This is a genomic window from Antarctobacter jejuensis (genome assembly GCF_052266595.1).
Lineage (GTDB): Bacteria > Pseudomonadota > Alphaproteobacteria > Rhodobacterales > Rhodobacteraceae > Antarctobacter > Antarctobacter jejuensis.
Genome location: NZ_JBQQXJ010000007.1, coordinates 1 through 54,070, shown reverse-complemented (window position 1 = coordinate 54,070; position 54,070 = coordinate 1). Strand labels below are relative to the sequence as shown.

The following is a 54,070-nucleotide window of genomic DNA, read 5'->3' as shown; positions in this document are numbered from 1 at the left end:
CGATGCGCTGGCGTTTCTTGGCGGCCAGCGTCTGCGCGACCGATACGGATTCCACGAAACCGATGATCGAGATCAGCAGCGCCGAAAGGAACAACTGGCTCCACAAATCAGGCGAAAAGGAGGGCCCGGTGAGCGGGGGCAGGCCGGTCGGTACCTCGCCCACGATCTTGACGCCCGCGTTGTTCAATCCAAAGGCCCACGTGACCAGCGTGGTCGCGGCGACAGCGGCGACCGGCCCGGCCTTGGCAAGGATATCGGCAAGGCGCGGCGGCAGACCGGCCTGCAACAGCCGCGGTTTCAGCCCCTTGCGGACCCAGAACAGGAAGGCGGTGGCGCTGACGCCGATGATCAGCGTGACGATGCTGGTCGACGGCAGGTGCGACAGCAAGGAGCCGACCACCTGCACGAGGGTGTGACCGTGCGCGTCAATTCCGAAGATATGCTTGAGCTGCGAGGCCGCGATCAGAACGCCCGACGCTGTGATGAAGCCCGCGATCACCGGGTGCGACAGGAAATTGGCAATAAAGCCAAGCCGCAGCACCCCCAGAACGGTCAGCATCACGCCCGAGATGAAGGCCAATGTCCCGGCGGCCAGTGCGATCTGAGCCGGGTCCGTCAGCCCAAGGTTGCCGATAGCCGCAGCGGTCATCAAAGAGACGACAGCCACCGGCCCAACGGCCAGCGCGCGGCTGGTGCCGAAGATCGCATAGGCGACCAGCGGCAGGATCGAGGCGTATAGCCCCATTTCGGCAGGCAGGCCGGCCAGCAGCGCATAAGCCAGCGACTGCGGGATCAGCATGATCGTCACGATCACGGCAGCGACAAGGTCGGATGTGGCGGTATCCCGGTCATAGGTCCGCGCCCACGTGAGGATCGGCAGGTATTGCGTGACAGACGAGGGGAGTTTCATGGGATGTCCTGAACTCTGGGCGGTGAAATTGATCCACCGGATTCGCATGATTTGCCCCTATATATTCAAATAAAAGAATTTGAAAAGGGGTGGAACGACGCGGGACCGGGTAGAAATGACCAAAACGCCCGGGGCCATGTGGCCCCGGGGCGCTCCTGCAGGGGTTATCCCGCAGAAACCGACTCTGGCTTGGCCATCCATTCCTTACCACGCAACATGGCTTTCCAATAGACCGGCGGCAGGATCTGCTCTTTCAGCAGCCAAGCCGCGCGCGTCGGCTTTGTCCCGTCCAGCAGCCATTTGGGGAACGAGGGCAGCAGCGCGCCGCCATAGCCGAACTCGGCCAGCACGATCTTTCCCTTCTCGACCGTCAACGGGCAGGAGCCATAGCCGTTGTAAACCGCCTTAGGCGACAACCCGCGTGTATCGGCGACCACGTTTTCGGCCACCACCGGCGCTTGCATCCGGGCGGCCGCGGAGGTTTTGGCGTTCGGCGCGTTCATGACGTCGCCCAGCGACCAGATGTTGTCATAGGTCTTGTGCCGCAGCGTGGCCTGATCGACGTCCACCCAACCGGCGGCATCGGCCAGCGGCGACACGCGGATGAAGTCCGGGGCAACTTGCGGCGGGCAGACATGCATCATGTCGAAGTCGACGGTCACCTCGGTCGGGTCGGTATCGGGCTTGGCCACCTTGAAGGTCGCCCTTTTCGCCGGGCCGTCTACGGCAATCAGGTTGTGGAAGAAGTTCAGCTGCGCGTCGTATTTCTTGACGTAGTCCATCAGAGCGGGGACGTAATCCTTGACCCCGAACAGCACGCCGCCCGCGTTCATGAACTGGATGTCGATGTTGCGCAGGGTGCCGTTGCGAAACCAATGGTCGCCGGACAGATACATGGCCTTTTGCGGGGCACCCGCGCATTTGATCGGCATTGGCGGCTGGGTAAAGATGGCGCGCCCTTCTTTCAGGCCCTGCACCAACTGCCAGGTATAGGGAGCAAGATCATAGAGGTAGTTAGAGGTCACGCCGTTCTTGCCCAGCGTATCCACCAATCCGTCAACGCTGTGCCAGTCCAGCTTCAACCCCGGGCAGACGATCAGCCGGTCATATTTTACCACGCGACAGCCATCGAGGATGACGGCGTTGTTCTGCGGTTCAAATGCGGCAACGGCAGATTTGATCCAGTGGACGCCTTGTGGAATCAGGCTGGCCATGGTGCGCGCGGTGGTCTGCGCCTCAAAAATCCCGCCGCCAACCATCGTCCAGCCGGGCTGGTAGTAGTGCACATCTGCTGGGTCGAGGATGGCAATGTTCAGAGAAGCCTTGCGGGCCTTGAGGCTGGAGGCAACGGCGATCCCTGCCGCGCCGCCGCCGACGATGACCACATCGAATTTGGCGTCGCCCTCATCCGTCGGGGTTTTGCCGCCGTTCACGATGCGGCGCACCACACCTGCCATGTCATAGCCCGCCTGTTTCGTCGCAGCGAGGATCGTTGCCGGGGGCAGGGCGCTGGCCTGGCTGAGTGACCAGAGCGTGGCGGACCGGGTGCCCGTGCGGCAGTAGGCAAAGACCGGGCCGGGAAGTTCGCGCAGAAGTGCACCAAAGGCGGCGGCGTCTTCGTCGGTAACCTTGCCGCCGACGATGGGCAGATAGCGCACCTGCAGGCCCTTGTCGGCAGCTGCGGCGGCGATTTCATCAAAGGTCGGCTGGTCGGCGCCTTCACCATCGGGGCGGTTGCAGACGATGGCGCGATAGCCCGCATCGGCGATCTCTTGCAGGTGGTCTGCGTTGATCTGCGGCGAAACGGTGATGTCTTCGGTGATCTTGCGGAATTCCATGACGCGTTCCTCCGGCGATGGACTCGGGTGTGCGCCTGTATACATTCGCATGTCAGAATGCGTCATGAGCCAGAGGGTCGCAGGTTTCAAAACGGCTTCGGCTAAAGAAATGTGACGAAATAGTAAACATTTTCGAGAGATTTCGGTCAAACCGAGGCCTGCTGCGGGCCATTTCGGTAAGATCGCCCGTTTCCGTCCTGCTAGCCTTCGTACAGCTATAACGCGAAACAGGGACAAGGATAACAAGAATGACAGACAAGTTTGTCGTCGGATACGACGGCAGCGAAGCGGCGCAACGCGCGTTGGACTTCGCCGTAGAGCGGGCGCAAGCTCAGGGCGCGACGATCGTGATCGCCCATGTGTTGGAATGGTCGCCCTATTCCTTTCTCACCCCGACCGAGATCGAAGAACGCCATCAGCGCCGCAAGGAAGAGATGGAAAGGGCCGAGAAGATCATTCTGGAGCCGGTCAGAGCCAAACTGTCAGCGGCGGGCGTTCCCGTCGAGACATTGGTTCGCTACGGCCATATCGCCGACACCCTTTGCAGCATCGCCGAGAAACAGGGTGCGGCGCAGTTGTTCGTCGGTCGGGATGGCCATTCCGGGCTGAGCAGCCGTGTCTTCGGCTCTGTCGCCGGATCACTGGTTCAGGCCTCGCCGGTGCCCTGCACCATCGTCCCGTAAACGCGCCTTCGAAAACAGGACAAATACCATGAAAAATCCATTTCAACGCGCGGCGATTGCCGTTGCGGGCTTACTGCTATCTGCTGCCGCGGCCAGCGCGCAGGAACAATCGATCGATCAGGCCGTCAACGATGCCTTTGCCGGGGCAACAGGCTGGTTCGTGGCCTTTATCTTTAGCCCCTTTCCCGGCACGTCCTTCCCGTGGATCGTGGCGTGGCTGGTGGTCGCGGCGACCGTTTTCACGCTCTATTTCGGCTTTATCCAGTTCCGTGCCTTTCCGCATTCCATCGCGCTGGTGAGGGGCGATTATTCGGATCCCGATGACGCCGGTGAGGTCAGCCACTTTCAGGCCCTCGCAACGGCGCTGTCTGGCACCGTGGGTCTGGGCAATATCGCGGGCGTCGCGGTGGCCGTGGGCATCGGCGGACCGGGGGCGACCTTCTGGATGATCCTCGCCGGTCTGATGGGCATGGCGTCAAAGTTCACCGAATGTACGCTGGGCGTGAAATACCGCAATGAATTCCCGGACGGCCATGTCTCGGGCGGCCCGATGTATTACCTGACCAAGGGCTTTGCCGAGCGCGGTCTGCCTGGGGGCAAGATCCTTGCGGTTCTGTTCTCCATCTTCTGTATCCTCGGGGCCTTTGGCGGCGGCAACATGTTCCAGGCCAATCAGGCGCATCAGGCAATCACCGGTGTCGTGGGGGACTACCCCGGCTTCCTGACCGGGCTGGTCTTTGCGGCCATCGTCTTTGTGGTGATCATCGGCGGTCTGAAATCCATCGCCTCGGTGACGGAAAAGGTCGTCCCGTTCATGGCGGTGATCTATGTCGGTACCGCGCTGATCATCCTGTTCATGAACGCCAACATGATCGGCTGGGCCTTTGGCCAGATCTTCGAAGGCGCCTTTACCGGGCTGGGCGTGGCCGGCGGCATGGTCGGTGCGCTGATCCAGGGCTTCAAGCGGGCAGCGTTCTCGAACGAAGCAGGCGTCGGCTCGGCGGCCATTGCGCACTCTGCCGTGCGTACCAAGGAACCGATCACCGAAGGATTCGTCTCCCTGCTGGAGCCGTTCATCGATACGGTCGTGATCTGCACCATGACAGCGCTGGTGATCATCATCACCCAGCAACTGGTCATCGACGAGGCAACGGGCAACTATCTGCTGAACGAGGCGGGGACGTCGATCCAGACCGTTGGCGATACCTCTGGCGTGGGCCTGACGGCGGCGGCTTTTGGCAGCGCGTTCAGCTGGTTCCCGACGATCCTTGCGTTTGCCGTGATCCTGTTCGCCTTCTCGACCATGATCAGCTGGTCCTACTACGGGCTGAAGGCATGGACCTACCTGTTCGGCGAAGGAAAAACCAAGGAGATCACGTTCAAGGTGATTTTCTGCGTCTTCGTGGTGATCGGGGCCTCGGCCAACCTTGGCCCGGTGATCGACTTCTCCGACGCGGCGATCTTTGCCATGGCGGTGGTCAACGTCTTTGGCCTGTATTTCCTGATGCCGATCGTGCGTCGGGAGATGAACAGCTATCTGGAACGGCTGAAGACCGGCGAGATCAAAAAGTTCACGCACTGACAAAAGCCGTATCTGTAGAAGCGAGGGGGCTGCCATTGGCGGCCCCTTTTCCGTTGGGCCGAAGATGCTTGCCATTTTGGTTCGAGTCTTGCTAGCCTTTGTTCAGGCGGCGCCTTCATTGATGCAGGGCGTGGTTGCGGCGGCTGGTGTCGCAACAGTTCAGGCAGAAATTGTCCGGGCAAGCCATGGAAATGCGGGGCGGTGGAAAGAGTTTAACTCGACCATTCTCCTGCGCGGGCATTTGCCTCCTATCCGGGGCCAGAATTCGTCTGGTGCGCATCCGTTTGGATTGAAACCCAAAGCGCGGATGCGAATGGATGAAGAACAAGATCAAGAAACTTCGAAGACAGAAATGGGCAGCCCAAAAAGGACGCTGCTACTATTGTGGCCAACCCATGTGGGAGGACTGCGCCGACAGGTTTCGGCGAAAACATGGCGTGTCCCACCGATTTGCACGGCTTTTTCAAAGCACGGCAGAGCATCTAACCGCGCGATCGGCAGGCGGGGCCGATACTGCGGGAAACATCGTTGCGGCCTGCTTGTATTGCAATCAGACCCGTCATGCCGCCAAACGACCACTTGATCCGGAAAACTACAGAAAACGGGTGATGTCTCGGCTGGAACGCGGTGCTTGGACACGTCTGAACGCGGAGTCAGAGAACGGCGCGGGACGGTAGAGAGCAATCGAAGCCAAAGGATTGGCGCACGGGTGTGTTAACCTGTGAGCGTTGATTTTCTCAGGAGTGGCGTCATGCGGTTTTCTTTGGTTTGCCTTGCCATATTGACAGGAGTACGTGCCGTACTTGCCGAGCCTGCGCCGCTGTCGAACCCCGGAGAAGTTTCCGTGCCGTTGCGCGGCGCGGATCAATCCGCGCTGCGCGGGTTCGCGCATGACCGGATCACGCATATTACCTTTCATCATGAGGGGTTTGCCGGGGCGGATGCGGATCTGTTCCGCCGGGCAAGCGCGGCGCGGGATCGACAAACCATTGGCGAGCGGGTGCGCAACATCCACGCCTATCATGCGGGGCAGGCGGGTCTGGGGATGTTTGCCTACCACTACGCAGTGGACAAGGTGGGCAACATCGCCAAGGGGCGGCCCGTGCGGTTGAAACCCGGCACGCGGTCCACGGAATATGGCCCCGGGGCGCTGGCGGATTTCGCCGGGCACTTCGCGGTGGTGGCGTTGGGCGACTTCAACCACGAAAGCCTGACCCCCGCCGGACGTCTGGCCTATGTCCGTGTCATGTCAGAGGCGCAGCGCGCCTACCGGGTGCCCACGGCGCAGATCCAGCCGCACAAACACCATGCGTCGACCTCTTGTCCGGGCGAGACAATCCTAGCGGAGGCCGCGGCCCTGCAGCGTCAGGTGCTTGTCTACAGCCTGCAGGCAGAACTGGTCGCGCGGGGCTGTCTGACGGACAGGCCGGACGGCGTCTGGGGCTCCAGATCGAAACGCGCCCTGTCGCGATTGCGGCAAGAGGCAGGGGCCGTGACGGCGCGCGATCCTTCGGATGCGGCGCTGTTTCAGATGCTGGATGCGCCCGGCGCCCGTTGCCGCTAGCGTTCGGCACCCGGGCGATCAAACGAAAAACGCCGCCCCAAAAGGGACGGCGTAAATCGATCTGCGATGGCGTGGGATCAGAAACCCAGGCCTTCGTATTTCTTCTTGAACTTCGACACGCGGCCACCCTGGTCGAGGATGCGGCCCGAGCCGCCGGTCCATGCCGGGTGCACGGTCGGGTCGATGTCGAGCACGAGCGTATCGCCTTCCTTGCCCCATGTGGTGCGGGTCTGGAATTCGGTCCCGTCGGTCATCTTGACGTTCACGACGTGGTATTCGGGGTGCAGGTTCTTTTTCATCTCTGGACTCCTTACGCCTTGGCGCCAGCGCTCTTGGACTTGAGCGGCTTGTAGGTGGTGTCCTCGGCGATACGCGCGGACTTACCGCGGCGCGAGCGGAGGTAATACATCTTGGCGCGGCGGACGCGGCCACGGCGGACAACTTCGATCGACTCGATGTTGGTCGAGAACAGCGGGAACACACGCTCCACGCCTTCGCCGAAGGAAATCTTGCGAACGGTGAACGAACCCGCGATGCCCTTGCCGTTTTTGCGGCTGATGCAGACGCCTTCGTAGTTCTGCACACGGGTGCGCGTGCCTTCGGTCACCTTGTAGCCAACGCGAACGGTGTCGCCGGGCTTGAAATCGGGAATGGTCTTCCCGAGCGAGGCAATTTGTTCTGCCTCGAGCTGTGCGATCAGATCCATCTGACCTTACTCCTATGTTCGTCGCGGTTTGCCCGCGGAGATGTCTGGCAAGCCATTGTTTCCCGTCGGGAAAATAGCAGGCCAGCTGTTGTTTGTTCGGCTGATCGCCCGCGCTCGGGCTCACAACGTCAACCGGCACCGAGTCGCCCCGGCACCGGAAGATGCGCGTGTATAGAAAGGGCCGCCCTGCAAATCAAGGAGAATGCAGGGCGATTGGCCGGGTTTCGCCGTGTGGATCGGCCCCTAACGGGTCGAACATTGTGCCAGCGTCACGCCGTTCAGTGTCTGGGCATTCAGGTTGGCGGTCAAAACCATGATGACATGCGGATTGCCCTGTGCGTAACCCAGTTGCTCGACACAGTCTCCAACGCCGTTGTCGGCCTCGATCGAAAAGGTGGTCTGTGCCCCGTTCTCGGCCAACAGCTTGATTTTCAGTTGCTCGGGGTCTTCGTCGAAATCCGGGACGACGTGATTGAAAGACTGGATCTCCGTCCCGACAAAGCGCCATTCCTGCGTATTTTCCCAAGCCACGACGGGTGAAGCTGTCAGCGCTATGAGGGTGAAAGATCTGATTAGGGTCATGGGCGCTCCGATGCGGGGGTGGGCAGAGCGTTACATGCGTCGGGGCACCTGTAAACCGTCCTTAGAGAGACAGTTTGAAGCCGATGTGACTGCCGGTGAAGCCCAGGCTTTCATAGAACCGGTGCGCGTCAGGACGGGCGCTGTCAGTGGTCAGTTGGACAAGAGTGCAGCCGCGCCCGCGCGCGGTTTCGATGGCCCATTCGAACATCTGTCGACCCAATCCCGTGCCACGTTCGGCCCGCGCGATGCGGACGGATTCGATCTGTGCCCGCCATGCGCCGAGACGGGACAGCCCGGGGATGAAGCTCAGCTGCAGGCAGCCGACGGTCTTTTCGCCGCGTGTTGCCACAGCCAGAAACTGGTTCGGATCGGCTGCGATAGCGTCAAATGCGTTCACATAAGCGGCGTTCAGTGGCTGCGAAGCATCCTCGCGGGTCGCGCCAAGCGGGTCATCGGCTAAAAGGGCGACGATGGCGGCCAAATCCTCGGCTGTCGCCTTACGGACTGCGATCCCGCTCATGTCTCTTTCGCTTGGTGAGCGGCCCACAGGTCCGGTCGGCGTTCCCGCGTCAGCTTTTCGGACTGTTCCCGGCGCCAATCCGCAACGGCACCGTGATTGCCGGACAGCAAGACATCGGGGATCGGGCGGCCCTGCCATTCTGCGGGCCGCGTGTATTGTGGATGCTCCAACAGGCCGTCGGAAAAGCTTTCTTCCTCGGTCGAGGCGGCGTTGCCGAGCACGCCCGGCAACAGGCGCACCGTGGTGTCCAGCATCACCTGCGCCGCCAGTTCGCCGCCGGTCAGGACGTAATCACCGATGGAGACTTCGGCGATCTGGAAATGGTCGATCACACGCTGGTCCAACCCTTCGAAGCGCCCACAGATCATGGTAACACCGGGGCGCGTGGCCAAGTCCCGCGCCATGCCCTGTGTAAAGGGCCGTCCACGTGGCGAGAGGTAGATCAGCGGCGCGCCGGCGTGCTGGTTGGCGCGTGCGGTTTCGATGGCCGCGCCCATCACGTCGGGCCGCAGCACCATGCCCGCGCCGCCCCCTGCGGGCGTGTCGTCGACGTTGCGATGTTTGCCCTCGCCAAAGGCGCGCAGCGGTACGGTGTTCAACTGCCACAGACCGTCCTTCAGCGCCTTGCCGGTCAGCGACAGGCCAAGGATGCCGGGAAAGGCCTCCGGGAACAGCGTGATGACCTGCGCGCGCCATGCGCGGGCCAGTTCCGGCTCCGGCTCCATGAGGTCGCGTGGTTTCAGGGTCGGGCGGATGGTCTTGCGCCCGTGCGAACGGGTGGGGGGCGTATTTTCTGACATGTGCGGTCCTGCTTTGCGGGGCCCTGTTAACGCGGTGCGGGGGCGCGGGGCAAGCGGGCGCGGATCAGAGATAGTCTGCGCGGTGCGGCGGTTCGGTCAGGCGACCCGTGGCCAGATCCCAGCCGCGGCGCGGGCGCGGGTCGCGGCCCTCCAGCGTTTCGAGCGCACTTTGCGGATCGGGCCAGCGCGGCTCATTGGTCAGTGCGGCCAGCGCGTCCAGTTCCGTGGCCAGCCTGCTGGCGGTTTCGGGCATGGGTTTGAACGCGATCTCCGACATCGTGTAATAGGCGGCGTTGCTGCGCGAAATCAGGTGTTTGACCCTCTGCAGAAACGCGTTGTCACCGTCCAGTGCGGCAGCCACAAGTTGCGCGTTCTCTGGCAGACGAGAGAAGTAGGCCGCAACGGTGGCGCGGTCGCAGTTCGGACGCGACACGCACCAAAGCGCGGCCTCCCGCTGAACAGGATCGGCGGGATCATGTTCCAGAACGATCCGGTGCCACAGATCGGTGTCCGGCACGCCAAGGCTTTGCAGAGCGTCCCCCAGATCCCGGGGGGCTGTCGCTGTGGCCTGCAAACGGATCGTCGCCCGAAAGGCCGCAAGGGCGCGTTCGTAGCGCGCACGGTCGGCTGCGATCCGGTCGATTTCCTCCCGAAGGCCCTGCACAAGATCCGGCCGCTGAAACTGCTGCACCAGCCTGCTTGCCTCATCGGGGTCGGCGTTCAGCAAACGCTCCAACTGGGATAGTGCCATGGTCAGGTCGTCGGGCAGTTCGCTCAGGTCGGATACCTTCCAGCCGGTCAGCATGCGGGACAGGATGCGCGCAATGGCCGTGGCGCGGGTGGGTGGCGCCTCTGGCTCGGCGCGGCCTTCGACCGCCGCCGAAAGCGCGTCGGCCAGGGCCATGCGCTGATCGTCCGGGGCGGGCAGTTCCTTGCGGGCCCTGGTCAGGCCGGAGCGGCGCAACAAGGCCGGGCCGATCCGCCGCGCCGATGACCGCTTGCCGCGCAGCGAGACCAGTGCAGCGTAGCCGCTGCCAGTTGCGCTGAGGGCGATGCCCACGGGAACGCCGATCACACTGATCGGCATCATCACAAGGATCAGGGCCGGGCCAATGGCCACCCATGTCAGCAGTATGCGGTACATGATCGCGTCCACGATGCCACCTCTCGGTTTCAAATCGAATGCGGCTAAAATTGGACGAAAATTGCGGCTTGAGCGTGGCGGAGGCGCCCGAATTACTGCGCTTTTGTTTCGGGTTTCGAGATAGAGCCGGGTGAAGAGGCCGCTTGTTTTCAGTTGCGCGCAGGTCCGCCGCCCTGTGGTCACACCCGTGCTGCGGAAAGGCCAATAGAAAGGCTCGAACGAGTCACGGTCATTGGTTGCGCAAAAATCGCGACATGCAATTTTTGCGTGTATTCACTGAGGGGGTGTCCACCTTGGGGCGGTGCTATTGGTGGCGCGTGCCCTTGTCGCTCAGTCGAACAGTCCTTCGGGCGGATCAGCGACGATGCGGCGGGCTTTCAGGTCGACGGTCGGCACTGCGGCCAGAGTAAAGGGCAGCAGAACCGTGCGCGACAGGCCCGGAACCCGCAGTTCCAGCAAATCCGACGCGCCGTGATTGTGCACCGCATGTACCGTACCCAAGGCCGCGCCTCCGGTGTCGAAAACATCCAGCCCGATCAGGTCGGTGTGGTAATATTCATCGTCTGGCAGGCTTGGCAGGCGATCGCGGGGGGCAAACAGTCGTGTCCCCTTTAGCGCATCCGCCTCTTCCTTGGTCGCGACACCGGTCAGATGAGCGGCAAAGCCGTTCTTGATTTCACGGGTGATCTCAACTTCGAAGGCGCGCGCACCGTCCTCGGTGCGGAGCGGGCCGTACTCCTCGATCGCCAGCGGATCCGAGGTAAAGCTCTTCAGCCGGACCTCTCCTTGTACCCCGAAGGCCCCCGCAATGGCGCCGACGCAAATCTGGTCATCCATATCGCTCTCCCTCATGGTTCGGCGCAAAAGCCAACGCGCATCCACTGGCCGCCGGACGTCTCGCACTGGTCTTTCTGGTTGCCACGTTCAAAGAAGATGCCCGCGACAAAGGCGATGAGCAACAGCACACAAAGACGGACAAGGCGGAACATGGCGGCGGGTCTGGCACGACAAGCGGCAGAGCGCCAGCCCCCTTTCACGGTGAACGCGTTGCGTCACCATCTGCATGGCGGGCTACGGCCATCGATTGAGCATCGGCGGTTCGGTTGCCCTGCCGCTAGGTGGATTCTCCTCCGCGGACATGAAAAAGCCCCGGACGCGCAAGGCGTGCCGGGGCAATTCCCGCATACAGCGGTCGGGACGGGGTGATACCGCCGTCCCGGTCGCGATGCGCTTATTCCGCGTCTGCGGGCGCTTCGGCGGCTTCTGCTGCCTTGGCGGCTTTTTCTTCGGCGCGTTCCTGGGCTTTCTTGCCCGGGGCACCTTTCTTGGGGTTGTTTCGCTCTTTCTTCTCGATCACGCCAGCCGCTTCGAGGAAGCGCGACACGCGGTCGGTGACCTGTGCGCCCTGGCCGATCCAATACTGGATGCGCTCGACATCCATCTTGACGCGCTCTTCGCTGTCCTTGGGCAGGAGCGGGTTGTAGGTGCCGACCTTCTCGATGAAGCGGCCATCACGCGGCATGCGCGAGTCTGCAACGACGATACGGTAGAAGGGGCGCTTTTTGGAACCGCCACGGGCGAGGCGAACTTTGACTGCCATTTGTTTTCTCCTTTGATCGAATGGCTTGACTGACAGGTTTGTCCGTCAGGATTGGTGTTGTTTGTGGTGTTGGATGACTTCCTGAATCACGAAGTTCAGGAATTTCGTGGCGAATTCCGGGTCGAGGTCTGCCTGGAGTGCCAGATCCTGGAGCCGCGCGATCTGTTTTTCCTCGCGCGCGGGGTCGGATGGGGGAAGGTCGTGCTGCGCCTTGAGGACGCCCACGGCCTGTGTGTGTTTGAACCGCTCGGCCAGCGTAAAGACAAGGATCGCGTCCAGACGGTCGATCGACGAGCGATGTTCTTTCAGCAATTCGGCGGCGCGGGTTACGGCGTCAGTCAATGGCCCAGCCTTTCGGTTTGAAGAGGGGATCCTGGTAGTGTGCGATTTCCATATCGATGCCGTGGCCGCGCTGTCCCTGCAATTGCGCCAGCGTCGGGTGGCGGTAGACCGCGTCAGAGCCGTCGATCGAAGGCGCTTCAGGGTCCTTGGTGCAGCCCAGACGCTCGGCCAGCCGGATGCTGTCGAGGTTCTTGGGGTCGATATAGCTGACGGCCGTTTCCCAGCCGAGGTCGCGGTAGGCATAGCGGCGCACCCGGTCCGTCGCTTCTAGCGCATAGCCGCGGCCGCCCTTGTCCGGCCAGATGATCCACGCTATCTCACGCTCCGGCCATTTTGCCGGAAACCAGCCGCCCGCCATGCCGACGGTTTCACCGGTCTCGCGCAGGTGCACCATCCACATGCCAAAGCCACGGATTTCCCAGTGGCCGATCTCGGCAGCGTAAAGCATCCATGTCTCATAGGCATTCAACGGCCCGCCCATGAAACGCGAACGATATGAGGCAAAGGTCGCCTTGAAATCGGGGTAGTCCTTGGGGTCCGGCCCCCGCAGGATCAGACGTTTGGTTTCAAGAACTGGGATGTCGCGATGGCCCATCAGGCGACCTCTTTCCTGTGGCGAAAGACAAGGGTTTCGTCAGGCAGCAGCGCCTCTGCCGCTGTATCGCGCTGCGCGCCCGCCCCTGTCATCAGCGCGATGCAGCGGGTGTTTTCGGGCGCCACGTAAGACACGAGGCTGTCGAGACCGAAGTTTTCGAACGCATAGTCGCGCGCGGCGGTCAGGGCTTCCGCGGCGATGCCTGCACCTTCGGCCTCTTCGGTCAGGAAGAGGCCCAGTTCCGGCTCCGGGTCGTCGTATTCAAAGCCGACAAACGCAAAGCCCGCGGTCGGTTGCGTGGACGCGTCTATGGTCCACAGCCCAAAGCCGTGCAGAAGCCAGCAGGCGCAATAGTTGGTGAAGTCGCGCCAGGCTTCGGCCCGTGTGAACGGGCCGCCCATGTGCACGGCGCGGTCAGAACACAGGATCTTGGCATAGGCGTCGAAATCGTAAATGCGCGGGCCCCTCAGTTGCAGGCGGCGCGTGTCGATCACCGGCAAACGCCCGCCAAGACGCGCGGCGGAGCGCGCGGCGGGGCCGGGTCGATGCTGTTCACAGGGCGCGATCAAGGGTTCGGCCCTCCGGTGTGGCGCCAAACCTGCGCCGAGTGACCCAAAAGCAATGTGTCCCGTTCGTAGTCGGCGCCCAGACGTTCCGCCACGCGGCGCGAGGCAGTGTTTTCAGGATGGACGTAAGACACCAGGGGCCCAAGTCCGAGCGTTTCACCCGCCCAGTCCCGAGCCGCCGCCGCTGCCTCGGTGGCGTAGCCCCGACCTTCGAACCCGTCAAAGAGGTGCCAGCCCAGTTCGGGTTCTTCCCACATGATATGGTCGATCACGCCCACGCGGCCGATGGGCGTGCCGTCTTTCAGGACAGTGAACAGACCATAGCCCCGCAGCGCCCAATGTCCGGCCACGCCCAGGAAACTACGCCAAATGTCCATTTCGTCGCTTTTCTGACCGCCCGTGAACCGTGCGCGCGGCGAACGTGCATAGGCATTCACCGGCGCAAAATCGTTGAGGATTGGCGTGCGCAGGGTCAGGCGGGCCGTGCTGATCGAGATCTCGGGCGTCATTTCAACACAAGCTCCGGACCGGGGTGCCGCCACAGTTCGTCTTCGCCCATGTTCTCGTTGAAGTAGGTGCGCTCATACGTTGCGCCCATCCGGGAGGCGAGCGCGGCAGAGCGCGTGTTGCCTGGAACGATGTTCGAAGTCAGCGTGGTAAAACCCAGATCCTCGTAGGCCCAGCGGCGCGCGCGCTCCGCTGCCTCGCGGGCGATGCCCTTGCCCTCATAACCATCGAAGACAACCCAGCCCAGTTCGGGTTCCGGCCAGTTTTCCGGGAACCAGATGCCGCTGATTCCGACGGGCTCTGCGGTTTCTTTCATCTCGATGGTGAAATAGCCAAAGCCGTGCCAGTGCCAGTGGCCGACATTCAAGGTGAACCAGCGCCATGCATCGCCGCGCAGCGGAATATGGCCAAAGCCGTCCGCGCGTACCGGATCCCGCAAAAAGGCAATTACCGCGTCGGCATCGCGCTTTTCCGGTCCGCGCAGGATCAGGCGGTCTGTTTCCAGACGGGGGGCACTGGTGAGGCTCATGCGTAGGCCTCCGGGGTGCCATCTGCGTCCGGTGAATGGCGATATACAAGGGTGTCTTCAGCGGTTTCGCCCTCTGGCAGGGGCGCGTCCGGGTCATGGACAGCGCCAAGACGTTCCGCCAGCGCGATAGACCGGGTATTGTCGGGCGCAATGTAGCTGACCAGTGTCGTCCAGCCCTGCGCCCAGGCCCAGGCCAAGACTGCGATTGAGGCCTCTTGGGCGTAGCCCTTGCCCTCACCGGCTTCCAACAGGGTCCAGCCGATTTCACGTTCGGGGAAATGCGGCGGGCGCATCAGGCCGACCTGGCCGACAAAACGTCCGTCGCGGGTTTCGATGCCCCAGGCGCCGTGCCCCATCAGGTCCCACATCGCCACTTCGGAGGCCAGCCAGCGCCAAGCCTGCACACGGGGCACCGGGCCGCCCATGAAACGCGCACGGTCGGTCCCGAACAGATCACAAAGCTGTTCGAGATCACCCATCGTGTGGGCGCGCAGCGTCAGGCGCGGGGTATGCAGCGTGGGGGCGGGCACGGTTTACTTCTTTTTGCCCAGTCCAGAGAGCCCGGGGGGCAGGGCCGCACCGCCAAGACCCGGCAGGCCGCCCTTGGCGCCCATCTGCTTGGCCGCGGCTTCTAGTGCCTTGGGGTCCATGCCCTGCGCCATTTCTGGCGGCAGGCCGCCCTTGCCGCCGAACATGCCGCGCATGGCTTGTTTCAGCATGCCGCCTTTGCCCATCTTGCCCATCTTTTTCATCATGTCGGACATCTGGCGCTGCATCTTGAGCAGCTTGTTGAGGTCGGCGACCTCCATGCCTGAACCGGCGGCGATGCGCTTCTTGCGGCTGGCCTGAAGGATCTGCGGGTTGGCGCGCTCCTTCTTGGTCATCGAGTTGATGAGCGCGATCTGCTGGCGCAGCATCTTGTCGTCGATGCCCGCGCCGTCCATCTGCTTGGCCATTTTGCCCATGCCGGGCATCATGGACATCATGCCCTCCATGCCGCCCATCTTGATCATCTGTTCGAGCTGCATCTTCAGGTCGTTCATGTTGAACTGACCCTTCTGAAAGCGCTTCATCATGCGCTCGGCCTGTTCGGCCTCCAGCGTCTGCTGCGCCTTTTCGACGAGGGCAACGATGTCGCCCATACCAAGGATGCGGCCCGCGACGCGGTCCGGCTCAAACGTCTCCAGCGCGTCCATCTTTTCGCCAAGACCGACGAACTTGATCGGCTTGCCGGTGACGGCGCGCATCGACAGGGCGGCACCGCCGCGCCCGTCGCCATCCATCCGTGTCAGGACAACGCCGGTGATCCCGATGCGGTTGTCGAAATTCTCTGCCGTGTGCACGGCGTCCTGACCGGTCAGGCCGTCGACCACCAGAATGGTTTCGCGCGGGTTGGCGACGTCGCGCACCGCCTCGACCTGGGCCATCAGCTCTTCGTCGATCGACAGACGCCCGGCGGTGTCCAGCATGTAGACGTCATAGCCACCCAGACCCGCCTGCGTCTTGGCGCGTTTGGCGATGGCGACCGGGTCCTCACCCTTGACGATGGGCAGGGTATCGACGCCGATCTGCTGGCCGAGGATCTGCAACTGTTCCATCGCGGCCGGGCGGTTGACGTCCAGCGAGGCCATCAGGACCTTCTTGCCGTCCCGCTCTTTCAGGCGCTTGGCAAGCTTGGCGGTGGTGGTGGTCTTGCCGCCGCCCTGCAGGCCGACCATCAGGATCGGCGCGGGCGGGTTGTCGATCTTCAGCTTGCCGGGTTCACCCTCGCCCGACAGAACCGAGATCAACTCGTCATGGACGATCTTGACGACCTGCTGGCCGGGGGTGACGGATTTCGTGACTGCGGCGCCGGTGGCCTTTTTCTCGACCGCCTTGATAAAGTTGCGCGCCACGGGCAGCGAAACGTCGGCCTCCAGCAGGGCAACACGCACTTCGCGCAGGGCGGTGCGGACGTCATCCTCGGACAGGGCGCCCTGCTTGGTCAGCCGGTCGAAAACGCCGCCAAGGCGCTCGGAGAGATTTTCGAACATGGGGCGCTTGGCCTCCTCTTCTCGTCTTCCTTTGGTCTTCCCCCAAGGTAAGGGGGCGCGACCGGCATCACAATCGTGGCGGGCAATGAATGCCCGAAAGGCCAATGCGTGAAAGCCCCCGTGGGCGCAACGCGCTGACGGAGGGCGATCCCGGGCATAGCCCAAGGGACCGGAAGACAAAGAGGCTTCCGGAGGTTCGGGACCGATTAGGCGATGCGGGCCCCTGAGTCAAGGCAGACAGCGGGTTGGGCCGCGACCGCGCGGCAGGCGTCAGAGAGACGCGTTGCACAATCACCCGTTCCTGTGTCAGTGAGCGCGGGCTCTCCCATATCAAGTGTCCGGTTCGCCATGCCTGCCAGCTATCAAATTCTCCCACATCTCAATATTGTGCTTGTCCTGTTTCGGGGTGATGTCACCGTGGATCAGAACATCGAGACGCTCTTGCGCTATCGTTCGGACCCGCTGTTCGACGGCGGGCAGCATATCCTGCTGGACGTGATGGATTGTACCTTCCCCGAAAACTTCTTTGCGGAGACGGCGCGGCTTGCCCATCGGCTGACCGCCTATCACGAGGCCCGTGACCCGCGTGCGCGGACCTCTATCTTTGCCCCGGGCAAGGTAAACTTTGGCATCTGCAAGCTGTACCGTGACGCGGTGCGGGCGCGGATGCCCTATCCCCTCGATGTGTTCCGCGACCCGGAATCGGCTTTGGTCTATGCGGAACTGGATCCTCGGGATCCCGAAGTTCGCACCCTGCTGGGCGGAATCGGGGCCGGGCTCGCGTCAAGCTGACGTCTCACTCAGGTCTCTTCGACACCGAGCCAGCGATTGATTGCCCGCGCCATGCGGCCCTTTGGCCATCCGCCGGAACTGTATCCGCCGGTCAGCGAATAGGTGCCGGCGTGCTCTCCTGCGGGGACATTCAGAACAAGCTGGTAAAGGCGTTTGCCGGATCTGCGCGTCTTCAACACGCTGGCGTGTGAAATCGCGTTTAAAGGCAGATCAACGCGGCGCTGACCCAGTACGCTGGAAAAGGTGATGCGGGCGCTGTTGTCGGACCGGTCGAGCCGAATACGGGTGCAGCGGGACAGCAGCCAGATGGCAAGCCCAGACATGCCGATTCCGATTGCGACAAAGATACCGCCCTGTGCTTCGCCCTCTGCCAGTGCGGCCACGCCAAGGGCCGAAAAGACCAGCCCGAGGACAAGAAGGATGATCCCTGCAAGTCGAGAGCGGATGCTGGCCTCAAAGACCGAGTCCGTATTTTCGATGACGGCCATGTCCCGACGCTAGGGGCGCGGCGTATTACAGTCAATTTCCGGGACCGCACAGTGCGGCCCCGGACGATAGGCAGATCAGGCCGCCAGCTTTTCAAGGTCGTCCTTGGCGCGCTCCTGCGACGCCTCGGCATCCACCATCAGGCGGTCAGACCGCACCATCTGCACATCGGTGATGCCGACAAAGCCCATGACATGGCGCAGCCACGGGGTGGCAAAGTCGATCGGGCCGTCCACCTCTGTGCCACCCGACGCGATGGTAAAGATCACGCGCTTGCCGTCCAACAGGCCAACCGGACCGGTCTCGGTGTATTTGAAGGTGATCCCGGCGCGGGCAATCATGTCCACCCAGGCCTTCAGGCTGGAGGGCACGCCGAAGTTGTAAATCGGCAGGGCGATGACGATGGTATCGGCCGACTGCACCTCTTCGATCAGCGCATCAGACAGTGCCAACTTGGCGCGCTGCGCCGGAGTGCGGTCTTCTGCCGGGGTCATGTTGGCGGCGAGCCACGCGCCGTCGATTTGCGGCACGGTGTCGACCAGATCGCGAGAGATCAGCTTGGCCGGTTTCAGGCGCGAGATCACCTCATCTGCCAGTTGGCGGCTGACGGATCCTTCGGTGCGGGCGGATGCGTCGATGCGCAGAACGGTGTTGGTCATGGTCGGGGTCCTTTGGGAGGGTAGGTTATTCATGACAGAGATTTGGTTATTGCGTTTCCGAACGCAATTGCGCAAAAATCACAGCAACTGTTACTCAGCGCACATATTCGGAGTCTTGTATGGACAACTGGGATGAGATCCGGACCGCCTATCAGGTGGCCCGGCTTGGCACGGTCAGCGGCGCGGCAGAGGTTCTGGGCGTGCACCATGCCACCGTGATCCGGCATATCGATGCGTTGGAAGGCCGGATGGGCGTCAAGCTGTTCCAGCGCCACGCGCGCGGCTACACCGCGACGGAGGCCGGTCAGGACCTGATGCGCGTGGCGCAGACCACCGATGACCAGCTCCAGCAGTTGGAAGGCCGGATCAAGGGGCGTGGCAACGATGTGGCGGGGGACCTGATGGTGACATCGCTGGTGTCTTTCGCGCCGCTGATGGTGCCCGCGCTCAAGAGCTTTCGCGAGAAATACCCGGAGGTGATTGTGCGGTTCCTGACCGATGACCGGGTCTTTCGGCTGGAATACGGTGAGGCCCATGTGGCGCTGCGCGCGGGGGCATCCCCGCAAGAGCCGGACAACGTGGTGCAGCCGTTCAACCGGCAGGACATCGCCATGTATGCGCATCGGGATTATGTGGCCGCGATGGGCATGCCAGAGGATGAGGAGGCGCTGAAATCCCATCACTTCGTCGCCCATGACGATCCGGACAGCCGCGCCCCGTTCCAGCGTTGGTTGAAAGCCAATGTCCCCTTCGAACAAGTGGTATTCCGCAGTACCGATGCGCGGGTGATCCAGGCGGCGATTGTCGAAGGCGCGGGGATCGGTTTTCTTGGCACGCGTGAGGCGGCGCAATATCCCGAGCTGGTGCAGATCATGCCGCCAAGAGAGGAGTGGGCCTCTCCGCTGTGGCTGGTGACGCATGTGGACCTTCACCGGACCGCCAAGGTTCAGGCCTTTCTGACCCATCTCAAGGCCTTTGCCGGAGAAGGGTCTGCCCGATGACAGAGGCGGGGCGCGGCCATCTGGCCATGCTGTGCTTTGCCATGCTGGTGTCCGGGTCGTTCTCTCTGGGTGGGCTGGCGGCGCCCCATATCGATCCGGCGGTGCTGAACGCGGTGCGTTTCGTGATCGCGGGTCTGGTCTTGTGGGTCTGGGCGTTGGCCACGGGCAAGGTGAACCGCGCGCTGTTCGCCGCGCCCTGGCGGTATTTCGTGCTGGCGGGGCTGTTCGTCCTCTACTTCGTGACCATGTTCGAGGGTCTGAAGACCGCAGAACCGGTCAGCATGGCCGCGGTCTTTACCCTTAATCCGGCTCTGACGGCGGTGTTCGGCTATTTCGTCGTAAAGCAGGTGACGACCCCCCGCATGGCGCTGGCCATCGTTGTGGGAGGCATCGGCGCGCTCTGGGTGATTTTCGACGCGGATATTTCGGCACTTATGCGGTTCGAGATTGGGCGGGGAGAGGCAATATATTTCTGGGGCTGCATCGCGCATGCGCTCTATGCGCCGATGCTGCGCAGGCTCAGCCGGGGCGAATCCGGCATCGCTTTCAACGCGGGCATCCTGACGGCGGGATCGGTGATCCTGTGCCTCTGGGCGGGACAGGATCTGCTGGCGATGGACTGGGCCGCATTGCCCGCGATTGTCTGGTGGACGATCCTCTATGTCGCATTGGCCGCGACCGGCGTGACCTTTGTCATCCTGCGCTACGCCACCCTGCGCCTGCCTGCGGCCAAGGTCATGGCCTATACCTATATCGTGCCCAGCTGTGTGATCCTCTGGGAACTGGCGCTGGGGCAGGGGGTGCCGACGCTGATGGTGCTGCCGGGCGTGGCGCTGACGGCCGCTTCCTTGCTCATGTTGCTGAAAGATGAGGATCGGCCCAAGCTTTCTACAGCGTGATGCGACGGGTCGTGTTCCGGCGTTTTCAGGACAAGACGAATATTGCAGCTTTACACTGAACCTCTAGGCTGGCGGCCATGATAAGACAGCTTCTCCCCGTCAGCGCCCTTTTGTTCGGTTCCGCCCTCCTGCTGTTTGCGGGGGGCATGCATGCGCTGATCCTGCCGGTTCGGGGGACTGCAGAGGGGTTTTCGGCCACCTCGCTGGGCCTGTTGGGGACGGGCTGGGCCGTGGGGTACGTGCTTGGCTGTGTTTACGTGCCGCGCATGGTGGGATCGGTGGGGCATATCCGCACCTTTGGTGTCATGTGCGCCTTTGCCGCCGTGGCGATCCTGCTGCAGGCGCTGGTGGTCAGGACAGAGGCATGGATCCCGGTGCGTGCGGTGTCCGGTTTCTGTTTTGCCGGGGCGGCGATGATCGTCGAAAGCTGGCTGTCGGACAAGGCCAGCCCCAAAAGCCGCGGCACCATTTTTGGCATCTACACGATGGTCAATCTTGGCGCGACGACCGCCGGACAGATGGCCGTGGCGACCGGCGATGCCAGCGGCTTTCTGTTCTTCGCCGTGGCGGCGATCGTCTATTGCATGGCGCTGGTGCCCACCGCTCTGTCGACGTCCGAGTCGCCGCCGCCGCTGACCTCGGTCAAGCTCAACCTCGCCCTTCTCTGGCGCAACTCGCCGGTGGCGGTGGCGGCGGTATTCCTTGTCGGCATTTCGAACGGGTCCTTCGGGACCTTGGCAGCGGTCTACGCTGGAGGTGTCGGCCTGCCGCTGTCAGCCATTGCGCTCTTTGCCTCGATCCCGGTGCTGGCGGGGGCCTTGGCGCAGGTTCCCATCGGATACGTCAGCGACCGGATGGACCGGCGCAAGGTTCTGGTCTTTGTCGCGGTTGTCGCGCTTGCTGTGGATCTGGGCTTTATCCTGTTGGCACCAGAGGACCAGTTCATGAACCTTGTCCTGGTTGCGGCCTTCGGTGCGGCGATCTTTGCGATGTATCCCATAATCGTCGCCCATGCGAACGACCACGCTCCCGAAGGGACCGCCATTCAGGTGTCCGGAGGACTGCTGATGGTCTATGGCATCGGCAGTATCGGCGGTCCGTTGGTCGCTGGTGTCGCCATGTCTGCCACCGGGGCGCAGGGCCTTTTCCTGACCACGGTCGTGGCCCATGTGGTGATGATCGTTTATACGCTCTGGCGCATCCTGCAGCGCGCCGCTGTGCCGGACGCCGAAAAGCGTGCCTTCCAGATGTCGGCCCCGGCCAAGGGCATCACGCCGGAAACCGCCGTCCTTGCCGGCGGTGAGGACGAGGCCGAAGAACTGGAAGAGGCGATGGAGGCCGAAGAAGCCGCTCAGGCCCGTTCGACCAGAACCGATCCAACCGAATAGCCTGCGCCGAACGAACAGATCACGCCACGGTCTCCCGGTGCCATGTCGTCGGAGTGTTTGGAAAAGGCGATGATCGACCCGGCGGATGACGTGTTGGCATAGTCCTGCAGGATGTTGGGTTGTTCACCCGCTTCCGGCACCCGGCCCAGCACCTTTTTCCCGATAAAATCGTTCATCGTTTTGTTTGCCTGATGCAGCCACAGGCGTTTCAGCTGATCCGCGTGCCAGCCCTCCTCTTCCATATGGTCGAGGATATGGGCCGAAACCATAGGCAGCACTTCCTTGAAGACCTTGCGCCCGTTCTGCATGAACTGCATGTCGCGCCGGTCCTCCATCTGGTCATGGGCGCGGCGCAGAAAACCGCTGTTGTTGCGGATGTTGTTGGAAAACTGCGTGGCGCAGCGGGTGGAATGGATGTCCCAGCGCCCGCCTTTCGCGTCGTCCGACGCCTCCAGCAGAACGGCCGTGCAGACATCGCCAAAGATGAAGTGACAATCGCGGTCGCGCCATTCCAGATGGCCTGAACAGATCTCCGGGTTGACCACCAGCGCCCGGCGTACGCTGCCGGATCGGATCATGTCGGCGGCGGCCTGAATGCCGAAAGTGGCAGAGGAACAGGCCACGTTCATATCAAACGCAAATCCACCACAGCCCAGCAGCGTCTGGATTTCGATGGCGATGGCCGGATAGGCGCGTTCGTGGTTCGACGCGGCGCAGATCACAAGATCCACGTCCTCGCCCGCACGGCCCGCCATCTGCATCGCCTTGCGGCAGGCATCCACCCCCATTTCCGCCATGATGCCCGGCGCCTCGTCCGGGCGCGGGTCCAGCCGAGGATACATGCGCCCGGGGTCCAGCACGCCCTCCTTGTCCAGCACATAGCGCCGTTCGATGCCCGAGGCGGAAAAGATGAAATCCGGGCTGGAATGCGCCATCTCCTGCACCTCGCCTGCCGCAATTTCCGCCGCGTGCTCGGCATTCCACCGATCCGCATAGGCGTTGAAGGCCACCACCAGTTCCTCGTTCGAGATGCTGAGTTCGGGGGTGAAAACCCCGTGGCCGGTAATCGCGGGCATGGTCATGGGCGCGTCCTCCTGTCCGGCGAGCGAACCGCAAGCCGCGGCCAAGGTCAAGGGAACCCCTGCGGAAGGCGGTACGTTCTCCTTCTTGAAAGGAGCAGCATCATGGACCGTTTGTCGTGGTATATCAGCCTGCTTGTCTTCACCGTCGTGTCAGGCGCCCTGATCGTCACCTTTCTGGCGGTGGAATGGTACAGCTGGAACGCAATCGCTCTGTCGGTGATCCTTGGCCTAGTGGCGGCGCGGCCGTTCGGGCGTCTCATTTCGCGCAGGATCAAGCGTGACGACCCGCAATTTGATCCGCCAAAGATCAGGCCGGGGCTTGTTCCCGACCCAAAGGCACCGGAAGTATGATCCGGAAAAGGATACGGCCGCCATTATGCCCGGCGGCCGTATTCCATTCAGTGCATCCGCGAACCGTTCGGCGCGGCATGATCCGGGCCAATCAGTACGATTGCGTCCGCACCATCCGACACACCTAGGACCAGCACCTCTGACCGCATCGGCCCGATTTGGCGGGGCGGGAAATTGACCACCGCCATCACCTGTTTGCCGACCAGCGTTTCCGGGTCGTAATGCAGGGTGATCTGGGCAGAGCTTTTCTTCTCTCCGATCTCGGGGCCGAAATCGATCCAGAGCTTGATCGCCGGTTTTCGCGCCTCGGGGAAAGGTTCCGCGCGGATCACGGTGCCAAGGCGGATGTCGACCTTGAGGAAATCGTCATAGGTGATCTCAGCCATTGGCCAGCTCCCTTGACCGGCGGGCCGCAGCGGCCACGGTGGCACGGATCAGCGGCGGCAGGCCCTTGTCCTCATCCATCAGCACCTCAAGCCCGGCCTGCGTGGTGCCATTGGGCGAGGTTACGTTCTTGCGCAACTGGGCGGGATCCTCACCGGATTCTTTGGCCAGTGCGCCCGCCCCCGCAACGGTGGACCGTGCCAGCGCCATGGCAAGGTCGGGGGCCAGCCCCTCGGCCTCACCCGCTGCGGCAAGGCATTCGATCATATGAAACAGATAGGCGGGGCCGGATCCGCTGACGCCGGTAACGGCATCCATTTGCGCCTCGCTGTCCAGCCGGACAACCTCGCCGACGGCGGACAGCAGGTCTTCGGCCTGCGCCAGATGCGCGTCGCTTGCCTGCGCATTGCCGATGATCGCTGTGATCCCCTTGCCCACGGCAGCGGGGGTGTTGGGCATGGCGCGCACGATGGGCACCGCTCCCAGATGCGCCTCATAGGTGGACATGGGGATGCCGGCGGCGACCGAAACGAACAGTGTCTGGCCCTTGGGCAGCGATTGCAGCGCCGGCAGGGCTTCACCCATCATCTGCGGTTTTACGGCGATCAGGACAACGGCGGGGCTGTCGCCAAAGCCTTCGTTGATCAGCACGCCCTGTTCTTTCAGCCAGTCCGAGGGGTAGGGATCCTGCACCCGAACTGATCCAGCGGGCAAGCCGCGCGCCAGCCAACCGGCCAACATGGCCGACCCCATCTTGCCGCATCCCAACAGCGCCAGACCGCGCCGTGCCAGTTCCGTGTCCTGCATGGTGTTCCCCTTGATACGTGCGGCGGAGACTAGGCCCGCCGCACGCAGGGGACAAGGTCACTCGGCCATGATCGAGACAGGCGCGCTGCCCTCGTTCAGCCACGCCTCCAGAGGCGTCATCGGGTCGAGGCTGGCGGCATTGATGCCGTCAGGTCCGGGCAGAATGCCGCAATGGTCGACGCCGGGCACCATGAACAGCGCGACGTTCTCTTTCAGAACATCCTCGCCCCCTGCAGCCTCGGATGCCTTCTCGTACCAGTCCACGGTCTTGTAGGGGGTCACGATGGCATCGGCCCAGCCATGCCAGACGATCATCTTGCCGCCCGCCTCGCGGAACTTGGACAGGTCCGGGCTGTCGCCGTTATAGACCTCGGACATGACCGCCAGCCGCGCCGGGTCTTTCTCAAAGTCGAAGTCCATCGGCGTCCATTCCGGGCCGGGATCCACCGGAAAGGCCATGTAGCGGCCAAAGTTGACGGCAAACGCCGGAACGAGGTTTCCGCCGCCTTTGCCGTTGCCCGTCAGCCAGAGCCACCAAAAGGGTTCGGACCCTTCCGGCACGCCGCCCGGGTACAGCTGCTCTCCGGCGGCATTGCGGGGGCCTTCACGCCATTTCATCAGCGTGTCCATCTGCTGATTGCTCAGGCCAAGCCCGCTGTAATCCACGTCACACGCGCGCGGATCGGCAATCGACCCGTCCTCGGCCCCGTCCACCGCATCGCATTGTTCATAGACCGCGTCGCCGATCAGCTTGGCCTCTTCCGGGCCAAGGATCTGGCTTCCGTCCTCCGCCGTATTGGCCTGTACGATCCACGCCATCTTGGTCGCGACCAGGCCGGGGTAATCCATCGCGGGCGCGCCGGAAATGATGCCGTCGAACATATCCGGATACCGTTGCGCCGCCACATGTGCCATGCGCCCACCGGTCGAACATCCCTGAAAGATCGCCTGCTCCGAACCGCTGCCATAAAAGGCCTCGATCATCACCTGCGCCACGCGGTTGGTCTCGCCGATCGACCGCCAGCCCCAGTCGCGCTCCGCATGCGGGTTGTTGTGGGCCCAGCCCGCATCCACGACGCTCAAGGCATGATGCCCGCTGTCAGAGGTGGCCGTGGCATAGCCCCGCTCCAGCCCCGGACGCATGGCGTTGATCCAGCTGGACCCGGCATCGGCGCGGCCCAGAATGCCGCAGAACCCGCCGCAGCCCGCCTGGTAATACTTGCCGTTCCAGCCGTCCATCGGCAGGCGCACCTCAATGGAAATGGCCGGAAGGGCGGTGGCGCGCACTTCGCAATAGGCGGGCAGTCCCTCGCTCTCAATCACCCGGGCAGAGGTGACATTCCCCGCGGACAACACGGTGTCGCGCAAGGCGTTACAGGCGCCGTCGTCCTGTTGGGCCAATAGGGGGCTGGCCCCGGCCAATAGCATAGCCAGCGCCGAAAGGCGGGTTTTCATGGTCACTCTCCCTGGATTGTTCTTGTATGGGCAGAATTGCCGCCCGCCCGATTCAACTCAAGGGAAATTCCGGTCTAAATGAAAAAGGGCGCTGCCACTGCGCGCCTCTGTTTCTTCTCTTTCGAAATACCGCCGGGGGAGTCGTCACGCAGGTGACGACGGGGGCAGAGCCCCCATCCCGATCATGCCCGCCCGTAGGCCTCGGCAATGGCCACTTGCATCGCCTCTTTCGGGGTCTTGTCGGTCCAGACCATCAGCTGGAACGCCGGGTAATAGCGTTCTGCGCTCAGTACGGCAGCGGTGATCATGGTGTCGATCTGCTCAGCGCTGGCAACATTGCCCCCGGCCAGAACCAACCCGTATTTGTAGACCATCAGCTTTTGCTCGGCCCAATAGCTGAACGACCCGGCCCAGCACTGATCGTTGATCAGGTTCAGCCCTTCGTACAGCTCCGACAGTTGGGCCTCGGGCGGCTCCATCTCGAAGGTGCAGATCATCCGCAGGGTTTCGTCAAAGGCGGACCAGGCCAGCGTGATCGAGTAGGTGCGCCACTGCCCCTCAACCGCCATGGCGATCTGGTCGTCCGCGATGCGGTCGAAGTCCCAATCGTTGAACTCGGCGATGTGCTCGACAAGGTCGATGGGGTGCAAGTCGTCGGTGAGATACTGCTCGGACAGGGCCATGCTGCCACCTCTTTGGTTATGGCGCTGCTGGCTTTTTCGGCCCCCAGCGCTTGCTGCCTGCTCAAGGGTCTGCGGGGCATACCCGCGCCCTTACAAGATATGGTGCCTGTCCAGAGAGGGGTGTGTAAAGCGATATTTTGATGAACACCGCATTAAGTTGTGGACGAATGCGATTCGTGCTCACGATATGGGTAAAGTCTCTGCTTCGTGTCGGAGGGCACGTTCGAACAACTGCCTACTGCGCGAGGCCGCGCTGTCATGGCGGGTCATCAGCCCCACGGGGCCAGCCGTCAGATTCAGGTCCAATGGCAGGGCCTCCAGCGCGCCATCTTCGATTTCGGGGGCGACCACCCCTTCGGAGATGAACCAGACCGCGTCCGATATCCGCAAAAACCTCCGCCCGAAGGCGCCCGACACACAGTCGATGCGGTCGCGGAACAGGCCCAACCCCTGCGCAAGACACCAGCGGTCGACCAGCGGCCGGATCGCAGAGCCTTCGGGTGGATACAGTACCGGCCAGTCCGTCAGCTCGCTCGGCGCAAATCCGTCGCGCGTGGCCAGCGGATGCCCGCGCCGCACCACGCAGACCACCCGTTCCTGATACAACTGGGTGAACGACACGCCCGCCATCGTCTCGGGCGCGCCCATGCGCCCGATCACAAGGTCCAATGACCCCGCCAGCAAATCGCGCGTCAAAGCCCCATGCGCCCCGTCGCGCAGGATCAACTGGGTTGCGGGCGACAACTGCCGAAAGCGCGCCACGACGCGCGGCATCAAACGCACCGCCACGCTGGGCAGTGCACCGACGCGCAGCACCTCGGCCCCGCCCTGCCGCACATCGGCCACCCCGGATATGCCCCGCCGCAGCGCTGCAAGGCTCTGCCCCGCGAATTCAAGGAAAACCTCACCCTCGGGCGTCAGCCGCACCCCGGCACGGTCCCGCGTCATCAGTACGGCGCCAAGGAGTTCCTCCAGCTCTTTCAGGGTTTTCGACAGGGCGGGCTGCGTCAGGTTCAGTTCTGCGCAGGCGCTTTTCAGGCTGCCGTGCCGTGCAATCGTCGTAACCGCCTCCAGATGGCGCAGCTTTATCCGGCGGTCGAGCATTCACTTTCCAATTTTGACAACCATCATGGCGAAAATGCCATTTTACTTTGCCAATACCATCATGTTCAAGGTTGGGGAGAGGGGTTTGTTGGTCCTGCGGTTCAGCGCGCAGGGGGCGACGCAGGCGGAGGACACCCATGACCAATCGATTTGAGACCGGAATGAAAACCCGCCGCAGCGTACTGGGCGATGCCCATGTGGACCGCGCCGAAGCGGCCAAGACCCCGATGGACGAGGCTTTTCAGACGCTCATCACCGAGAGCGCCTGGGGCACGGTCTGGGCCTCGGACGGGATTGCGCCGCGCGAGAGATCCATGCTGACGCTGGCGCTGTTGGCCGCGTTGGGGAACTTCGAAGAAATCCCCATGCACATCCGCGCCACGGAACGGACCGGGGCCAGCCGGACAGATGTGCTGGAGGCGTTTCAGCATGTGGCGATTTATGCGGGCGTGCCGCGCGCCAATCACGCGCTGAAGCTGGCCAAGCAGACCTATGCCGAAATGGACGCCGCAAAGAATACCCGGGACGACGCGCACCCCGAGGACAAGTGAGGAGAGACCGACATGCCCACCCAAGGCGAATTCTACCAGCGGGACCGCGACAGGCATCCCCCCGCCTATGCCCGGGAATACAAGACGAGCGTCGCGCGCTCGCCCCAGTATTCGCTGATCAGCCTGCAGAACTCGGTGTCCGAGATCACCGGCCCGGTCTTTGGCCACAATGACATCGATCCGATGGACCGCGACCTGATCTTCAACTACGCGCAGCCGGGCGAAAGCGCCATTGGCGAGCGGATTATTCTGCACGGCCGGGTTCTGGACGAAAACGCGCGCCCGGTGCCGAACACGCTGGTCGAGATCTGGCAGGCCAACGCAGGCGGGCGGTATCGGCACAAGAAGGACACCTATCTTGCGCCCATCGATCCCAACTTTGGCGGCTGCGGGCGGACGATCACCGATGAGAACGGGTATTACTTTTTCCGCACGGTCAAGCCGGGCGCCTACCCGTGGCGCAACTACGTGAACTCCTGGCGGCCCGCGCATATCCACGTGTCGGTCTTTGGCACCGCTTTTGCGCAACGGCTGATCAGCCAGATCTATTTCGAGGGCGATCCGCTGATTGCCAAGTGCCCCATCGTGCAGACGATCCCCAGCCAAGAGGCGATCGACAGCGTGATCGCGGCGCTGGACATGAATGCGACGATCCCGCTCGACAGCATCGCCTACAAGTTCGACATCGTGCTGCGTGGTCGCCGCTCGACCCTGTTCGAAAACCGTCTGGAGGGGAACTGATGCGCCTTCAGGAAAAGTGGAAACCGGTTTTCCGCCCGGAAGGCGCACAAGGAGAATGACCATGGTCCAGAAACTCGACTACCTCAAGGAAACGCCGTCGCAGACCGCCGGGCCCTATGTTCACATCGGACTGGCCCCCGGAGCAGCGGGCTTTGATCTCTACAAAGAGGAACTGGGCTGGGACATCGCGGGCCCGAATGCCGAGGGAGAGCGCATCCGCGTCGAAGGGCTGGTGATCGACGGTACCGGCTCTCCGGTCAAGGACGTGCTGCTGGAAGCGTGGCAGGCGAACGCCAAGGGTATCTATGCCCACCCCGAAGGCGGCGGTGAGGTCGAAGAAGGCTTTCGCGGCTGGGGCCGGGTGATCACCGATTTCGCCACCGGCGAATGGGGGTTCGACACCGTCAAGCCGGGCAAGACGCCGGGCCGCAACGTGGGCTTGCAGGCACCGCATATCAACCTCTGGATTGTCGCGCGGGGCATCAATGTGGGCCTCAACACGCGGATGTATTTCGAGGACGAGGCCGAGGCGAACGCCGCGGATCCGGTCATGAACCTGATCGAATGGGAACGCCGCCGCGCCACCCTGCTGGCCAAGCGGACGGAACGGGACGGCAAGGTGGTCTATCGTTTCGACATCCGCCTGCAAGGCGAGGACGAAACCGTCTTCTTTGACATCTGAGCCGATCCGGAAGGGCCGGGGGGCAGTGCTTCCCAGCTTCTCCCTTGTCCAAATTCTGATTACCCTGTCCGTCACCAAGACCGACAAAAGCGAGGGGAGCGCCTGTCATGACCAAGCCCTGCATCATCTGCGTCGCCATCACCGGCTCTGTGCCGAAGAAAAAGGACAATCCCGCCGTCCCGATCACGATCGAGGAGCAGGTGGAAAGCACGCAGGCCGCGTTCGAGGCCGGGGCGAGCATCGCCCATTGTCACGTCCGTCTGGAAGATGAGACGCCGACCTCTGACCCGGAGCGGTTCGGGCGGTTGATGGAGGGACTGCAAAAGCATTGCCCCGGCATGATCATTCAGCTGTCGACCGGCGGCCGGTCGGGTGCCGGGGCGGCGCGGGGCGGGATGCTGCCCCTGCGGCCGGACATGGCGTCGCTGTCGGTGGGGTCCAACAACTTTCCGACCCGCGTCTATGAGAACCCGCCGGATCTGGTGGATTGGCTGGCCTCCGAGATGCGGACCTATGAGGTCAAGCCGGAGATCGAGGCCTTTGACCTCAGCCATATCTTCAAGGCGGCCGAGATGAACAAGGACGGGCGCATTCCGGGCAGGCTGTACGTGCAGTTCGTGATGGGGGTGAAGAACGCGATGCCCTGTGATCGCGAGGTCTTCGACTATTACATCAAGACCGTGCAGAGGCTGGCGCCTGACGCGGAATGGTGCGCGGCCGGGATCGGGCGGCATCAGGTCGAGGTCAATGAGTGGAGCATCGCGGCGGGCGGGCATACCCGCACCGGGCTGGAGGACAATGTCCGCTGGGACAAGGAGCGGCTGGCCCCGTCGAATGCGGCGCTGGTCGAGCGGGCGGTGAAGCTGTGCGAGAAATATGAGCGGCCCGTGGCGACATGGCAGCAGGCCCGCGAAATCCTGGAATTGCGGGCCGCCTGAGCCGCCGCCTGACCCCTTGCGCGCGGGCATCCCGAAAGGGGTGTCCACGCGTGGACAAGTTAGGGGGAATGCAGGATCAAGGACTTACAGAGACGGATTTACCAACCGTTAGGAAAGTCGCGTCCGAATGGGGCGCGAAATCAGTATTCGCGCAGGCCCAGAGTCACCTCGCGCAGCCATGCCACGAACTCTCGCTGACCGCCCTTGAAGGCCTTGACCTCTTCGGGGCTGATCGGCTCTCCGACCACCGGTTTCTGCGGACGGCGGCAGGCATGCACGACCTCGTGGATCAGCAGGCCCTGACGGACCGTGGCCGAGACCTGATTGGCGATCTGATAGGCCCGGCTGTTCTGGCCGGGAAAGAAGATCGGCACCACGGTCGCGCCCGAGCGCTGAATCATCTTGGCGGTGAAGGGGTTCCAGCCCGCCTCCTGCGCCTCTCCCCACCATGTCTCGGACGAGGCCACGACGCCCGACGGGAACAGAACGATCACGCCGCCGGCCTTGAGGTGGTCCATCGCGCGGGCGCGCATTTCAAGGCTTTGTTCGCGGGCGTCCTCTTCGTGCGGGAAGGGGACGGGGATCAGGAAGGGTTCGACCTCCTTGACGCCGGTCAGCAGAGAGCGGGTCAGGATCCGGTAATCGGTGCGCACCCGGCCGATCAGTTCGGCCAGAACCATCCCGTCCACCAGCCCGTGCGGATGATTGGCGACGATGATCACCGGCCCCTTGGCGGGAATGCGGGCGATCTGTTCCGGCGGGGTCTGAATGTCGATGCCCATGATGCCGAGGGCCTGGCTCCAGAAGGCCTGCCCCTCGACCGGGCCCATGCGTTCGAACCGGCGCACCATGCGCAGCAACGGAATCTTTCCGGTCAGCCATTCCAGCGTGCGGATGGCCGTCGACTTCCACGGGTTCGTGAAGGTATTGGCATAGCTCACCTGACGCTTGTCGTAGGGCGCCGGGGTTTTCGACGCGCTCTGCCGCTTTACAGAGGTGGCTTGGGTGCTTTCGACCATGCGCCTGCCGTCAATCCGTCTTGCTGGGTGGCCCGGTCACCCGGGCCTAACAGTCTTCGCCGAACCGGTCAGCGACAAGCGCCTCAACCGCATCGGCCAGTGCCTCGGCGTCCGGGCCGGAGGTTTGGACTTCAATAGTGGTTCCTTTGGCGGCTGCCAACATCAAAAGCCCCATGATGCTGTCGCCCCCGGCGGACATCCCGTCGCGGCTGACCTCTGCCGTTGCGTCAAATCCTTCGACCACTTCCACCAGCTTGGCGGACGCGCGGGCGTGCAGGCCCTTTTCGTTGATGATCTTCAGCGCGCGGCGGACAGAGGTCGTCATGGATACAGGTCTTTCTTTCAGCAGATCGCCCGGTCACGGGGAGTCAGGCTTTATGTTCTGGCTGTCAATATATTTCCGCCCGGCCTCCAGCGCGTTGCGCACGGCCTCTGGCACCGAAAGATGACGGCTCTTGGTCAGTTTGATCAGCATCGGAAGGTTTGCACCGTAGAGAATGCGGCGGTTGTCGGGGCGGCAGGCCCTGAGTGAGAGGTTGGAGGGAGAGCCGCCGAACATGTCGGTGACGATCACCACGCCGCCGCCGGTGTCCACCGCGTCGGCGGCCTGCGAAATCTCTACCTGCTTGGCGTCGCGGTCCGCGTCGGCCTCGATCGAGATGGCCAGCATGGCGGGCTGTTCCCCCACGACGTGTTCGACCGCGGACAGGTATTCGCGGGCAAGTCCGCCATGGGCGACGATGACAATCCCGATCACCCGGCTACCTTTCCAACCTTGCTGAGTTCCCGTTCGCGCGCGAACACGGCGCCACTGCGCTCAAGCTCGCGGTGCCTAATTGACACCCGCCAGCCCTCACGCGCAAGGGCCGCAGCAAGGTTTTCCGTGACGGCAACCGAGCGGTGTTTGCCCCCGGTGCACCCAAAACCGATGGCAAAATGCGCCTTTCCCTCTTCGACGCAGGCGGGAAGCATCATCAGGATGAGCCCCGAAACACGGTCAACGAAGTCCTCATAGCGGGGGTCCCGACTGACAAATTCCGCCACTTCCGGGTCCAGCCCGGTGCAGGGGCGCAGGTCCGGGTTCCAGTGCGGATTGCGCAGGAAGCGGCAGTCAAAGACAAGGTCCAGCCCCTGCGGCAGGCCGCGTTTGTAGGAAAAGCTCTGGACCGAGATGGCCATGCCCTGACCGGTGACCTCACCGAACCAGCTTTCCATTTCGGCGCGCAGGTCGTGGACCGTCAGTTCCGAGGTATCGAGCAGGATGTCGGCACGGGCGCGCACGTCCGTCAGCAGCGCCTTTTCGCGGGCGACCCCGTCGACCGGCGATTCATCGCGGGCCAGCGGATGGCGGCGGCGGGTTTCGGAAAAGCGGCGCACCAGCACCTCATCCGAGCAGTCCAGATACAGCAGGTCCACCGGTTTTTCGTGCTGGTTCTGCAGGATGTCGCAGAGTTGCAGCAGACCTTCGGCGCTGAAATCGCGGTTGCGCACGTCAATGCCAAGCGCCAGCGGGCGCTGATCGGGCAGGTCGCCCTCTACCAGACGGGGGATCAGGTTCAGCGGGATGTTGTCGATTGCCTCGAATCCCAGATCCTCCAGCACGTTGATCGCGCTGGACCGTCCCGCGCCCGCGGGGCCGGTGACAAAGATGATGCGGGCCGTTTGCGGCGCTGTCTGGGTCATCCTCACTCTCGCCTTCCGGCCTTTAGATATTGCACGAGATGAGCGGGAAAATAGGGTGACGCGGAATTGTGAAGCAATGGCAGATCGACACCCATCAGCCGCGTCTTCCGGATTGGCGGCAGGCGGTGCTTTTCGGTCACATCCATGTCCAGAACGGCGGCCAGTGGAATCTCCGATACGGGGTCCGCGTTCAAGAGGCCGATCTGCCGCGCCTCGATCATGCCGGAGAGGGCGGGCGGGCAGGTCAGGCGCAGGTCGTCCCCCCGGCGGGTGAGAATGGTGCGGTCATCGGCGATCAGGCGGGCACCCCGGCACATCAGTTCCAGCGCGAGGCCGGATTTGCCACGGCCAGAGGCGCCGAGGATCAAGAGGCCCCGCCCCGCCACGGCAACGGATGTGGCGTGCAGGATCTGTTGCATGGCCGCGGGATCAGACCGGAAGGCCGACCACGAAGCGCGCGCCCAGCGGTTCCGAGGTCACGTCGGCCTCTGTCGGGCGGATGTTTTCGGCCCAGATGACGCCGCCATGCGCCTCGACGATCTGTTTGGAGATCGCAAGGCCAAGGCCCGAGTTGTTGCCGAAATCCTGCTGCGGACGCGAGGTGTAGAAGCGTTTGAAGATCTTCTGCAGCGATTCCTCGGGGATGCCGGGGCCGGTATCCTCGACCACGACCAGCACGCGGTTGTCGCGGCGCCGGGCCCAGACGCGGATCGCATCGCCATCCTCGCAAAAGGAGATGGCGTTGGTGATCAGGTTGACGAAGACCTGCGCCAGTCGCGGTTCCAGCCCGGTCAGTTCGACCGGGTTCTTGGGCAGGTCGGTGATGAATTCGATGCCCTTCTTGCGGGCGTCATGGCCAAGGAAATCGGTGATGTTGTTCAACATCTCCAGCAGGTCGAATTCCTGCTCCTCTTCCTTGACCAGTTCACTGTCCAGCCTTGAGGCGTTGGAGATATCGCTGACCAGACGGTCGAGGCGGCGCACGTCGTGTTCGATCACATCGAGCAGCTTGGTGCGGTGATCCTCTTTCTTGACCATGCGCAGGCTGCCCACGGCAGAGCGCAAGGAGGCCAGCGGGTTCTTGATCTCATGTGCGACATCGGCGGCGAACTGTTCGTTGGCGTCGATCCGGTCATAAAGCGCGCCGACCATGCCGCGCAGCGCGCCGGAAAGGCGGCCGATTTCGTCGGGGCGGGCGGTCAGGTCGGGGATGCGGATGCGGCCGGTTGTGCGCGCCTTGCGGTTGCGGTCACGGCCGATTTCGGCGGCATCGGCCAGATCCGAGATCGGGTTGGCGATGGTCGAGGCCAGAACGAGGCTGAGCCCGATGGAGACCAGCGTGGCGATGACGAACATCTGCAGCACGCGTTCGCGTTCGGCGGAAACGGCGGCGTCGATCTCTCTTGCGGGGGAGACCAGCGCGATGGTGCCGACGATCTGCGCGCCCTGCCGGATCGGCGTGAGCGCAAAGAACAGCGTATCGCCTTCGCCGCCACCAGCCTCGACCCGGGTGGTGGACGGATCGCCGGATTCGATGGCGCGGCGCAGCCGGTCCTCCAGCACGAGGTCCGGTTCGTCGGAGAAATAGGAAAAAACGCCCGCAACCCCGTCCCAGACGGTGTTGAGGAAGTCCGAGATCAGGGTCGGCTTGTCCTCTGCGGCGGGGGGGATGATCGCGGGGACCTTGCCCTCTGCCTCACCGACCAGAAAGCTGGCGCCGTCGAAGACTAGCAGTTGCACGCCCGCGCGCAGGTCCAGCCCGTCCAGCGTGGCCTGCAGGTCGATCCCGTCGCCGGTGCCAAGGTTGACCGGCGCACCGCGCGGCAGTTGCACCTCGAACACGTCGGCGACCAGCTCCACCTCGGCCTGCAGGGCGTTGACCCGCTGCACGGCCATGGTGTCGCGCGACGAGTTCAGCCACAGCACCCCCGCGACCAGCACGTTCAGCGCGATCAGGTTGAACGTGATGATCTTGCGCGTCAGCGGCGAGCGGTTGAGCGTGAACATGCCGCGCCGCTCTCGCGAGTCGCGGAGTTCCTTTTCGACGGTGCTGTCCGGCGCAACCCAGTCGTCGCCAAGGACGACATCGGCATCGCGCCGGTCCGTGTCCCGCCCGTCGGTCATGGGGATCTGTTCGGCCAGGGCCATCCCTTACTCTTCGTTGTAGCGGTAGCCGATTCCATAGAGCGTCTCGATGGCCGAAAACTGCTCATCCACCGTACGCATCTTCTTGCGCAGGCGCTTGATGTGGCTGTCGATGGTGCGATCGTCGACATAGACCTGATCGTCATAGGCCACGTCCATCAGCTGATCGCGCGATTTGACGAAGCCGGGACGCTGGGCCAGCGCCTGCAGCAGCAGGAATTCGGTCACGGTCAGCGACACATCCAGACCCTTCCACGTCACCGCGTGGCGCAGCGGGTCCATGGTCAGCGATCCGCGGGTCATCAGCTTGGTGTCTTCGGTATCGCCGACGATTTCACCGGCGACGGCCTCTTGCCGACGCAGCAGCGCGCGGATGCGTTCCACCAGAAGACGCTGCGAAAACGGCTTTTTCACATAGTCGTCGGCGCCCATGCGCAGGCCGAGAACCTCATCGATCTCATCGTCCTTGGACGTCAGGAAGATCACCGGCATCTTGGATTTCTGGCGGACGCGCTGTAGCAGGTCCATACCGTCCATGCGCGGCATCTTGATGTCGAAGACGGCCATGTCGGGCATCTTCTTGTTGAAGGCGTCAAGCGCGGCCTGACCGTCATTATAGGTCTCGACCTCGAAACCCTCTGCCTCAAGCGTCATGGACACCGACGTCAGGATATTCCTGTCATCGTCCACAAGGGCGATTTTAGACATGATGCTGTCCTTGTTACTGCTCTGGTTGCCTGTTTTTTTTCGCAGTATCAGCGAAATTCCGCTTTACAGCAACGTCAAACTGCGAATCAGGCCACCCTCGGGCCCTCAGGGGACGCGAATTTGGCAAAGGAATGGCTAAAAAGCCTCACCTTGTTCCCTAGGATTGTGCGGGTCCGGGCGGGTGTCTGCCATGGTATCGCTAAATGTGAAGTTGGTAGCGCAAACTGCGCGATTGCGTCCTGTTCATGCCAAAAAGCGGCGTGTTACAACTTAGACCTCCGGTGCAAAGAGGCGCCGGCATTACCTAAGAACAGCGCAAGCCACAGGAGCTATGCAGATGACATTTGGACGGGTAAACCCGCAGTTCACGCTTGAAGATCAGGGGATCGAAGGGCTGGGCAATGTCTATTATAACCTCATGGAGCCCGCGCTGATTGAAGCCGCGCTCAAACGTGGTGAAGGGACGCTTGGCAAAGGCGGTTCCTTCCTCGTCACCACAGGAAAATACACGGGCCGTTCGCCCAAGGACAAATTCATCGTGCGCACCCCGTCGGTCGAGGATTCGATCTGGTGGGAAAACAATGCCCCGATGGAGCCCGACGCCTTTGACCGTCTGCATGCCGACATGCTGGAGCACATGAAAGGCGGCGATTATTACGTGCAGGATCTGGTCGGCGGCGCCGACCCGGCCAATGCCATCGACGTGCGCGTGATTTCGGAACTGGCCTGGCACAACCTGTTCATCCGCCACATGCTGCGCCGTCCGGACCGCGAGGATCTGGACAGCTTTGTCGCGGATTTCACCATCATCAACTGCCCGACCTTCAAGGCGGACCCGGAAAAGCACGGCTGCCGCACGGAAACGGTGATCGCGCTGAACTTTGACAAGAAGATCATCCTGATCGGCAACACCGAATATGCCGGTGAGAACAAGAAGTCCGTCTTCACGCTGCTGAACTACATCCTGCCCGGCAAGGGCATCATGGCGATGCACTGTTCGGCCAACCACGCGCCGAACAACCCGGTCGATACGGCGATCTTCTTTGGCCTGTCCGGCACCGGCAAGACCACCCTGTCGGCGGATCCGGATCGCGTGCTGATCGGCGATGACGAGCACGGCTGGTCGCCGCGCGGCACCTTCAACTTCGAAGGTGGCTGTTATGCCAAGACCATCAACCTGTCGCCCGAGGCCGAGCCGGAAATCTACGCCACGACCGAGATGTTCGGCACCGTGATCGAGAACATGGTCTTTGACTCCGAGACCTTTGACCTCGATTTCGAGGATGACAGCCTGACGGCGAACATGCGCTGCGCCTATCCGCTGCACTATATTTCGAACGCGTCCAAGACGGCGCTGGGTGGCCACCCCAAGAACATCATCATGCTGACCTGCGACGCCTTTGGCGTGCTGCCGCCGATTGCGCGGCTGACCCCGGCGCAGGCGATGTATCACTTCCTGTCGGGCTTCACCTCCAAGGTTGCGGGGACCGAACGGGGCGTGACAGAGCCGGAGCCGACCTTCAGCACCTGTTTCGGCGCGCCTTTCATGCCGCGCCGTCCGGAGGCCTATGGCAACCTCTTGCGCGACAAGATCGCCAAGCACGGCGCGACCTGCTGGTTGGTGAACACCGGCTGGACCGGTGGCGCCTATGGCACCGGCAGCCGGATGCCGATCAAGGCGACCCGCGCGCTGCTGCACGCCGCGCTGGAGGGCAAGCTGGCCAGCGCCGAGTTCCGCAAGGACCCGAATTTCGGCTTCGAGGTGCCGGTGTCGGTCGAAGGTGTGCCGGAACTGCTGCTGGATCCGCGCAAGACATGGGACGACAAGGCGGCCTATGACGTTCAGGCGCAGAAGCTGGTGCATATGTTCGCCGACAACTTCGAACAATATGTTCCCTACATCGACGAGGACGTAAAAGCCGTCGCGATAGGCTGATCCCCGCACAGACATCGGCGAAAGCCCTCCCGTTTCGGGGGGGCTTTTTGCGTTTCGGGAAATCAAAGGTAGGCAAAACCCGCCTCTGCGGGCACATTTCACTCATGTTAGACTGGGAATCCAGCCTGAGGAGAGTTGTTGACATGTTTGCGAAACCGGTGCCCCCCCTGATCGCAGTCCTGGCCCTTGGGTCTGCCGCCTTTGCCGATGGGGGCGCTTTTGTCGAGCCGCCGCTGCAACTGGATTCGCATGGCGTCATCTGCGAGGTCGAGATGCAGGGCAGCCGCCCGGCCCCGGAGACGCTGTCGGGCTTGCTGAACCTGATCGATCAGGATCGCCCGATTGACGTGGAGACCTTGCAAGTGCCCGCCGAGATGGGGCTGAGCTTTGGCATTCGGGCCACCCTGACGCCCGGCGCCACGATGCCGGAGGTGACCGTGGTGGTCACCCATCCGCCGATGGGGGTAGAGGGGGTGACGGTCGAACGCTGGTCGGCGGCGATGAATTTCGGAGAGCCCTCGCTGAACCTGTTCACCTTCGAGCGGGACTATGAACTGGTCGAGGGCGCCTGGATGTTCCAGCTGGAGGCGGAGGGCCAGATCCTGCTGCAACAGCCCTTTCAGGTGACGGCCCCGGGGACGGTGCCCGCGGTGCAGCAGGCCTGTTTCGCCGCCGAGGTCATGTCCTGAGCGATTGACCGGCCCTGTCCCTGTCCGGGGCTTGGGTCACCGGGTGGGGACGGGCACCTCTCCGCGGTAATCGTAGAACCCGCGGTTTGTCTTGCGGCCCAGCCAGCCGGCCTCGACATATTTGGTCAGCAGCGGGCAGGGGCGGTATTTGGTGTCGGCCAGACCGTCGTGCAGCACGTTCATGATTGCCAAGCAGGTGTCCAGCCCGATGAAATCGGCCAGTTCCAGCGGCCCCATCGGGTGGTTCGCGCCCAGTTTCAGCGCCATGTCGATCGACTGCACGTTTCCGACGCCTTCGTACAACGTATAGCAGGCCTCGTTGATCATCGGGATCAGGATGCGGTTGACGATGAAGGCGGGGAAATCCTCGGCGCTGGCGGCGGTCTTGTCGAGGCGATTGACCACCGCAAGACAGCTTTCATAGGTTTCCTTGTCCGTGGCGATGCCGCGGATCAGTTCGACCAGCTTCATCAGCGGCACCGGGTTCATGAAGTGGAACCCCATGAATTTCTCCGGCCGGTCGGTGCGTGAGGCCAGTCGAGTAATCGAGATCGACGAGGTGTTCGAGGTCAGGATCGTCTGCGGCGCCAGTTCCGGGACAAGGGCGGCAAAGATCTTGTTCTTGATGTCCTCGTTTTCCGTTGCCGCCTCGATCACCAGATCGGTCTGTGCGACCTCTGGCAGGGCCAGCGTGGTGCGGATGCGCTGCAGCGCGGCATCGCGGTCTTCGGCGGCGATCTTTTCGCGGCTGACCTGCCGGTCAAGGTTCTGGGTGATGGTTGCGACCGCCGCGTCAAGCGCATCCTGACTGATGTCGTTCAGGCAGACGTCATAGCCCGCCAATGCCATGACATGGGCGATCCCGTTGCCCATCTGACCCGCGCCAATGACGCCGACCGACTTGATCTCCATACCGCACCCCTTTGTTTGCGCGCACACAATGGCCCGCCTGACCGCCCGCTGCAAGACCGGGCGAGGGGCCGCAGACCCGAAGCATTCGACTCACATTGCTGCATTAGCGAAATGACAAGACCTTTGCCCGATTCTGCCCAACGGGTGAAGAAAAGGTGGGTATTATGTCCGTACATGGTGGGGGCCGTGGGGCCCTTGAATATTATCCCTGTCGTTATGGCGGGTCCCGAGTGCTGTTCCGCGGTCCGCGTCGGCAGTTGGATGGTCGTTACATTGCATTCCTCGGTGGAACCGAAACCTATGGCCGGTTCATTGAGATTCCATTTCCGACACTGATCGAACAACGGATCAGCGTGTCCTGCGTGAATTTCGGCGTCGCGAATGCGGGGGTGGATCTGTATCTGAACGATCCGTCGGTGCTGGACATGATTTCGGCGTCCGATGCCAAGGTCGTGCAGGTCATGGGGGCGCAGAACCAGTCGAACCGCTACTATTCAGTGCATCCGCGTCGCAATGACAGGTTCCTGCGCGCCTCTGACCGGCTGCAGGCGCTGTATCCGGAGGTCGATTTCACGGAGTTCCATTTCGTCCGCCACATGCTGGGGCGCCTGTCCGACGTTTCGAAGGAACGGTTTCAGGAGGTCGTGGACGAATTGCGCATGGCCTGGACCGCGCGGATGAAACACCTGCTGACGCAGATCCGGGGCAAGGTGATCCTGCTGTGGTTCGCCGATCATTCGGTACCGACAGAAATGCCCGCAACGCTGGAGGGAGACCCGCTGTTCGTGAACCGCGACATGGTCGAAACCCTGCGTCCGCGCGTCAGCAAGGTGGTCGAGGTCGCAGCCTCGGACGCGGCTCTGACCGACGGCACCAGGGGGATGGTCTTTTCCGATTTCGAGGCCTGCGCAGCGGCGGAGTTGCTGGGGCCGCAGGCCCACCGGGAGGCGGCAGAGATGCTCGAAACCGCGCTGCGGGACATCGTGGAGATGCCCTGATCCGAAGCGGGGCTCTGGAATGTGAAAAGGCCCGCCGTTGCAGGCGGGCCTTTCCGGATGCGTAGGCTGGGTGCCGGGCACCCATCGCACCTTACAGTTTTTCGGTCAGTTCCGGCACGGCCTGGAACAGGTCCGCGACGAGGCCGTAATCGGCCACCTGGAAGATCGGGGCCTCTTCGTCCTTGTTGATCGCGACGATGACCTTGCTGTCCTTCATGCCGGCGAGGTGCTGGATCGCACCCGAGATTCCGACCGCGACGTAGAGGTCCGGTGCCACGACCTTGCCGGTCTGGCCCACCTGCCAGTCGTTCGGGGCAAAGCCCGAGTCGACGGCGGCGCGCGAGGCACCGACAGCGGCGTTCAGCTTGTCCGCCAGCTTTTCGATGATGGCAAAGTCTTCCTGGCTGCCGACGCCACGGCCACCGGAGACGACGACACCGGCCGAGGTCAGCTCGGGACGGTCGCTTTCGGCCACCTTGTCCTCGACCCATTCGGACAGGCCCGGGTTGTCCCCGGCTGCGATGTCCTCGACGGCGGCGGCGCCACCGGTCGGTGCGGCGTCAAAGGTGGAGGTGCGGAACGTGATGACCTTTTTCGCGTCTTTCGACTTTACCGTCTGGATCGCGTTGCCGGCGTAGATCGGACGCTCGAACGTGTCGGCGTCAACCACGGCGGTCACATCGGTCAGCACCATCACGTCCAAGAGCGCGGCCACGCGCGGCAGGATGTTCTTGGCGTCGGTGGTGGCGGGGGCGACGATGTGGGAATAGTCCCCGGCCAGCGAGGCGATCAGCGCCGAGACCGGCTCTGCCAGGCGGTGACCGTAGAGGTCATCCTCGGCGACCAGCACCTTGGACACGCCTTCGATGGTCGCGGCCTCGGCGGCGGCGGCCTTGGCGGAGGCACCGGCGGCCAGAACGGTCACGTCGCCCAATGCCTTGGCGGCGGAGACGGTCTTGGCGGTGGCGTCCATCGACAGCGCGCCATCGGTAATTTCGGCAATCAGCAGAACAGCCATCACACGATCCCCTTTTCTTTCAGCTTGGCGACCAACTCGTCGACCGAACCGACGATCTCACCGGCCGCGCGGGCGGCGGGTTCGGTGGTCGAGACGATTTCGAGACGCGGGCTGACGTCGACGCCGTAATCCTCGGGCGTCTTTTCATCCATCGGCTTTTTCTTGGCCTTCATGATGTTCGGCAGCGAGGCATAGCGCGGCTCGTTCAGGCGCAGGTCTGTCGAGATGATGGTCGGCATCTTGACCTTGACGGTCTGCAGGCCGCCGTCGACCTCACGGGTGACGACCGCATGATCGCCGTCGACATCAACCTTGTTGGCGTACATGGCCTGAGACCAGCCCAGAAGGGCGGACAGCATCTGGCCGGTGGCGCCCAGGTCGTTGTCGATGGCCTGCTTGCCGCAGAGGACGAGGCCCGGCTCTTCTTCCTTGACGATGGCGGCAAGGATCTTGGCCACGGCCAGCGGTTCGATATCGGTGTGCACGTCATCGGCGGCGGTCACGAGGATGGCGCGGTCGGCACCCATGGCCAGCGCGGTGCGCAGGGTTTCCTGGCTCTGCTTGACGCCGATCGACACGGCGACGATTTCGGTCGCCTTGCCGGCTTCCTTCAGGCGGATCGCCTCTTCTACGGCAATCTCGTCGAAGGGGTTCATCGACATCTTGACGTTCGCCAGATCGACACCGCTGCCATCCGCCTTTACGCGGACCTTCACGTTGTAGTCGATCACGCGCTTGACGGGTACCAGGACCTTCATATGCGTGTCTCTCCTCAGGTCAAAACGAACGCGAGGGCGGGCCCCCGCGCAACTTCCTTGCCCGGTGGTGTAGCCTGCGGGGACAGACGGAAACAGCGAAAAATCGTCGCGTTAGCGTCCGTCAGCGTCGCCATGACGGGACGTTTTGGGGTCTGGGGCGGAATTCGGTGCCTATACGTGCTGCAACCCTTCGTAAAGGAAACCTGCCGTGGCCGGAATCGCCTCTGGCTTTGCCCATCAGGTAGATGTCGAAACAGCGGTCGCGCAGGCGCGGGGGCCCGGTGATCACGCGATGGGCATCCTAGATAATGTGCTGCGGCAGGTCAGTCGCAGATCGACTTCAGCGCCTGCCATTCTGCATCCGTCAGAATTTGCGTGGTGCCGGTCTGGGCTTGCGCAAAGTCGCGCGCCTGTTCGGCACGCTCGGCGGTGACGGGGTGGGTGGCAAGATAAGCGGGCAGTTCGACTGCACCCATGTCGTCCAGCCCGTCGAAGAAATGGCCAAAGCCGTCGGCGCTGACATCGGCATCACCCAGCATGTTCAGTGCAAAGAGGTCCGCGCCCGCCTCTGCCTCACGCGTGTAGGAGGCGGAAATCATGTGTTCGCCCACAAAGGCCAGCGCCGCGCCGCCGGTGAAATCGCCAAGGATCATGGTCAAAAGCCCGGCCGAGCCTGCCGCCCGCAAGGCGTGGCGGGTGGCGTCGCGGTTTTCCACATGGGCGATTTCATGCGCCAGAACGCCCGCGACCTCATCCGGGCCTTCGGCCTCGTCCAGCAGGCCGCGCAGGATGACGACCTGCCCGCCGGGCGCGGCAAAGGCGTTGACCATGCCGTGGTCAAAGACCTGCAGCGCGATCTGATATTCCATGTCCTGCGGACCGGTCAGCCGGGCCAGCATCTTTTTCAGCGCGGCCTCTCCGGCGGGGTCGTCACAGCGCAGGGTGCCCACGCCCGAGCCTCCCAGAAACCGCTCCATCTGGGCGGTGATGGTCTTGCCAAAGGCGACCTCTCGTTCGACCGGGATGATCCGGGCCAGCGAGTTGGCCATGGCGGGCAGGATCACGAAGAGCATCAGCCCCGCAGCAACCGCTGCGCCACCCGCATAGGTGAACAGCTTGCGCCATGTGCCGGGGTGCAGATCGGTCTTGAACAGGCCGGGGCGGGTGCGGTGCATCCAGTCGATCAGTTCCGGGTCAAGAATGACCAGCCGCGCCGGATCGCGCGGAGCCTCGTCCTCTGTCTCGGCCAGACGGGTCAGGGTCAGCCGCGTGCCGTCCGAGGTATCCGCAAGCGCGCGCAGATCCATCAGCTTCCAGACCAGCGGTGCCTCAAGGGTATCGCCGGTGATGGTCAGCGACATCCGGCCATCGGAAAGGGCGACATGAACATCATGTCGCCCTGCCGTGAGGCCATCGAAGAAATACGCCTCTGTGCGCTGCATCAGATCGCGCCACCCACGTCCAGCGCATCGGCAAAGCCTTCGGCATCGACGCCGGTTTCGGCCTCACGCTGGGCGATGCGGTTCAACGCGCCTGCATTGGTGATGCCGATGTTGGTGATGTAATGCGCGAGGATCGGCTGGGTGATGAACACGAGGCTCAGCGCCTGGATCAGGACCAGTGCAATGATATAGCCGATACCCATGACGATCCCGAAAGCGAGCATCGCGCCCTGTGTCGGGCCCATTGTCTGGATGAAGACGCCGGCAATCGCGCCGACGATCCCGAAGGCCACGGAGGCCAGCAGACCCACCAGCAAACCGCCAAGGATGTAGGTCTTGATGACAAAGCCGGTGCGCTGCGTGGCGGCAAAGCGGATCTCACCGTTCAGGACCTTGTTGCGGGTCAGGTAGGCAAAGGATTGCACACCGTAGTGGATGGAGCCGAAGATGAGCCAGAAATAGGCGACGACCAGAGCGATGCCGCCGATGACGATCAGCGCTTGGCTGCCCGAGGCACCCGCGGCCATCAGGCCGCCGCCCACGATCAGCAGGCCGATGCCGATCAGGATGTGCTTCATCGCGGGAAAGAGTTCGGTCCACTTGCCCTGCTGTTCAAAACGGGCCGTGCCATAATAGCTGCGGTCGGCCATGTATTTTTCCAGCTTGAAGGTCTGCAGCGGGGTCAGGATGCCCAGTGTCAGGATCGCCAGCAGGCCATAGCCCAGAGCGCGCAGCACGTAGCCCCAGGCGCCCTTTTCCATGCCAAAGCGGATGCCCCGCCAGCGGGTGCGCGCCATCTTGTAGCGCCGCGCGCGATATATCGCGAACAGCAGGAAGGGCAGCACCGCGAAGAAGGTGATGTAGATCGCCAAGATCTGCATCATCGCCTCATGCGGCGAAACCTCTTCTGGGTTCACCATGATGTTGATGCCCGCGTAGAACAGCGCCATCTGGATGATGCCGACATAGATCGCCAGAAAAACGATGGCGACGAGGAAGCCCAGAAACTTTTCCACGCCGGTGCCGGTGTATTCAAAGGTGTCGCCGCCAGCATTGACCGAGGACCAGATGTATTTGCGGATGCGGGTCTTCTGCCAGAACCGGTAAATGCCCAGCGTCAGTATGGTCAGGATGCCGGTTTTCAGCGACAGACCGAAAAGCGGTCCCTTGTCGCCTGTGTAGGTGATTTCCATAATATCTTGGTCGGTATTCATTTTACCTGTCTCTCTCGTGATGCAATGCGCGCGTGAGGGTCGCGTGTCCTGTGATGCCCCTAGGATGCGTATGCAGCATGGCCCCGTAAAGTCTGGAATGCCTGCCCCAGCGTTAGGTGCGGCGCGTTGCGGATTTAGTACAGCGAGTCGCCTTCGCAGATGTTCTTGAGCGCGGTCCAGTCGGATCCTTCCAGAAGCGGTTGCGGCTGAAAGCCGGACGGGACGGCAAGGCGGGCCTGATCGATCCGGTCTCCCAGTTCGGGATGTGACCGGAAATGCGCAAGGAACCCCCGGGCCTTTTCGTCGCCGCTGTCGCGGAACCGTTCGAACATCACCGCCAGCGCGCCGGGCGACAGACCCGCGCGGAGCATCATGTCATGGGCAAAGACATCGGCCTCTGCCTCTGCCTCGCGGGTGTATTGCGCCTCGATCAGCTGTTCGGTCAGGAACAGCACGATGGCCCCGCCCGCGAAATCGCCGAAGATCAGCCCCAGCACCCCGATCGACCCGGCCGAGCGCATGGCGTGGCGGGTGGGATCCCGGCTGACGACGTGGCCGATTTCATGGGCAAAGATCGCGGCGATTTCATCCGGGTGTTCGGCCTTGTCGATGAGACCGCGGAAAAAGACGATATGACCGCCCGGCAGGGCGAAGGCGTTGACCAGACCGTGGTTCAGCACATGCACGGTCAGGTCCGGGGCCGGGTCCATATGGGCGGTCAGGCGGCTCTGGATCTCGCGCAGCGCGGCCTCTCCTTTTGGTTCGGTGCAGAAGGAAACCGGGCCTAGGCCGGTGTCGTCCAGCGCCTCTCGCACCTGCAGGAGCGTCACCTCTCCGAGCGCCTTCTCGCCTTCGGGGGGGACGTATTCGGCCAGTTGGTCCGCCATTGTCGGCACCAGAATGAACAGGATCAGCGCGACCGAGGCAAGCGCCGCCAGAGCCCATGCGGCCAGACGACGGCGGCGGACAAAGGGCGCGCTGCGGGTGCGGTTCGGCAGACGGGGGCGAATGCTGACGTCCGTCAGGATCAGCCGCGCAACCGGGTTATCCTTGATGCGCAGGACGATCAGGTCGCCGCCGGCGGTGTCCTCCAACTCTCGGATGTCATCCAGCAGCCAGTCGAGACCGTCGCCGGTCAGAGTGCGCCGGGTTTCGTCGATCCGCAGCGCGACGTGCCGGGCGGTTGCCGTGTGGCCGTCCAGAAAGGTGCCTTCGGTTTCGAAGGCGGGCGGTTTCGATCCCACGTGCAGAAGCGTGCTCATAGCGAGGCCCCCACATCCAGCGCCTCGGCAAAGCCTTCGGCCTCCATGTGTTCATCGCGGGGACGCTGGCGGATGCCGGGCAGCGCGTCCGCCCCATCAACCCGCAGACCGCGTGCGTAGAGGCGGGTCAGGGGCATCTTGACCCAGGCCTGCGTCAGAGCGGACCAGATCAGGAAGATGGAAAAGTAGCACATGATCGAGAGAGCGATCAGCACCCAGCGGTTCGCGTCCCCCAACATGCCCGGCAGTTCGGCCCCGATCTCGGCCAGCGAGTCGAGCGATTGCAACTGCGCAAAGGCCAGCGCCATGACGCCGGTCGGGATGGCAGAGACGAGCAGGGCAAAGAGATAGCCGGAGGTCACGATCCAGAACACGCGCAGGGGGGTCACCGACAGGGTCAGGCGCATGTCGCCAAGGCGCTTTTCATTGGTCAGGCGCTTCAGCGTCTCGACCCGGTAGTAGACCATGCCGAAGAGGAACAGCAGACCGGCCAGCGCATAGCCCAGCACGGCCAGCGGCTCTTGTCCCGCGCCCAGCAGGACGGTGGCCGCAACCCCGATGCCAAGCGCGATCAGGTGCCATTTGAGCGCCCAGAACAGCATGGTCCATGTGCCGCCCTGTTCCATTTTACGGTCGCCGAACCACGTCCGGTCCGTGCGGTATTTTTCCAGCCAGAAGGTCATGCGCGGCCAGAGCAGGCCAAGGGTGATCAGCGTCAGGAAACTGTGCCCGACCGCGCGAAAGGCAAAGCCCCATGCGCCGGGTTCAAGACCAAACCGCAGGCCCATCCAGCGCGTCCGGGCCAGCACGTAGCGCCGCGCCCGGTAGCGGGCGTAGGCCCAGATCGGAAAGATACCCACAATGCTGAGTGCATAGGCGGTGACGTTGCCGCCAAAGACCGCAAAGCTGACGAACATCAAAAGCAGGTTCACGATCCCGATGTAGAAGGCGAGGATCACAACCGCGATCAGGAAGCCCAGCAGTTTCTCATAGGGGTCGCCCACGTATTCCATCGGGTGCCCGCCGGGGCGGACGGCGGACCAGTACCAGCGCCGGATGCGGGTTTTCTGCCAGAAGCGATACAGGCCCAGCGTCAGCACGGTCAGGATGCCGGTGCCAAGCGTCAGCAGGAAGATGCGCCAGCGGGTGCCGGAAAACAGCGTCGACAGCCGCGACCCGCGCATGTCCAGCGCGGCGCTTTCCGCCGCGGCCAGATGTGCCGGAGGGTGCTGACTGTCGTCCAACGCGCTGCCTTGTCGCTGTGTCTGTGGCAGGCAGAGTGGCGTTTTGCGGCTGTGCGCGCAACTCCGGCGTCTTTGTACGAAGACGGAGGCGCGGTTGGAAACCGCGCCCCCGTAATCTTTGGACCCCTTCAGGGTGCCGCCAACCCACTGTTGCAAATGCGCTTTTTGCGCGCGCCCCTGTCAGTTGAACTTGTTGTCCCTCGGGAAGCCGCGCGGGGCCATGCGGCCGGTGCCCGCGCGCTTGCCGATCCATTCTTCCAGTTCGGCGGCCTCCACCGTGCGGGTGCGGCCCGCCGGATCCTGCCAAGACAGCCCCGCCTCCAAGAGGAAGGTGCGGGCATCGGACAGGCCGCCGTCCTTGTATTTTTGCAGGCGCACGCCCTTGCCGCGTCCCATCTCGGGGAGGTCTTCCAGAGGGAAGACCAGCAGCTTGCGGTTCTCGCCCACCACGGCCACATGGTCTGCGGTCACGGGCTTGCAGACCAGCGCCCGGGACGGGGCGCGCACGTTCAGGACCTGCTTGCCGGTCCGGGTCTGGGCGATGATCTCGTCCTCGGGCACGAGGAACCCGTCCCCGGCAGAGGAGGCCACCAACAGCTTGCGCCCGGGTTGGTGGATGAAGATGTCGATGATCTCTGCCTCGTTCGGCAGATCCACCATCAGGCGCAGCGGTTCGCCCATGCCGCGTCCGCCCGGAAGGCTGGCCGCCGACACGGTGTAGAAGCGGCCTGTCGAGGCAAAGACCAGAAGTTTGTCGGTGGTCTCGGCGTGGAAGATGAAGCGCGGGCCGTCGCCGTCCTTGAACTTCAACTCGCGGTCCAGCGCGATATGACCGGTCATGGCGCGAATCCAGCCCATCTGTGAACAGACGACGGTGATCGGCTCACGCTCGATCATGGCCTCGATCGGCACGTCCTCGGTCTCTGTCGCCTCGGCAAAGGCGGTCAGGCGTGCGCCCCGGTCCAGCCCCTTGCCGAATTTCTTCTTCACCTCGCGCAGCTCTTCGCCGATGCGGGTCCATTGCATCTCTTCGCTGTCCAACAGGTCCTCAAGGCCCGCGCGTTCCTCCATCAGGGCGTCGCGTTCCTTGACCAGTTCCAGCTCTTCGAGGCGGCGCAAGGACCGCAGGCGCATATTCAGGATCGCCTCGGCCTGCACGTCGGACAGGCCTTCGGACCTGCCGACAAAGCGCGCAGGCACCTTGGCGTCGGTGCCGTCATCGGCCAGCACGCCGCGGGCGATTGCCTCGGGATCCTCACGCAGTTCCAGGGCGCCCACATCCACACCGGCCAGGGGCGAGACGTAATCGCTTTCGTCGGTGGCGCGGGTGATCGTGGCTTGATGGGGACGCGACCAGTCCTCGTACATCAGGGCGGCCTTGGGGTCGTCATCGTAGCGGATGATGTCGATCACCCGGTCAAGGTTCAGGAAGGCGACGATCAGCCCTTCCAGCACCTCCAGCCGGTTGTCGATCTTGGCCATCCGGTGTTTCGACCGGCGGATCAGCACCTCGCGGCGGAAGTCGAGGAAGGCGCGCAGCACCTCCTTGAGCGAGCAGACCTTGGGTGTGACGCCGTCGATCAGCACGTTCATGTTCAGCGAAAAGCGGACTTCTAGGTCCGAATTACGGAAAAGCATGTTCATCAGCACGTCGGGGTCGACGTTCTTGGAGCGCGGTTCGAGGATCATCCGCACGTCTTCGGCGGACTCATCCCGCACGTCAGCCAAGATCGGGACCTTCTTGGTCTGGATCAACTCAGCGATGCGTTCGACCAGCTTGGATTTCTGCACCTGATAAGGAATCTCGGTCACGACGACCTGCCACGTGCCCCGGCCCAGATCCTCGACGTTCCATTTCGCGCGCAGGCGGATGCTGCCGCGCCCGGTGCGATAGGCCTGCGCAATGTTGTCCGCCGGTTCGACGATCACGCCCCCGGTGGGGAAATCGGGCCCCGGCACAAATTGCATCAGCGTGTCATCCACCGCGTTCGGCGATTTGATGAGATGCAGACAGGCGTTGATCAGTTCTACGATGTTGTGCGGCGGAATATTGGTGGCCATGCCCACGGCGATCCCGCTGGACCCATTGGCCAGCAGGTTCGGATATGAGGCGGGCAGGACCGAAGGTTCCTGCAGGCGGCCATCATAGTTGGGGCGGAAATCGACCGAGTTCTCATCCAGCCCTTCGAGCAGGGCCTCGGACATGATGGTCATCCGCGCTTCTGTATAGCGCGACGCGGCCGGGTTATCGCCGTCGATGTTGCCAAAGTTGCCCTGACCGTCGACCAGCGGATAGCGAATGGTGAAGTCCTGCGCGAGACGCGCCATGGCGTCATAAATCGCCGCGTCGCCGTGCGGGTGAAAGTCCCCCATGGTGTCGCCGCTGATTTTTGCAGACTTCAGAAAGCCCCCGGTGGAACTAAGTCGCAGCCTGCGCATTGCATAGAGGATACGGCGGTGAACAGGCTTCAGCCCGTCGCGCGCATCCGGCAGGGCGCGGTGCATGATCGTGCTGAGCGCGTAGGTCAGATAACGTTCGCCAATGGCGCGGCGCAGCGGCTCGGCCATGTTACGTGCGGTGATGTTGGGGTCGTCTGCGTCGTCGTCCATAGATGTTGTGATAGCTGGGCGTCGCGACTGCAGCAAGCGGGCGTGCGGGAAATAATGGGGGAAATTCCCTTAGTGAACGCCACAGAATCGTTTAGAACCAATCGGCGTCGCGGATTGGTGGTCCGCACGGGGGATGAGCGGCACGAAAACGTGTCGCCTGTGAGACGGTAGGGGGTTCCGATGATCCGGGCCAATATCATTATTGTTACGTTTCTTGCGCTTGGATTCGCTTGGTGGGAGCTGTCCGGCGGCACCGAGTTTGTGCCCGGTGAACACGGGGTGCAGATTATGGCTGATTTCAAACCCTACAACGCTCCGGGCCCGGCAGAGGCGCAAACGCCGAAGCTGCGGCTGCAATTCCCGGAGGCGGTGCTGAGCGCCAAGAACACGCCGCGCGTCAGTTCGCTGCAAAGCCGTGACCCTGACGGCGCCAAGGTCATTTCCGTGCGGGCACCGGGGGCTGCGGTACCGGATGCCAATCCGGCGCTGTTCCAGACGATCGATGTAACGGAACCCGGCGCCACGGACCCCGATCCGACCGCGACCCTGAACGATCAGGATCTCGCCGCGCTGCTGGCCGACAAGATCCAGAATGCCCCCGACGGTTCGACCGTGGTGGAAAGCCTTGAGCCCGAACAGCCGCAGGTGCGGATTTCCGGCCTTGGAGGTTCGCTGCCGCTGGGCACGCCGATGAACGGAATCATCACCCCGCCAACCGCGTCCCAGACCTCGGCGGACATGCGCGTGGTGTCGGGCACGCGCGTGAACCTGCGCGGTGGACCGGCAACAAGCTATGACGTCGTCACGCAGCTGCTGAAAGGGGTCGAGGTCGAAGTGCTGGATGACACCGGCGACGGCTGGGTCCGGTTGCGGACCATCGACGGCAACGAGGTAGGCTGGATGTCGGACGACTTCCTTGAGGCGGCGGCCCGCTGAGCCGCTCCCTTCCCATTGCGGCGCCGGTGATCTAAGGCGCGGCCATGACACAGCGATCGATCCTCATTACCGGCTGCTCCTCTGGCATTGGCCATGACGCCGCACTTGGCCTGAAGGCGCGCGGCTGGCGCGTCTTTGCCTCCTGTCGGCAAGAGGCCGATTGTGTGCGGATGCGCGCGGCGGGCTTCGAAAGCCCGCGGCTGGACTACAGTGACCCGGAGACGATCGAGACCGCCCTGGCGGAGGTACTGCAGGCGACCGGCGGCACGCTGGATGCGTTGTTCAACAACGGGGCCTATGCCATGCCCGGCGCGTTGGAGGATCTGCCGACAGAGGCGCTGCGCGAGATTTTCGAGGCGAATGTCTTTGGCTGGCATGACCTGACAAGGGCGGTGATCCCGGTGATGCGGGCGCAGGGCCACGGGCGGATCGTCAATCACGGATCGGTTCTGGGCCTTGTGGTGGCGCCTTGGCGGGCGGCTTACAATGCCACGAAATTCGCGGTCGAAGGCATGACCGACACGCTGCGGATCGAGATGCGCGACACGCCGATCCATGTCGTCACACTGAACACCGGACCGATTTCGACAAAGATCCGGGTGAACTCGATCCCGCATTTCGAACGCTGGATCGACTGGAAGAACAGCGCCCGCGCCGCGCAATACGAATCCAACCTGTTGAAGCGTCTCTACGAAGAGCGCGGGCCGGACATGTTCGAACTGCCGCCTTCGGCAGTGACGGCGAAGCTGATCCGCGCACTCGAAAGCCCGCGCCCGAAGCCGCGGTATTACGTGACGCGGGCAACCTGGCTGATGGGGATCGTGCGGCGGGTGCTGACGACCCGGGGTATGGACTGGCTGACCGCCAAGGGGTGACTCTAAGTCCTGTCGCTTTTCTGAATATGTCCGCTATGTGGTGCGCAAAGCCGGGGAGTTATCATGGCCAAGGACCCATTGTTCGTCGTTGTCGGCATCGCCATGCTGGTGGTGCTGGGTATCCTGCTGTTTGGCATCGGGACGTTTGCCAAGGGCGGGGAGTTCAACAAGAAATACGCCAACCGCGCGATGCGCTGGCGGATCGCGGCGCAGTTCATCGCCGTGGTCCTGATTCTGGCCTTCGTCTGGATCCGGGGAAAGTGACATGGTCGTACTGAGCAAGATCTACACCAAGACCGGCGATGCCGGTGAGACGGCGCTGGGCAATGGCGCGCGCGTCGCCAAGTTTTCCACGCGGGTGACCTCTTATGGCACCGTGGATGAGCTGAATTCGGTTGTCGGGTTGGCACGTTTGCAGGCCGAGGGCGATCTGGACGGTCAGTTGAGCCGCATTCAGAACGACCTGTTCGATCTGGGCGCGGACCTGTGCACCCCGGACATGGAAAAGGACGCCGAGCGGGAATACCCGCCGCTGCGCATGGCTGGATCGCAGGTGACGCGGCTGGAATCGGAGATCGACGCGATGAACGCGCGACTGGAACCGTTGCGCAGCTTCATCCTGCCGGGCGGGTCCGTTTTGTCGGCGCAGCTTCACCACTGCCGCACGGTGGCACGCCGGGCAGAGCGTTTCGTGGTCGAACTGGCGACGATGGAATCGGTGAACCCGGAGGCGGTGAAATACCTCAACCGCCTGTCGGACTGGTTCTTTGTCGCCGCGCGCATCGCCAACGATGACGGCAAGGCAGACGTCTTGTGGGTTCCGGGCGCGAACCGCGCATAGCGCGGCGAGACCTCCAGTGGAGGTCTTGGCGACCGGAAGGGCGGAGCCCCGGCCTGTACGGCGGGTGCGAACCGCGCATAGCGCGGCGAGACCTCCAGTGGAGGTCTTGGCGACCGGAAGGGCGGAGCCCCGGCTTGTACGGCGGGCGCGAACCGCGCATAGCGCGGCGAGACCTCCGGTGGAGTTCTTGGCGACCGGAAGGGCGGAGCCCCGGCCTGCACGGCGGGCGCGAACCGTGCGGTGAGGTAGGTGTGCCGCAGCGGTACCTCCAATCTGACGAAATTGTGAAAGTCCAGTGTTACGATCACGCCTGCCCCGAGCGTGTTGCCGCGCCGTTTCTGTGGCCCGTCGGTCGCTGTCGCCAAGTTCGGGCGGTGGGGGGACTCGACAAAGCCCCGCAGCGCTTGCAGGCAGGGGGACGTCGCGTTATCGGGCGCGCATTCAGGAGGGGATGTCCATGATCCGAATTGCTGCCGCATTGCTGCTGTTTGTCGGGCTTGTTGCCTGCACCGATGCCACACAGGACCTGAGCAAGCCGACCCAGCCCATGGGAGACTTCCGGCTGGTCTCGGCTGTCGTCCGCGCAGAAACACCCGAGCCGCAAAAGCTCCTCGTGTCGCAGGACGCGACCTCCGAAGAATGGATCGAGACTGTGCGCGGGGCCTTTCACGAGCGGTTCAAGAGGTTCGAAGGCGACAGCGAATACTACTTCGGAATCAAGGTTCTGGCCTATTCCCTGCCGCCTCCGGTCGTGCCGGGGAAATCGGCGCTGCAACTGACCTTTTTCGTCTACGACTCGAAGTGCAACAAGATGCACGCGGACGTGCATGACGTCCGGATCATCCAGGTCTTCGAATCGCGCCTTGCGCTGACACGCGAAGAGCGGATGCAGCGACTTGCCGAGACGGCGGCCAAGGACGTCGAGGACTGGCTGCGCGAGATGCAGGCAAACGAGGGTTGGTTCACCGAAGGTTACACACCGAGCAAGGACGCCCCGAGCGTCGAGGACCGCTGCTGATCCTCGTCGACCGCGCTGACCGCGGCCAAGGTCCAACTGATGCTTGATTTTCGGCGCCCGACTCAATAAACGGCGCGCCATGAAACGTCCGGCTGTGGTGCCGGGTCCAACAACCGTGAGGCGTCTAAGAGATGGGTAAGGAAAAGTTTGAACGCGGCAAGCCGCACTGCAACATCGGCACGATCGGTCACGTTGACCACGGCAAGACGACGCTGACGGCGGCGATCACCAAGTACTTCGGTGACTTCAAGGCGTACG

The 54,070-nt window shown here is 63.1% G+C and carries 63 protein-coding genes (1 of these 63 cut by a window edge); 22 read left to right on the top strand and 41 right to left on the bottom strand.

Features of this window, described 5'->3' with window-relative positions; genetic code table 11:
- A protein-coding gene (locus tag ACTXGA_RS11695; protein ID WP_443393814.1) for a SulP family inorganic anion transporter crosses the window boundary here: on the bottom strand, positions 1-910 show its 5' portion. Its footprint begins 839 nt before the window's first position; the window shows 910 of its 1,749 coding nt (coding positions 1-910); its start codon is at positions 908-910; the stop codon falls past the left edge of the window.
- A 164-nt stretch (positions 911-1,074) separates the two neighbouring features.
- Entirely contained in the window at positions 1,075-2,748 is a 1,674-nt protein-coding gene (locus ACTXGA_RS11690; protein ID WP_443393812.1) for a bifunctional protein tyrosine phosphatase family protein/NAD(P)/FAD-dependent oxidoreductase, read from the bottom strand.
- A gap of 248 nt (positions 2,749-2,996) precedes the next feature.
- Between ACTXGA_RS11690 and ACTXGA_RS11685 the strand changes: the two genes are divergently transcribed.
- The 4 genes from ACTXGA_RS11685 to ACTXGA_RS11670 all read left to right on the top strand — a co-directional run bounded on the left by ACTXGA_RS11685 (position 2,997) and on the right by ACTXGA_RS11670 (position 6,577).
- Positions 2,997-3,431 (top strand): universal stress protein, encoded by a 435-nt coding sequence (locus tag ACTXGA_RS11685; RefSeq protein ID WP_443393810.1) that lies wholly within the window; start codon positions 2,997-2,999, stop codon positions 3,429-3,431.
- 28 nt (positions 3,432-3,459) lie between these two features.
- Positions 3,460-5,013: an alanine/glycine:cation symporter family protein gene (locus ACTXGA_RS11680; RefSeq protein WP_443393808.1), complete on the top strand. Its 1,554-nt coding sequence runs from the start codon at positions 3,460-3,462 to the stop codon at positions 5,011-5,013.
- Between the two features lie 317 nt (positions 5,014-5,330).
- Positions 5,331-5,690 carry an HNH endonuclease gene (locus ACTXGA_RS11675; protein WP_443393806.1) on the top strand — a complete coding sequence of 120 codons (360 nt, stop codon included), beginning with the start codon at positions 5,331-5,333 and terminating at the stop codon, positions 5,688-5,690.
- A 74-nt stretch (positions 5,691-5,764) separates the two neighbouring features.
- The gene (locus ACTXGA_RS11670) at positions 5,765-6,577 is read left to right on the top strand and encodes a peptidoglycan recognition protein family protein (RefSeq protein WP_443393805.1); all 813 of its coding nucleotides are present in this window, start codon (positions 5,765-5,767) and stop codon (positions 6,575-6,577) included.
- A 77-nt stretch (positions 6,578-6,654) separates the two neighbouring features.
- Here the strand turns inward: ACTXGA_RS11670 and rpmE are convergent, their stop codons facing one another.
- From rpmE to ffh, 16 genes are all read right to left on the bottom strand, one after another.
- Positions 6,655-6,876, bottom strand: a complete 222-nt coding sequence (rpmE, locus tag ACTXGA_RS11665; RefSeq protein WP_443393803.1) for a 50S ribosomal protein L31 — start codon at positions 6,874-6,876, stop codon at positions 6,655-6,657.
- Between the two features lie 11 nt (positions 6,877-6,887).
- Positions 6,888-7,283 (bottom strand): 50S ribosomal protein L19, encoded by a 396-nt coding sequence (rplS, locus tag ACTXGA_RS11660; RefSeq protein WP_443393801.1) that lies wholly within the window; start codon positions 7,281-7,283, stop codon positions 6,888-6,890.
- A 243-nt stretch (positions 7,284-7,526) separates the two neighbouring features.
- Positions 7,527-7,865 (bottom strand): hypothetical protein, encoded by a 339-nt coding sequence (locus ACTXGA_RS11655; RefSeq protein ID WP_443393800.1) that lies wholly within the window; start codon positions 7,863-7,865, stop codon positions 7,527-7,529.
- Positions 7,866-7,926: 61 nt separating this feature from the next.
- Positions 7,927-8,385: a GNAT family N-acetyltransferase gene (locus ACTXGA_RS11650; protein ID WP_443393798.1), complete on the bottom strand. Its 459-nt coding sequence runs from the start codon at positions 8,383-8,385 to the stop codon at positions 7,927-7,929.
- On the bottom strand, positions 8,382-9,185 hold the full coding sequence (trmD, locus tag ACTXGA_RS11645) for a tRNA (guanosine(37)-N1)-methyltransferase TrmD (RefSeq protein ID WP_443393796.1): 804 nt from the start codon (positions 9,183-9,185) through the stop codon (positions 8,382-8,384). Before trmD ends, ACTXGA_RS11650 begins: the two co-directional genes overlap by 4 nt.
- A gap of 64 nt (positions 9,186-9,249) precedes the next feature.
- Positions 9,250-10,329, bottom strand: a complete 1,080-nt coding sequence (locus tag ACTXGA_RS11640) for a hypothetical protein (RefSeq protein WP_443393794.1) — start codon at positions 10,327-10,329, stop codon at positions 9,250-9,252.
- A 330-nt stretch (positions 10,330-10,659) separates the two neighbouring features.
- Positions 10,660-11,166 (bottom strand): ribosome maturation factor RimM, encoded by a 507-nt coding sequence (gene rimM, locus ACTXGA_RS11635; protein ID WP_443393792.1) that lies wholly within the window; start codon positions 11,164-11,166, stop codon positions 10,660-10,662.
- 11 nt (positions 11,167-11,177) lie between these two features.
- Positions 11,178-11,318: a hypothetical protein gene (locus ACTXGA_RS11630; protein WP_443393791.1), complete on the bottom strand. Its 141-nt coding sequence runs from the start codon at positions 11,316-11,318 to the stop codon at positions 11,178-11,180.
- A gap of 242 nt (positions 11,319-11,560) precedes the next feature.
- Entirely contained in the window at positions 11,561-11,929 is a 369-nt protein-coding gene (gene rpsP, locus ACTXGA_RS11625; protein ID WP_443393789.1) for a 30S ribosomal protein S16, read from the bottom strand.
- Positions 11,930-11,974: 45 nt separating this feature from the next.
- A complete protein-coding gene (locus ACTXGA_RS11620) occupies positions 11,975-12,271 on the bottom strand; it encodes a chorismate mutase (RefSeq protein ID WP_443393787.1) in 297 nt (98 codons plus the stop codon).
- Entirely contained in the window at positions 12,264-12,866 is a 603-nt protein-coding gene (locus ACTXGA_RS11615; RefSeq protein ID WP_443393785.1) for a GNAT family N-acetyltransferase, read from the bottom strand. Before ACTXGA_RS11615 ends, ACTXGA_RS11620 begins: the two co-directional genes overlap by 8 nt.
- Positions 12,866-13,435 (bottom strand): GNAT family N-acetyltransferase, encoded by a 570-nt coding sequence (locus tag ACTXGA_RS11610; RefSeq protein WP_443393783.1) that lies wholly within the window; start codon positions 13,433-13,435, stop codon positions 12,866-12,868. Before ACTXGA_RS11610 ends, ACTXGA_RS11615 begins: the two co-directional genes overlap by 1 nt.
- Positions 13,432-13,941: a GNAT family N-acetyltransferase gene (locus ACTXGA_RS11605; RefSeq protein WP_443393781.1), complete on the bottom strand. Its 510-nt coding sequence runs from the start codon at positions 13,939-13,941 to the stop codon at positions 13,432-13,434. Before ACTXGA_RS11605 ends, ACTXGA_RS11610 begins: the two co-directional genes overlap by 4 nt.
- On the bottom strand, positions 13,938-14,468 hold the full coding sequence (locus ACTXGA_RS11600) for a GNAT family N-acetyltransferase (protein ID WP_443393780.1): 531 nt from the start codon (positions 14,466-14,468) through the stop codon (positions 13,938-13,940). The genes ACTXGA_RS11605 and ACTXGA_RS11600 overlap by 4 nt, the downstream gene beginning before the upstream one ends.
- Positions 14,465-14,998 carry a GNAT family N-acetyltransferase gene (locus ACTXGA_RS11595; protein ID WP_443393778.1) on the bottom strand — a complete coding sequence of 178 codons (534 nt, stop codon included), beginning with the start codon at positions 14,996-14,998 and terminating at the stop codon, positions 14,465-14,467. The genes ACTXGA_RS11600 and ACTXGA_RS11595 overlap by 4 nt, the downstream gene beginning before the upstream one ends.
- 3 nt (positions 14,999-15,001) lie before the next feature.
- Positions 15,002-16,501, bottom strand: a complete 1,500-nt coding sequence (gene ffh / locus ACTXGA_RS11590) for a signal recognition particle protein (protein ID WP_443393777.1) — start codon at positions 16,499-16,501, stop codon at positions 15,002-15,004.
- A 417-nt stretch (positions 16,502-16,918) separates the two neighbouring features.
- Between ffh and ACTXGA_RS11585 the strand changes: the two genes are divergently transcribed.
- The gene (locus tag ACTXGA_RS11585; protein WP_443393775.1) at positions 16,919-17,293 is read left to right on the top strand and encodes a hypothetical protein; all 375 of its coding nucleotides are present in this window, start codon (positions 16,919-16,921) and stop codon (positions 17,291-17,293) included.
- A gap of 8 nt (positions 17,294-17,301) precedes the next feature.
- On the opposite strand, the gene ACTXGA_RS11580 is transcribed toward ACTXGA_RS11585, so the two are convergent.
- Complete coding sequence (locus ACTXGA_RS11580) at positions 17,302-17,781, bottom strand: hypothetical protein (protein ID WP_443393773.1); 480 nt, start codon at positions 17,779-17,781, stop codon at positions 17,302-17,304.
- A 75-nt stretch (positions 17,782-17,856) separates the two neighbouring features.
- A complete protein-coding gene (locus ACTXGA_RS11575; RefSeq protein WP_443393771.1) occupies positions 17,857-18,438 on the bottom strand; it encodes an FMN-dependent NADH-azoreductase in 582 nt (193 codons plus the stop codon).
- 119 nt (positions 18,439-18,557) lie between these two features.
- On the opposite strand from ACTXGA_RS11575, the gene ACTXGA_RS11570 reads away from it, so the two are divergent.
- The 3 genes from ACTXGA_RS11570 (at position 18,558) to ACTXGA_RS11560 (ending at position 21,726) form a co-directional block, all read left to right on the top strand.
- The gene (locus ACTXGA_RS11570) at positions 18,558-19,439 is read left to right on the top strand and encodes a LysR family transcriptional regulator (protein ID WP_443393769.1); all 882 of its coding nucleotides are present in this window, start codon (positions 18,558-18,560) and stop codon (positions 19,437-19,439) included.
- Positions 19,436-20,338 carry a DMT family transporter gene (locus tag ACTXGA_RS11565; RefSeq protein WP_443393767.1) on the top strand — a complete coding sequence of 301 codons (903 nt, stop codon included), beginning with the start codon at positions 19,436-19,438 and terminating at the stop codon, positions 20,336-20,338. The genes ACTXGA_RS11570 and ACTXGA_RS11565 overlap by 4 nt, the downstream gene beginning before the upstream one ends.
- Before the next feature lie 77 nt (positions 20,339-20,415).
- Positions 20,416-21,726, top strand: a complete 1,311-nt coding sequence (locus tag ACTXGA_RS11560; protein ID WP_443393766.1) for an MFS transporter — start codon at positions 20,416-20,418, stop codon at positions 21,724-21,726.
- Here ACTXGA_RS11560 and ACTXGA_RS11555 read toward each other — a convergent pair.
- Complete coding sequence (locus ACTXGA_RS11555; protein ID WP_443393764.1) at positions 21,690-22,808, bottom strand: beta-ketoacyl-ACP synthase III; 1,119 nt, start codon at positions 22,806-22,808, stop codon at positions 21,690-21,692. The genes ACTXGA_RS11560 and ACTXGA_RS11555 overlap by 37 nt on opposite strands.
- 102 nt (positions 22,809-22,910) lie before the next feature.
- On the opposite strand from ACTXGA_RS11555, the gene ACTXGA_RS11550 reads away from it, so the two are divergent.
- A complete protein-coding gene (locus tag ACTXGA_RS11550) occupies positions 22,911-23,159 on the top strand; it encodes a hypothetical protein (RefSeq protein WP_443393762.1) in 249 nt (82 codons plus the stop codon).
- A 47-nt stretch (positions 23,160-23,206) separates the two neighbouring features.
- On the opposite strand, the gene ACTXGA_RS11545 is transcribed toward ACTXGA_RS11550, so the two are convergent.
- The 5 genes from ACTXGA_RS11545 to pcaQ all read right to left on the bottom strand — a co-directional run bounded on the left by ACTXGA_RS11545 (position 23,207) and on the right by pcaQ (position 27,592).
- Positions 23,207-23,545: a tRNA-binding protein gene (locus ACTXGA_RS11545; protein ID WP_443393760.1), complete on the bottom strand. Its 339-nt coding sequence runs from the start codon at positions 23,543-23,545 to the stop codon at positions 23,207-23,209.
- Complete coding sequence (gene proC, locus ACTXGA_RS11540) at positions 23,538-24,350, bottom strand: pyrroline-5-carboxylate reductase (protein ID WP_443393759.1); 813 nt, start codon at positions 24,348-24,350, stop codon at positions 23,538-23,540. The genes ACTXGA_RS11545 and proC overlap by 8 nt, the downstream gene beginning before the upstream one ends.
- Before the next feature lie 57 nt (positions 24,351-24,407).
- Positions 24,408-25,805 carry a tannase/feruloyl esterase family alpha/beta hydrolase gene (locus ACTXGA_RS11535; protein ID WP_443393757.1) on the bottom strand — a complete coding sequence of 466 codons (1,398 nt, stop codon included), beginning with the start codon at positions 25,803-25,805 and terminating at the stop codon, positions 24,408-24,410.
- Between the two features lie 182 nt (positions 25,806-25,987).
- On the bottom strand, positions 25,988-26,488 hold the full coding sequence (locus tag ACTXGA_RS11530; RefSeq protein ID WP_443393755.1) for a type III secretion system chaperone family protein: 501 nt from the start codon (positions 26,486-26,488) through the stop codon (positions 25,988-25,990).
- A gap of 180 nt (positions 26,489-26,668) precedes the next feature.
- Positions 26,669-27,592, bottom strand: a complete 924-nt coding sequence (pcaQ, locus tag ACTXGA_RS11525) for a pca operon transcription factor PcaQ (protein ID WP_443393753.1) — start codon at positions 27,590-27,592, stop codon at positions 26,669-26,671.
- Between the two features lie 137 nt (positions 27,593-27,729).
- On the opposite strand from pcaQ, the gene pcaC reads away from it, so the two are divergent.
- From pcaC to ACTXGA_RS11505, 4 genes are all read left to right on the top strand, one after another.
- Positions 27,730-28,143: a 4-carboxymuconolactone decarboxylase gene (gene pcaC, locus ACTXGA_RS11520; RefSeq protein WP_443393751.1), complete on the top strand. Its 414-nt coding sequence runs from the start codon at positions 27,730-27,732 to the stop codon at positions 28,141-28,143.
- Positions 28,144-28,155: 12 nt separating this feature from the next.
- The gene (gene pcaH, locus ACTXGA_RS11515) at positions 28,156-28,884 is read left to right on the top strand and encodes a protocatechuate 3,4-dioxygenase subunit beta (RefSeq protein WP_443393749.1); all 729 of its coding nucleotides are present in this window, start codon (positions 28,156-28,158) and stop codon (positions 28,882-28,884) included.
- 61 nt (positions 28,885-28,945) lie between these two features.
- A complete protein-coding gene (pcaG, locus tag ACTXGA_RS11510; RefSeq protein WP_443393748.1) occupies positions 28,946-29,566 on the top strand; it encodes a protocatechuate 3,4-dioxygenase subunit alpha in 621 nt (206 codons plus the stop codon).
- A gap of 107 nt (positions 29,567-29,673) precedes the next feature.
- A complete protein-coding gene (locus ACTXGA_RS11505) occupies positions 29,674-30,504 on the top strand; it encodes a 3-oxoadipate:acetyl-CoA acetyltransferase (protein WP_443393746.1) in 831 nt (276 codons plus the stop codon).
- Positions 30,505-30,644: 140 nt separating this feature from the next.
- On the opposite strand, the gene ACTXGA_RS11500 is transcribed toward ACTXGA_RS11505, so the two are convergent.
- The 7 genes from ACTXGA_RS11500 to ACTXGA_RS11470 are packed head-to-tail and all read right to left on the bottom strand — an operon-like array spanning position 30,645 to position 36,059.
- Complete coding sequence (locus ACTXGA_RS11500; protein WP_443393744.1) at positions 30,645-31,523, bottom strand: lysophospholipid acyltransferase family protein; 879 nt, start codon at positions 31,521-31,523, stop codon at positions 30,645-30,647.
- A gap of 46 nt (positions 31,524-31,569) precedes the next feature.
- The gene (locus tag ACTXGA_RS11495; protein WP_443393742.1) at positions 31,570-31,848 is read right to left on the bottom strand and encodes an HPr family phosphocarrier protein; all 279 of its coding nucleotides are present in this window, start codon (positions 31,846-31,848) and stop codon (positions 31,570-31,572) included.
- Positions 31,849-31,881: 33 nt separating this feature from the next.
- The gene (locus tag ACTXGA_RS11490; RefSeq protein WP_443393740.1) at positions 31,882-32,280 is read right to left on the bottom strand and encodes a PTS sugar transporter subunit IIA; all 399 of its coding nucleotides are present in this window, start codon (positions 32,278-32,280) and stop codon (positions 31,882-31,884) included.
- Positions 32,277-33,206 carry an RNase adapter RapZ gene (rapZ, locus tag ACTXGA_RS11485; protein ID WP_443393738.1) on the bottom strand — a complete coding sequence of 310 codons (930 nt, stop codon included), beginning with the start codon at positions 33,204-33,206 and terminating at the stop codon, positions 32,277-32,279. The genes ACTXGA_RS11490 and rapZ overlap by 4 nt, the downstream gene beginning before the upstream one ends.
- Before the next feature lie 2 nt (positions 33,207-33,208).
- On the bottom strand, positions 33,209-33,625 hold the full coding sequence (locus ACTXGA_RS11480) for an HPr kinase/phosphorylase (RefSeq protein WP_443393736.1): 417 nt from the start codon (positions 33,623-33,625) through the stop codon (positions 33,209-33,211).
- 10 nt (positions 33,626-33,635) lie between these two features.
- Positions 33,636-35,354 carry a sensor histidine kinase gene (locus ACTXGA_RS11475; RefSeq protein ID WP_443393734.1) on the bottom strand — a complete coding sequence of 573 codons (1,719 nt, stop codon included), beginning with the start codon at positions 35,352-35,354 and terminating at the stop codon, positions 33,636-33,638.
- Between the two features lie 3 nt (positions 35,355-35,357).
- Positions 35,358-36,059, bottom strand: a complete 702-nt coding sequence (locus ACTXGA_RS11470) for a response regulator transcription factor (protein ID WP_443393732.1) — start codon at positions 36,057-36,059, stop codon at positions 35,358-35,360.
- Between the two features lie 337 nt (positions 36,060-36,396).
- On the opposite strand from ACTXGA_RS11470, the gene ACTXGA_RS11465 reads away from it, so the two are divergent.
- Complete coding sequence (locus tag ACTXGA_RS11465) at positions 36,397-37,995, top strand: phosphoenolpyruvate carboxykinase (protein ID WP_443393731.1); 1,599 nt, start codon at positions 36,397-36,399, stop codon at positions 37,993-37,995.
- Between the two features lie 143 nt (positions 37,996-38,138).
- Positions 38,139-38,684 (top strand): DUF3859 domain-containing protein, encoded by a 546-nt coding sequence (locus ACTXGA_RS11460; protein ID WP_443393729.1) that lies wholly within the window; start codon positions 38,139-38,141, stop codon positions 38,682-38,684.
- 36 nt (positions 38,685-38,720) lie between these two features.
- Here ACTXGA_RS11460 and ACTXGA_RS11455 read toward each other — a convergent pair whose 3' ends face one another.
- Positions 38,721-39,596 (bottom strand): 3-hydroxybutyryl-CoA dehydrogenase, encoded by an 876-nt coding sequence (locus ACTXGA_RS11455; RefSeq protein ID WP_443393727.1) that lies wholly within the window; start codon positions 39,594-39,596, stop codon positions 38,721-38,723.
- Positions 39,597-39,760: 164 nt separating this feature from the next.
- Here ACTXGA_RS11455 and ACTXGA_RS11450 point away from each other — a divergent pair, with 164 nt between their 5' ends.
- On the top strand, positions 39,761-40,594 hold the full coding sequence (locus ACTXGA_RS11450; RefSeq protein WP_443393725.1) for a DUF6473 family protein: 834 nt from the start codon (positions 39,761-39,763) through the stop codon (positions 40,592-40,594).
- Between the two features lie 91 nt (positions 40,595-40,685).
- On the opposite strand, the gene ACTXGA_RS11445 is transcribed toward ACTXGA_RS11450, so the two are convergent.
- The 7 genes from ACTXGA_RS11445 to ACTXGA_RS11415 all read right to left on the bottom strand — a co-directional run bounded on the left by ACTXGA_RS11445 (position 40,686) and on the right by ACTXGA_RS11415 (position 50,142).
- The gene (locus ACTXGA_RS11445; protein WP_443393723.1) at positions 40,686-41,612 is read right to left on the bottom strand and encodes an electron transfer flavoprotein subunit alpha/FixB family protein; all 927 of its coding nucleotides are present in this window, start codon (positions 41,610-41,612) and stop codon (positions 40,686-40,688) included.
- Positions 41,612-42,370, bottom strand: a complete 759-nt coding sequence (locus tag ACTXGA_RS11440; RefSeq protein ID WP_443393721.1) for an electron transfer flavoprotein subunit beta/FixA family protein — start codon at positions 42,368-42,370, stop codon at positions 41,612-41,614. Before ACTXGA_RS11440 ends, ACTXGA_RS11445 begins: the two co-directional genes overlap by 1 nt.
- A 323-nt stretch (positions 42,371-42,693) precedes the next feature.
- A complete protein-coding gene (locus ACTXGA_RS11435; protein ID WP_443393719.1) occupies positions 42,694-43,812 on the bottom strand; it encodes a M48 family metallopeptidase in 1,119 nt (372 codons plus the stop codon).
- On the bottom strand, positions 43,812-45,026 hold the full coding sequence (locus tag ACTXGA_RS11430; RefSeq protein ID WP_443393718.1) for a YjgN family protein: 1,215 nt from the start codon (positions 45,024-45,026) through the stop codon (positions 43,812-43,814). Before ACTXGA_RS11430 ends, ACTXGA_RS11435 begins: the two co-directional genes overlap by 1 nt.
- Positions 45,027-45,160: 134 nt before the next feature.
- On the bottom strand, positions 45,161-46,288 hold the full coding sequence (locus ACTXGA_RS11425) for a M48 family metallopeptidase (RefSeq protein ID WP_443393716.1): 1,128 nt from the start codon (positions 46,286-46,288) through the stop codon (positions 45,161-45,163).
- Entirely contained in the window at positions 46,285-47,532 is a 1,248-nt protein-coding gene (locus ACTXGA_RS11420; protein ID WP_443393714.1) for a DUF898 family protein, read from the bottom strand. Before ACTXGA_RS11420 ends, ACTXGA_RS11425 begins: the two co-directional genes overlap by 4 nt.
- A 180-nt stretch (positions 47,533-47,712) precedes the next feature.
- Positions 47,713-50,142, bottom strand: a complete 2,430-nt coding sequence (locus ACTXGA_RS11415; protein WP_443393712.1) for a DNA topoisomerase IV subunit A — start codon at positions 50,140-50,142, stop codon at positions 47,713-47,715.
- Between the two features lie 180 nt (positions 50,143-50,322).
- On the opposite strand from ACTXGA_RS11415, the gene ACTXGA_RS11410 reads away from it, so the two are divergent.
- The 6 genes from ACTXGA_RS11410 to ACTXGA_RS11385 form a co-directional block, all read left to right on the top strand.
- Entirely contained in the window at positions 50,323-51,078 is a 756-nt protein-coding gene (locus ACTXGA_RS11410) for an SH3 domain-containing protein (RefSeq protein WP_443393711.1), read from the top strand.
- A gap of 44 nt (positions 51,079-51,122) precedes the next feature.
- The gene (locus tag ACTXGA_RS11405; RefSeq protein WP_443393709.1) at positions 51,123-51,953 is read left to right on the top strand and encodes an SDR family NAD(P)-dependent oxidoreductase; all 831 of its coding nucleotides are present in this window, start codon (positions 51,123-51,125) and stop codon (positions 51,951-51,953) included.
- Between the two features lie 63 nt (positions 51,954-52,016).
- Entirely contained in the window at positions 52,017-52,217 is a 201-nt protein-coding gene (locus ACTXGA_RS11400) for a twin transmembrane helix small protein (RefSeq protein WP_443393707.1), read from the top strand.
- 1 nt (position 52,218) lies between these two features.
- Positions 52,219-52,794 carry a cob(I)yrinic acid a,c-diamide adenosyltransferase gene (locus ACTXGA_RS11395; protein WP_443393705.1) on the top strand — a complete coding sequence of 192 codons (576 nt, stop codon included), beginning with the start codon at positions 52,219-52,221 and terminating at the stop codon, positions 52,792-52,794.
- Positions 52,795-53,251: 457 nt separating this feature from the next.
- Positions 53,252-53,812 (top strand): hypothetical protein, encoded by a 561-nt coding sequence (locus tag ACTXGA_RS11390; RefSeq protein ID WP_443393704.1) that lies wholly within the window; start codon positions 53,252-53,254, stop codon positions 53,810-53,812.
- A 131-nt stretch (positions 53,813-53,943) separates the two neighbouring features.
- The coding region (locus ACTXGA_RS11385; RefSeq protein ID WP_255253612.1) for a GTP-binding protein at positions 53,944-54,070 on the top strand (127 nt) is incomplete at its 3' end.

Coding starts and splice junctions, on each gene's coding strand:
- ACTXGA_RS11690 (WP_443393812.1), bottom strand. CDS start 2,748: ATGGAATTCCGCAAGATCACCGAAGACATCACCGTTTCGCCGCAGATC.
- ACTXGA_RS11685 (WP_443393810.1), top strand. CDS start 2,997: ATGACAGACAAGTTTGTCGTCGGATACGACGGCAGCGAAGCGGCGCAA.
- ACTXGA_RS11680 (WP_443393808.1), top strand. CDS start 3,460: ATGAAAAATCCATTTCAACGCGCGGCGATTGCCGTTGCGGGCTTACTG.
- ACTXGA_RS11675 (WP_443393806.1), top strand. CDS start 5,331: ATGAAGAACAAGATCAAGAAACTTCGAAGACAGAAATGGGCAGCCCAA.
- ACTXGA_RS11670 (WP_443393805.1), top strand. CDS start 5,765: ATGCGGTTTTCTTTGGTTTGCCTTGCCATATTGACAGGAGTACGTGCC.
- rpmE (WP_443393803.1), bottom strand. CDS start 6,876: ATGAAAAAGAACCTGCACCCCGAATACCACGTCGTGAACGTCAAGATG.
- rplS (WP_443393801.1), bottom strand. CDS start 7,283: ATGGATCTGATCGCACAGCTCGAGGCAGAACAAATTGCCTCGCTCGGG.
- ACTXGA_RS11655 (WP_443393800.1), bottom strand. CDS start 7,865: ATGACCCTAATCAGATCTTTCACCCTCATAGCGCTGACAGCTTCACCC.
- ACTXGA_RS11650 (WP_443393798.1), bottom strand. CDS start 8,385: ATGAGCGGGATCGCAGTCCGTAAGGCGACAGCCGAGGATTTGGCCGCC.
- trmD (WP_443393796.1), bottom strand. CDS start 9,185: ATGTCAGAAAATACGCCCCCCACCCGTTCGCACGGGCGCAAGACCATC.
- ACTXGA_RS11640 (WP_443393794.1), bottom strand. CDS start 10,329: ATGTACCGCATACTGCTGACATGGGTGGCCATTGGCCCGGCCCTGATC.
- rimM (WP_443393792.1), bottom strand. CDS start 11,166: ATGGATGACCAGATTTGCGTCGGCGCCATTGCGGGGGCCTTCGGGGTA.
- ACTXGA_RS11630 (WP_443393791.1), bottom strand. CDS start 11,318: ATGTTCCGCCTTGTCCGTCTTTGTGTGCTGTTGCTCATCGCCTTTGTC.
- rpsP (WP_443393789.1), bottom strand. CDS start 11,929: ATGGCAGTCAAAGTTCGCCTCGCCCGTGGCGGTTCCAAAAAGCGCCCC.
- ACTXGA_RS11615 (WP_443393785.1), bottom strand. CDS start 12,866: ATGGGCCATCGCGACATCCCAGTTCTTGAAACCAAACGTCTGATCCTG.
- ACTXGA_RS11605 (WP_443393781.1), bottom strand. CDS start 13,941: ATGACGCCCGAGATCTCGATCAGCACGGCCCGCCTGACCCTGCGCACG.
- ACTXGA_RS11600 (WP_443393780.1), bottom strand. CDS start 14,468: ATGAGCCTCACCAGTGCCCCCCGTCTGGAAACAGACCGCCTGATCCTG.
- ffh (WP_443393777.1), bottom strand. CDS start 16,501: ATGTTCGAAAATCTCTCCGAGCGCCTTGGCGGCGTTTTCGACCGGCTG.
- ACTXGA_RS11580 (WP_443393773.1), bottom strand. CDS start 17,781: ATGGCCGTCATCGAAAATACGGACTCGGTCTTTGAGGCCAGCATCCGC.
- ACTXGA_RS11575 (WP_443393771.1), bottom strand. CDS start 18,438: ATGACCAACACCGTTCTGCGCATCGACGCATCCGCCCGCACCGAAGGA.
- ACTXGA_RS11570 (WP_443393769.1), top strand. CDS start 18,558: ATGGACAACTGGGATGAGATCCGGACCGCCTATCAGGTGGCCCGGCTT.
- ACTXGA_RS11565 (WP_443393767.1), top strand. CDS start 19,436: ATGACAGAGGCGGGGCGCGGCCATCTGGCCATGCTGTGCTTTGCCATG.
- ACTXGA_RS11560 (WP_443393766.1), top strand. CDS start 20,416: ATGATAAGACAGCTTCTCCCCGTCAGCGCCCTTTTGTTCGGTTCCGCC.
- ACTXGA_RS11555 (WP_443393764.1), bottom strand. CDS start 22,808: ATGACCATGCCCGCGATTACCGGCCACGGGGTTTTCACCCCCGAACTC.
- ACTXGA_RS11550 (WP_443393762.1), top strand. CDS start 22,911: ATGGACCGTTTGTCGTGGTATATCAGCCTGCTTGTCTTCACCGTCGTG.
- ACTXGA_RS11545 (WP_443393760.1), bottom strand. CDS start 23,545: ATGGCTGAGATCACCTATGACGATTTCCTCAAGGTCGACATCCGCCTT.
- proC (WP_443393759.1), bottom strand. CDS start 24,350: ATGCAGGACACGGAACTGGCACGGCGCGGTCTGGCGCTGTTGGGATGC.
- ACTXGA_RS11535 (WP_443393757.1), bottom strand. CDS start 25,805: ATGAAAACCCGCCTTTCGGCGCTGGCTATGCTATTGGCCGGGGCCAGC.
- ACTXGA_RS11530 (WP_443393755.1), bottom strand. CDS start 26,488: ATGGCCCTGTCCGAGCAGTATCTCACCGACGACTTGCACCCCATCGAC.
- pcaQ (WP_443393753.1), bottom strand. CDS start 27,592: ATGCTCGACCGCCGGATAAAGCTGCGCCATCTGGAGGCGGTTACGACG.
- pcaC (WP_443393751.1), top strand. CDS start 27,730: ATGACCAATCGATTTGAGACCGGAATGAAAACCCGCCGCAGCGTACTG.
- pcaH (WP_443393749.1), top strand. CDS start 28,156: ATGCCCACCCAAGGCGAATTCTACCAGCGGGACCGCGACAGGCATCCC.
- pcaG (WP_443393748.1), top strand. CDS start 28,946: ATGGTCCAGAAACTCGACTACCTCAAGGAAACGCCGTCGCAGACCGCC.
- ACTXGA_RS11505 (WP_443393746.1), top strand. CDS start 29,674: ATGACCAAGCCCTGCATCATCTGCGTCGCCATCACCGGCTCTGTGCCG.
- ACTXGA_RS11500 (WP_443393744.1), bottom strand. CDS start 31,523: ATGGTCGAAAGCACCCAAGCCACCTCTGTAAAGCGGCAGAGCGCGTCG.
- ACTXGA_RS11495 (WP_443393742.1), bottom strand. CDS start 31,848: ATGACGACCTCTGTCCGCCGCGCGCTGAAGATCATCAACGAAAAGGGC.
- rapZ (WP_443393738.1), bottom strand. CDS start 33,206: ATGACCCAGACAGCGCCGCAAACGGCCCGCATCATCTTTGTCACCGGC.
- ACTXGA_RS11480 (WP_443393736.1), bottom strand. CDS start 33,625: ATGCAACAGATCCTGCACGCCACATCCGTTGCCGTGGCGGGGCGGGGC.
- ACTXGA_RS11475 (WP_443393734.1), bottom strand. CDS start 35,354: ATGGCCCTGGCCGAACAGATCCCCATGACCGACGGGCGGGACACGGAC.
- ACTXGA_RS11470 (WP_443393732.1), bottom strand. CDS start 36,059: ATGTCTAAAATCGCCCTTGTGGACGATGACAGGAATATCCTGACGTCG.
- ACTXGA_RS11465 (WP_443393731.1), top strand. CDS start 36,397: ATGACATTTGGACGGGTAAACCCGCAGTTCACGCTTGAAGATCAGGGG.
- ACTXGA_RS11460 (WP_443393729.1), top strand. CDS start 38,139: ATGTTTGCGAAACCGGTGCCCCCCCTGATCGCAGTCCTGGCCCTTGGG.
- ACTXGA_RS11455 (WP_443393727.1), bottom strand. CDS start 39,596: ATGGAGATCAAGTCGGTCGGCGTCATTGGCGCGGGTCAGATGGGCAAC.
- ACTXGA_RS11450 (WP_443393725.1), top strand. CDS start 39,761: ATGTCCGTACATGGTGGGGGCCGTGGGGCCCTTGAATATTATCCCTGT.
- ACTXGA_RS11445 (WP_443393723.1), bottom strand. CDS start 41,612: ATGGCTGTTCTGCTGATTGCCGAAATTACCGATGGCGCGCTGTCGATG.
- ACTXGA_RS11440 (WP_443393721.1), bottom strand. CDS start 42,370: ATGAAGGTCCTGGTACCCGTCAAGCGCGTGATCGACTACAACGTGAAG.
- ACTXGA_RS11435 (WP_443393719.1), bottom strand. CDS start 43,812: ATGCAGCGCACAGAGGCGTATTTCTTCGATGGCCTCACGGCAGGGCGA.
- ACTXGA_RS11430 (WP_443393718.1), bottom strand. CDS start 45,026: ATGAATACCGACCAAGATATTATGGAAATCACCTACACAGGCGACAAG.
- ACTXGA_RS11425 (WP_443393716.1), bottom strand. CDS start 46,288: ATGAGCACGCTTCTGCACGTGGGATCGAAACCGCCCGCCTTCGAAACC.
- ACTXGA_RS11415 (WP_443393712.1), bottom strand. CDS start 50,142: ATGGACGACGACGCAGACGACCCCAACATCACCGCACGTAACATGGCC.
- ACTXGA_RS11410 (WP_443393711.1), top strand. CDS start 50,323: ATGATCCGGGCCAATATCATTATTGTTACGTTTCTTGCGCTTGGATTC.
- ACTXGA_RS11405 (WP_443393709.1), top strand. CDS start 51,123: ATGACACAGCGATCGATCCTCATTACCGGCTGCTCCTCTGGCATTGGC.
- ACTXGA_RS11400 (WP_443393707.1), top strand. CDS start 52,017: ATGGCCAAGGACCCATTGTTCGTCGTTGTCGGCATCGCCATGCTGGTG.
- ACTXGA_RS11395 (WP_443393705.1), top strand. CDS start 52,219: ATGGTCGTACTGAGCAAGATCTACACCAAGACCGGCGATGCCGGTGAG.
- ACTXGA_RS11390 (WP_443393704.1), top strand. CDS start 53,252: ATGATCCGAATTGCTGCCGCATTGCTGCTGTTTGTCGGGCTTGTTGCC.